The following is a 56,373-nucleotide window of genomic DNA, read 5'->3' as shown; positions in this document are numbered from 1 at the left end:
TATTGCCGGGGGTTTTTGCGTGCTCTTGATCGCACCATCGAAATGATGGTGCGCGCGGCTGGTTGCGCGCGAAACGGAGAGCCTCGACTCGCCTGACGCACGCGCGTTCGATGCAACGCACGTGCGTGGTCCATATTGCGCGCTGTTCGTGCGTTATCGCACCGACAATCCAGATCATTTTCTGCTGCATCGAAAACGATTTGCGGTCTCCCCGGCCAGCAAGCGCCTCATAACCGGCTATCCTTCGCTTTTTCCTCTTCGGCCAGCCGGCCCGCACTCTCGCAATGAAATCCGCTTTTCGCGCACTCGCATCCTGCGCCGCCGCGTTCCTCATCATGTTGCCGGTTGCCTCGGCACGCGCTGACGGCGACGACATGGCGCTCACCAACCTCGTCGCGCTCGTCTCGCAGCGCCTCTCGCTGGCCGAGCCCGTCGCACACTGGAAATGGCTCAACCACAAGCCGATCACGGACACACCGCGCGAAAACGCGTTGCTCGCCGACGTGCAGAAGCGCGCTGCAGCCGCTGGCATCGATCCGGCGTTCGCGCGCGCGTTTTTCCGCGATCAGATCGATGCGAGCACGCAGGTGCAGCAAGCACTCTTCGCAAGCTGGCAATCGTCGCAAGCGCCCACGGGTCCGGCACCGGATCTCGCGACCGTCACGCGACCGCAACTCGATCGCCTTACAGCACAGCTCATCGGCGCACTCGCGCGCGTGCAACCCACGCGCGCCGCGGACGATTGCCCTGCGCGCGTGGCGCGCGCAGTCGCAAACTGGAAGGAATTGACGCGTTACGACTCTACGCGCGCCGAGGCCATGACACGGGCGCTCGGCCATGTCTGCGAGGGCGGCGGCGTAGGTGGCGTGGCTTAAGCCATCCGACGTCCGCGTTCAAGCCACTCAGACCGCGTTCGTCAGCCCGTCGGCGACCCGGTCTTGCAAGGGCAACACGCGCAAGCCCTTCTCGAGGCGGCTCTGCAAAATGCGCCACGTCGAAAGTTCGAACGGTGCATCGGCAGCAGCCGAGGCTGCCACAACACTTGCCGCCTGCACCGCACTCGCCACCGCACCGAGATAGCACCAGCGATCGATGACGTGCAAAACGGGCTGCCCCGGCGAGGCATCGTGCTCCTCGACCAGCACGGCGCCGTCGAATGGCCAAGGCGCGTCCGCCGGATCCTGCCTCGATACACGCGGCATGCGGTTGAACGAAGGCCGCAATTGCGCGATCCATCGTGCTTCGACGAAGAGCGCACCCAGCTCCCCGCCGGTCGCCTGCCATTCCACGCGCCGGATCTGCTGCGCCATGCGCTGCTCGCGCGCCGAGCGCCGCTCGCCCGACAAATGCGAACGTACGCGCTGACGCACGCGAACACTGCGGCCGACGTAAAGCGGCACGTCGTTCTCGCCGAAAAATGCGTAGACGCCATGACCGGCCGGCGCGGTATCGATGAGATCGTCGGTGATGTCGCCAGCGAGGCGATGCCGGCGCGTCAGCCGCTCCACCTGTGCAGCGAGCATCTCCTCGGGCACGAGCCTCGGCAAGCGCTGCCAGAACTGCCAAAGCAGATCGGCGTCGGCGAGCGCGCGATGGCGGTCGGCCGGCATGAGCGCGTGGCGCTCCACCAGTGCATCGAGACCGTGGCGCTTCTCAGCCGGAAACAGCGCCCGCGACAGGCGCACCGTGCACAACACATCTGGATTGAACGCAAAACCCGCGCGCTCGAACTCCGCACGCAGAAAACCACGGTCGAAACTGGCGTTATGCGCAATGAAAAGCCGCCCCGAGAGCCGCTCGAACAGCGCGGGCGCGATTTCGGCGAACGTCGGCGCTCCGCGAACCATGGCGTCTGTGATGCCGGTGAGCTGCTGAATAAAGGGGGGGATCGCCTGTTGGGGATCGACCAGCGAACTCCATCGCGTGGCCTGCCCATCCTTCACCTCGACGACCCCAACCTCGGTGATGCGGTGTTCGCCCACCGAACCGCCTGTCGTTTCAAGATCCACGAAAACCAGCGGAACATCGCCGGACGACAGTTCGGCGCTCAAAAGGGTGTCGGACATGGTGAAGCAGCAAGACAAGAATAGGAAAATCGCCCAAGTATGCACCGTTTGGACGAAGTGCGCAGGGTGTTCACGCTGCGGCGACTTTCATGAGGACGCGTTTTAACTTCATTGTTGGCGAAATTTTTGAATTGGGGTTTTCCCGCCAAACAGATGAGTTTCATAAAGACGCACCATATTATTAAGCGCTCTTTACACGCCGAAAATAAAAAAGCCCTGGAAGCACCAGGGCTGTCTGTCGCGGTGAGCAGGCGCGCAGCCCCGCTCACGTGCCGCGCTTACAGGGGCTGAATGTTTGCCGCCTGCTTGCCCTTCGGGCCGACCTTGACTTCAAACGAGACGCGCTGGTTCTCTTTCAGCGACTTGAAGCCGTCCGCACGGATCTCCGAGAAGTGTGCGAACAGGTCGTCGCCGCCGGCGTCGGACGTGATGAAGCCAAAGCCCTTCGCATCATTGAACCATTTGACAATACCGGTTTCCATCTTTCAGTTTCCCTAGAAATAAAATGACGCGGACAATATCCACGCGCCGAACGCCAACTGACTCGCCTCTCTGCATTCCTCAATGGATTTGAAGCTGAAAGGAAATTCAGAATGGTCGTTATACGGGGAACGTCAATCGACCGTCAAGCAAATTTTTTATAACAGCAATCCCATTTCAGTGATAAACCAGCAGGCATCAAAAAGCGCGTAGATTTATATGCATATGAAATGAATTGCCGTGTGCATCATCTTTTTTACTTCTTAATGGAAGAACAGTGTCGAATCGGGGAAAGTTACCCCGATTGTAACAATTCGTGTCAAACGTAAGTGTTTTTACCGGTTGTTCGAGTAATACATTCAATCCATGATGGGTGCCGTTAGCGTGCAATGGGAGGCGACCATGCTGACGGTACTGCGACGTTGGATTCATTGGCTCGTACAGATCGACGGCCCCGACCCGGAAAGCGGAGCAACGGGCGAAGTCGATGCGTACGGATCCTGGCACGGCGACCATTGGCACAACCTGCTGTGTTCCCCTATGGACGCCCGGCACTATGTAATGGAAGACTGGAGCCTGCAGTCGGAACCGCCTGAAGAACCCGCCAGATAGGGGTTCAGCGGGACCACATGGAGCACGGCGCCCGGGAGACTGGGCGCAAAAAAAAGCGCGGCAATGAGCCGCGCCGACAAAGGTTTGGAGATCTTTTTCGTCAACGAAAAAGGCTGCTTCGAAAAGCAGCTATTAAAGTATAGCCGCTGCGCTGTGGGCCCATTCACGCTGTGGCACGCAATCATCTGTTACGCAGGTGGCAATAATCGCGACTGACTGGCATTTGCGTTGTTTTTCACTATCAATTGGTGTAGCGATCGCACAACGCCATTTGGTTGACACCCCACCCCCGCAGACCTGAATCCCGCTGAAAGTCCCAACCAGCAAGGCTTAACGCGAGCCCCCATTATCATTTCCGATTTCGCAATACTTTATTGCGCAAATCGGAATGCCTCCTATCCGAACACCCTCTCTACACTCTGCCTGTCCGGAAACCGACTTCGACGGATTAACGCGCCACGCGAGTATTGCCTCTCGCTGCTCATCGCGTGGACGGTTTCCCAAACAGGGTTCAACGAAACCCATCTCTGTTCTCGGAGTTTACAAAGATGAAAAAGACTCTCATGGTCGCTGCCCTCACGGGCGTTTTTGCAACGGCTGCGCACGCGCAAAGCAGCGTTACGCTGTACGGCCTGATCGACGCCGGCATCACCTACACGAACAACCAGGGCGGCCACAGCGCCTGGCAAGCAACGAGCGGCACGGTCAACGGCAGCCGTTGGGGCCTGCGCGGTGCTGAAGACCTCGGTGGCGGCCTGAAGGCTATCTTCACGTTGGAAAACGGCTTCAACATCATGAACGGCACGGCTGGTCAGTCGGGCCGCATGTTCGGTCGTCAAGCGTTCGTCGGTCTGGCAAGCGACCAGTTCGGCGCGGTCACCCTCGGTCGCCAGTACGACTCCGTGGTCGACTACCTTGCTCCGCTGTCGAACACCGGCACGCAATACGGCGGCACGATCGCAGCGCACCCGTATGACAACGACAACCTGAACAACTCGGTTCGTCTGAACAACACGATCAAGTACTCGAGCGTGAACTACGCTGGCTTCAAGTTCGGCGGCACGTACTCGTTCTCGAACAGCAGCGAATTCGCAAACAACCGCGCATACAGCGTTGGTGCGTCGTACAACTGGGGTGGCCTGAACGTTGCAGCCGGCTACCTGCACATGAACAACGACATCAACAACTTCCAACTGGGCGTTGGCAACTCGGGCGCACAGACGGGTGAGTACACGTTCGCAGCAGGCCGTCAAAGCACGTTCGGCGGCGGCGTGAACTACACGTTCGGCCCGGCAACGGCTGGCTTCGTCTACACGCAAACGCAACTGGGCAACGCGTATGGCATCTCGGCTGCCAAGTCGGGTGTTGCTGGCGGCATCGCACTCGCCGGCGACAGCGCACGCTTCCAGAACTTCGAAGGCAATGTCCGTTACGCTCTGACCCCGGCTCTGAGCCTGGCTGGCGCGTACACGTACACCCGCGCGAACTTCGGCGGCGGCGTGAACCCGAACTACAACACGGTCGCACTGCAGTCGGACTACGCACTGTCGAAGCGCACGGACGTCTACCTGCAAGGCGACTGGCAACACGTGTCGTCGAACCAGGCAGGTATCGGCGCTTACCTGAACGGTCTGGGTTCGGCTTCGTCGACGAAAGACCAGGTTGCTGTGACGGTTGGTATGCGTCACCGCTTCTAAGCAGCACCCCGCAGGCCTCACCGGCCTGCTGTGCAGCTGAAAAGGCGCCCTTGCGGCGCCTTTTTTCATTTCTGAGCGAAGCTTTACGATCCCGGCGCGGGATAGCGCACGTCCAGCACGTCGACCGGCTCTGGCCCGGCGGGCGTGTACAGCGTCACCTGGTCGCCGATCCGTGCCTTCAGGAGCGCGCGCGCAATCGGCGAAACCCAGCTCACGTGGCCATGGTCGAGATCGACCTCGTCGATGCCCACAATCGTGACCGTATGTGATTCGCCGTCCTCGGTGCCGTAATCGACGGTCGCGCCGAAGAACACCTGATCCACGCTTTCCTGGCGGCTGCTGTCCACGACCTCGGCCAGATCGAGCCGCTTGGTCAAAAAGCGAATGCGCCGGTCGATTTCGCGCAGCCTGCGCTTGCCGTAGATGTAATCGCCATTCTCCGAGCGGTCGCCGTTCGAAGCGGCCCACGACACGAGCTTGACCACTTCGGGCCGCGCCTCGTCGATCAGATGCAGCAGCTCACTGCGCATGCGCTCGTAGCCCGCGGGCGTGATGTAGTTCTTGGTCCCGGCAGGAATTTCGGGATGACCGGCTTCGAGATCGTCGTCGTCGTTGTCGGTCGATTCTTTGACAAAAGCCTTGTTCATGATGGTTCGGTTCGCTACAACGTTGCTTGCGGCTTCAAGCTCGACTGTGGGCTCAACTGGGACCCCACTTTGGACCTGCGCCCCTCCTCTCAGGTTACACGAAGCACGCCCACGAACAAATCGCGATAAGGGCCTTCCCTTTTTTGAAAACGTTGCTATAATCTCACTTCTGCGTGCGGCTGTAGCTCAGTTGGATAGAGTACTTGGCTACGAACCAAGGGGTCGTGGGTTCGAATCCTGCCAGCCGCGCCAACTTTTCAGAGTTTTGTCCAAGCTTTATCGGCGCAAATCTCAAGCAGTACACTGCAGTAAGTAGTATCGTTTTTAGCGTGCGGCTGTAGCTCAGTTGGATAGAGTACTTGGCTACGAACCAAGGGGTCGTGGGTTCGAATCCTGCCAGCCGCGCCACCTCTCGAAAGGCCTTCCTGATTCAGGAAGGCCTTTTGTTTTTGTGCCTTGCTTTTGGAACGTCGATTCAGCGCGGGGCCGTGCCAATATCGCCGATCTGCGCATCCGGGCGCGGCAAGTCCTCCACGTCGCCGATGGCACTCGGCGCCCCCACTAGCGCCATACCCACGCCCAGCACGGCCTGGGGCCGACGCAACACCTCTTCCACCGTGTCACCAAAACGGCTCTTCACGAACGCGCGTAGCAAGGCTTCACGCGTCGTGGCGCCGTGCGCTTCGACTTTGCCTTTGCGATCACTGCCCTCGAACTGCGCCACGCAGCGCGCCGGCCCATCGGTCTGGGGTGCGCTCGATTCGCTCAACTCAACGCACCGGGCGCGATCGAGCACCACGCCAGCGGCCTCCCACGACGTGGATGGCTCGAAGCGCCCGTCCCAAGGCCGGCCGCGGTCGCTGCCGCGCACCGCGACGGTTTCGCCGCTGTCCGTGAAATAGATCTCCCGCACGAAGTCCGGCAGGCTGCGCGCCACCCAGTAATCGAGCGCGAGGCCGGTCAAGTCAGCTACGTTCATTGCTTGCCTCGTTTCCGGTTGAAACAGCGCGGCGCAGGCCGCGTCGGGCACGAGGTGTGATGCAGGCAGCAACCCGCTCAGGGGCCGCCAGCGCCGTCAATAATCGGCGCGCTCGCGCTCGATGCGCATGCCACCCTCGTGGCGATGGTGCCCTTCGTCGCTGGGACGCTCGCGCGTGATGCGCATGACGTCCGGATTCGTGCGCACGCGGCGCATGACGTTCGCGAGGTGCACGCGGTCGCTCACCTGGATCACGAAGCGCAGCAGGTTCGACTCCTGCGCGAGGTCGTCGTCCATGGCGATGTGCACGATGTTGGCGTCGGCGGACGTAATGTCGGCGGCCACGCGGGCGAATACGCCCTTCGTGTTCTTTACGAGCACCTTCACGGCGACATCGAAGAGACGCCCTGGCTGCGGCGCCCACGCCACGTCGATCCAGCGGCCCGGATCGCGCCGGTGAATGCGCTGCGCCACGCGGCAGTCGGTGGTGTGAATCGCCATGCCAAGGCCGATGCCGATATAGCCCATGATGTCGTCGCCCGGGATCGGGCGGCAGCAGGCCGAAAGCTGCACCGACATGCCCTCGGTGCCGGTAATGACCACGGGCGGTGCTTGCGGCGCGTTTGCGTCGCGCTGCGGATGCGGATGATCGTCGTCGGCGTCCTGACCGCTGATCAGCACTTCGATGCGCTTGGCCATGACCGCCGCCACGCGCCGGCCGAGGCCGATATCCGCGAAGATCTCCTGGCGATTTTTGTTGCCGGTCCACTGGACCAGCCTCTCCCACACTTCCGGCGTGACATCCGCAAGCTGGTAACCATAGCCCTTGAGCGCCTGATCGACGAGGCGCTCGCCAAGCTGCACCGACTCCGTGAGCCGCATCGTCTTCAGATAGTGACGGATGGCCGAGCGCGCCTTGCCGGTGCGCACGAAACCGAGCCACGCGGGATTCGGCTTCGAATACGGCGCGGTGATCACTTCGACGATGTCGCCGCTCTTCAATTCGGTACGCAGCGGCAGCAGTTCGTTGTTGATCTTCACGGCGACACACTGGTTGCCCAGGTCGCTGTGGATCGAATACGCGAAGTCGAGCGCCGTGGCGCCGCGCGGCAGCGCCATGATCTTCGACTTCGGCGTGAACACGTAGACGGCGTCCGGGAACAAGTCGATCTTGACGTGCTCGAGGAACTCGCTGGAGTCGCCGACCTCGCTCTGAATATCGAGCAGCGACTTGAGCCACTGATGCGCGCGCTTCTGGACATCGTTAAGATCGGCGCTGCCGTTCTTGTAGAGCCAGTGCGCCGCCACCCCTGCTTCGGCAACCTCGTGCATTTTGCGAGTACGCACCTGGAACTCGATGGGCGCACCGAACGGGCCTACCAGCGTGGTGTGCAGCGACTGGTAGCCGTTCACCTTCGGAATGGCGATGTAGTCCTTGAACTTGCCCGGCACGGGCTTATAGAGCGCATGCAGCGCGCCAATGCCGGTGTAGCACTCGAGCGGCGACTCGACCACCACGCGAAAACCATACACGTCGAGCACCTGCGAGAACGACAGTTGCTTGTCGCGCATCTTCTTGTAGATGCTGAAGATGGTTTTCTCGCGGCCGGTGACTTCAGCATCGAGCTTCGCATCGGCGATCGCGCGCTGCACCGATTCCAGAATCTTGCTCACCACCTCGCGGCGATTGCCGCGCGCGGCCTTCACCGCTTTTTCGAGCGTGGCGTAGCGATTCGGATTGAAGTTCGCGAAGCTCAGATCCTGCAGCTCGCGATAGGTGTTGTTCAGGCCGAGGCGGTGCGCGATGGGCGCATAGATGTCGATGGTCTCGCGCGCCACGCGGCGGCGCTTCTCGGGCGGCACTGCGCCGAGCGTGCGCATGTTGTGCAGGCGGTCGGCGAGCTTCACGAGAATCACGCGCACGTCGCGCGCCATCGCGAGCAGCATCTTGCGGAAGTTTTCCGCCTGCGCTTCCTCGCGATTGCGAAACTCCATCTTGTCGAGTTTCGACAGGCCGTCGACCAGTTCCGCAACCTTCGCGCCGAAGCGCTCGGCGAGCTCGGCCTTGGTCACGCCCTGGTCTTCCATCACGTCGTGCAGCAGCGCTGCCTGGATCGACTGGGCGTCGAGCTTCCAGCCGGCGCAGATTTCCGCGACGGCGACGGGATGGGTGATATAGGGTTCGCCACTCTGACGATATTGCCCGAGGTGGGCTTCATCGCTGAAGTGAAACGCCGCTTTGACTTCCTTGATTTCCTCGGGCGTGAGGTAACCGGAAAGCGCTGCGGTCAGATTGGCGATGGAAACGACACCGTGCTTGCGAGGCTGCTCCGGTGTGGCGGTCGGCCCGAACAGATGACGAAACGACTGTTCGAGGACCGCGTCGATGTAATTGCGCGCAGGGCTGGCAGTCTCGGCTTCCTGGTCCACCTCGGTGGCCGGCGAGGGCGTGGTGCTCATGTTCCCCTCCGTATCAGGTCTGGCGTTGACGGTTTGCGCACATTGCCCGGCGCGAATTACATGACGAATGGGTACTACAGTGTACTGCGTTGTACCAGGTACAACCGTGCGGCACGCCGTTAGACGGGCACCTTTTTCAGCATTTCCAGACCGACCTGGCCAGCCGCGATCTCGCGCAGCGCGACGACCGTAGGCTTGTCGCGGCTTTCGATCTTCGGCGTGTGGCCTTGGGCGAGCTGGCGTGCGCGATACGTTGCAGCGAGTGCCAGTTCGAAGCGATTCGGAATTTGTTTCAGACAGTCTTCGACGGTGATGCGGGCCATGTCGGGTTCCTTCCCATTCTCAGCAGGTTCTTATTCTACCTTATGTGCCCGATGCGCCGGGCTGCGGCTGGTGGATACCGAGCTGCACGAAGAGCTCAGTATGTCGCGCGTATTGCGACGTGAAGCGCAGACGCGTTGCGCTCACAATGTTGCGCAACTCCTGCAGCGCACGATCGAAGTTCTCGTTGATCACGACGTACTCCGCTTCGCTCGCGTGCGCCATTTCGCTACCCGCTGCAAGCAGGCGTCGCGTGATGACATTGGGCTCGTCTTCACCGCGCTTTTTCAGGCGCTCAGCGAGCGCGTCGAGCGACGGCGGCAGGATGAAAATTTCCACGGCATTGCGAAAGCGCTTCTTCACCTGTTGCGCGCCTTGCCAATCGATTTCGAGCAGCACGTCATGGCCGATTTTCATCTGATCTTCGATCCACACGCGCGACGTGGCGTAGTAGTTGCCATGCACTTCCGCGCTTTCGAGAAACTCGTCCTCAGCGTGACGCGAGAGAAAATCGTCGACGGTCGTGAAGTGATAGTGCTCGCCGTCGCGCTCCTTCGAGCGCGGTGCGCGCGTCGTGTACGAGATCGACAAACGGATCGCGCTGTCTTCGGCGAGCAGTGCGTTCACGAGCGTGGATTTGCCCGCGCCCGACGGCGCCACCACCATGAAAAGATTGCCCGGATAGACGCCCGCGTACGGATTGCGCGGTTTCGCTTCGGCCTTGCCGCCGCTATGGCTGCTGTGGCCGATGTGACTACTGGACTGGTCGGTCATGTTCGTTGCTTCCTGAATGGCTATTGAGTTGCTACCTTTGCCGCGTTGTCTTGAGTTTCCATAAACGCGCGACACGCCATGTTTATTCGAGGTTCTGCACCTGCTCGCGCATCTGCTCGATGAGCAGCTTGAGCGTCATCGAGGCATCGGCGAGTTCCTTCGCTGCCGCCTTCGAGCCAAGCGTATTCGCTTCGCGATTGAGCTCCTGCATCATGAAGTCCAGACGCTTGCCCACGCGGCCGCCCTTCTCGATCACATGACGCGTTTCAGTCAGATGCGCGGTGAGGCGCGAAAGCTCCTCGGCGATGTCGATGCGGATGCCGTACATCGTCACTTCCTGGCGGATGCGCTCGGAGATTTCCTCACGCGTAACATTGCCGATCGTGCCGTTGCCGTTCGCGCTTTCGGGCGCGGCAATGCCAAACGCTTCCTGCAAGCGCTCGACGATCTTCTGCTGATGCTTGACGATCAAGTCCGGCACGAGCGGCGTGATCTTCGCCACGATCGACTCCATTTCCGTGACGTTCGCGAGCAGCATGTTGGCGAGTTGCGCGCCTTCGCGCGCGCGCACGTCGATCAGGTCGGCGATGGCTTGCTTGCCGCAGCCGAGCACCGCGTCGCGCAGCACTTCGGGCGCCACGCCGCTTTCCGCCAACACGCCCGGCCAGCGCAGGATCTCGCCGGTGCGCAGACGGCCCGACTCGGGAAACGCTTCGAGCACGGCGCGCTCGAGCGTCGCGAGCTGTTCGAGCGCATCGCGATCGAGCGCGCCCGCGCTGGCAGCCTGTTCGCTGCGCTGAATGTTGATGCGGATATCGACCTTGCCGCGCGAGAGCTTGGTCATCAACATTTCGCGCAGCGTGGGCTCGCACACGCGCACGTCTTCGGGCATGCGGAAATTCAGGTCGAGAAAACGCGAATTCACGGTGCGCAGTTCGACGGAAACACTGGCGCCGCCCGTGCCCGATGCCGCTACGAGTTCGCGCGTGGCGCTGGCATAGCCGGTCATGCTGTAAATCATGGTTCGTCTCGCGATAGAGCCATGGCCGCGCCTCGTGAAAAGCGCGGGTCACGACAAGAGGAATCGAGGCGCCCGGCGTGGTTTCGTGCTGGCTGTCTGCTGGCAATAACGCGCGGGGCGGAGAACCCCTATTATCCCATTTTTGGCAACGCCACCGCCGCGCGCGGCAGGCACCACGCCCGGTCCGTGGTGCACACCCATCGCCCGCCGTGCGAAGACGGTAAAATTACGGTTTCCCCTTCCTGTTTCGTGCCCTCGCGCACGCCCGACGATGACCCAATCCATCCAGCGCCCCTCCGGCCGCACCGCCGACCAGCTTCGCGACGTCCGCATCACCCGCCATTACACGAAGCACGCCGAAGGTTCGGTCCTGGTCGAATTCGGCGACACCAAGGTGCTGTGCACCGCGAGCGTTTCCGAGAGCGTGCCGCCGTTCCTGCGCGACAAGGGACAGGGCTGGCTCACCGCCGAATACGGCATGCTGCCGCGCGCCACGCATACGCGCAGCGACCGCGAAGCCGCGCGCGGCAAGCAGACCGGCCGCACCCAGGAAATTCAGCGCCTGATCGGCCGTGCGATGCGCGCCGTGTTCGACCTCGAGTTGCTAGGCACGCGCACCATCAATCTCGACTGCGACGTGCTGCAAGCCGATGGCGGCACGCGCACGGCCAGCATCACCGGCGCGTTCGTGGCGGCGCACGACGCAGTCACGAAACTGCTCGCGACGGGCCGCATCGAGCGCTCGCCGATCACCGACTACGTTGCTGCGATCTCGGTGGGCATCTACGAAGGCGTGCCGGTACTCGATCTCGACTACGCCGAAGACTCGCAGTGCGACACCGACATGAACGTCGTGATGACCGGCTCCGGCGGCATGGTCGAAGTGCAAGGCACCGCCGAGGGCGCAGCGTTCTCGCGCGCCGAATTGAATGCGCTGCTGGATCTCGCTCAAGGCGGCATCGCCTCGCTGATCGAAAAGCAGAAGGCCGCGCTGGAGATCGCGCATGGCTAATTCGCCGGATACGGCCGCGCCGGGCGTCGCTACGCTTTCGCGCGTCGTGCTCGCCTCGAACAACGCGGGCAAGCTGCGCGAGTTTGCGGCGCTGCTGGGCGCAGCAGGCCTCGAACTCGTGCCGCAAGGCGCGCTGAACGTGCCCGAAGCCGACGAGCCGCACGTCACGTTCGTCGAGAACGCGCTCGCCAAGGCGCGCCATGCTGCGAAGCTCACGGGCCTGCCCGCCCTCGCCGACGACTCGGGCCTGTGCGTGCCTGCATTGCGCGGCGCGCCGGGCGTCTATTCGGCGCGCTACGCGCAGCTTGCAGGCCGCGAGAAGAGCGACGCTGCGAACAACGCGCTGCTCGTCGAAAACCTCAAGGCACATGCCGATCACCGCGCCTACTACTACTGCGTGCTCGCGCTCGTGCGCCACGCCGACGACCCGGAACCGCTGATCGCGGAAGGCCGCTGGCACGGTGTCGTGCTCGACGCGCCGCGCGGCGAGAACGGCTTCGGCTACGACCCGTACTTCTACCTTCCCGGACTCGAAGCCACGGCCGCCGAACTCGATCCCGCGTTGAAAAACGCATCAAGCCATCGCGCTATCGCCTTGCGGCAACTGCTCGCGCGGCTGGAGGAGCTAGCGTGAGCCAGCAGCATCGCACCGGCATCGACGTGGTCCAGTCGTTCACGATGCCTGGCAGCATCCGCCTGACTTCGCTGCCGCCGCTATCGCTTTACGTGCATTTCCCGTGGTGCGTGCGCAAATGCCCGTACTGCGATTTCAACTCGCACGAATGGAAAGGCGAGCGCTTTCCCGAAGACGACTATCTCGACGCGCTGCGCGCCGACCTCGAACAGGCGCTGCCGCTCGTATGGGGCCGCCAGGTGCATACGGTGTTCATCGGCGGGGGCACGCCCAGCCTGCTCTCGGCGGCGGGGCTCGATCGCCTGCTCTCCGACGTGCGCGCGCTGCTGCCGCTCGACGCCGACGCCGAAATCACGCTCGAAGCGAACCCCGGCACCTTCGAAGCCGCGAAGTTCGCGCAGTTTCGCGCGAGCGGCGTGAACCGCCTTTCGGTAGGCATCCAGAGCTTCAACGAAGCACATCTGAAAGCGCTCGGGCGCATTCACGACGCGGCGCAGGCGCGTCATGCCGTCGAGGTTGCGGCAAACACGTTCGACAATTTCAATCTCGACCTGATGTTCGCGCTGCCGCAGCAGACGCTGGCCGAATGCCAGGCCGATATCGAAATGGCGCTCTCGTTCGCGCCGCCGCATTTGTCGCTCTATCACCTCACGCTGGAGCCGAACACGCTGTTCGCGAAGTTCCCGCCCGAAGTGCCCGACGACGACCTGTCGGCCGACATGCAAGAGTGGATCCACGCGCGCACGGCCGAGGCCGGCTATGGCCGCTACGAAGTGTCGGCCTATGCGCAGCCGAACCGGCAGAGCCGCCACAACCTCAACTACTGGCGTTTCGGCGATTATTTGGGCATTGGTGCGGGCGCGCACTCGAAGCTCTCGTTCCCGAACCGCATCGTGCGACAGGTACGCTACAAGCATCCGGCGACGTTCATCGAAGAAGCGCGCGCGGGCAAGCCGATCCAGGAAGAGCACGAAGTGAGCGCGCGCGATCTGCCGTTCGAATTCATGCTCAATGCGCTGCGGCTCGTGGAGGGCTTCCCGGTGCATCGCTTCATGGAACGCACCGGACTGCCGATCACGAGGATCGAGCCGGCGCTGCAGGAGGCGGAAAAGCGCGGCCTGATCCTGCGCGACTACGAGAAGATCGTGCCCACGGAGCTGGGTCAGCGGTTTCTCAACGATCTGCAGGAGCTGTTTCTCAAAGAGTCCGCCTGAAGCTCATATCGAGATGGCTGGGGGGACTGCCGGCGCGCCCGTGTTTCGGGTTACAATGCGCGGCTCCGGAGGTGTGGCAGAGTGGTTGAATGCACCGGTCTTGAAAACCGGCGAAGGGGTAACCCTTCCGTGAGTTCGAATCTCACCGCCTCCGCCAGCGGACTCTCCCGCCCCTTCCCGCCTTACCTCTTCCCCCTGAAATCCCTCATCCAAGACCCTTGGCTCATGCCACGAGCACGTCTTGACGGCGCACAACGCCTGCAGCCGGAAGCAACTTGATTAAACTTAAGGGTCGCATGCGTATATCGCTGCCATATACCATGCCACCTATACGGCAGATATCTAGGTGAAAACCCTAGTGGTGCTGTACAATCCTGCTCATTGAGAGGATTAATCATGTCGCACCGTTTCCAACTGCTTGAAAAATTCGCATTTTCGATCGTCGTCCTGTTTGCCGTGACCTGCTCGAGCTACATCGCCTGGGAAAGCTCGCCGGACCTGCGCGCCAACGTTGCGGTCGGCAAGGAACTCTTCCTGAAGAGCGGCCAGTACTCGTACGCCTGCGCCACTGTCTCCGGCGACCCGTGCGCACAGTACCCCGTCGAATAAGCGTTCGCCCCGTTTTCCCCGCTGTCTGCCTCGCGCTGCCTTGCTCAAGGCGGCCTTGAACGCACCACCGGATACGCCACGCGGGTGACTGCGGATTGAAACCCCGCTCGTTTCGACTAAGCTCGAATCTGGTTTCGCATCCGAGCCTGCTCGCCATGCTCATCCGCGTCCGCCCGCGCAACGGCCTTTCAGCCGTGAGCGCCGCCAGCCGCAGACCCGCTCTCGCGCGCCTGCTGCAATACTTTGGCTCATCCTTGCTGCTCGCGTTCGCGAGCGCCTGCACGATCACACCCGCGACTCGCCCGGCACTGGTCATCCCGCCCCAGGCGATCAACAGCGCGGCGCTCGACGAATATCGCACCGCGGTCGCAAAGCGCATCGTCGAACGCAACCCGTCCCGTGTGCTGCACGGTACGCCGCAGGCGATGCTGCGCTCGCTCGTGGTCGTCTCGTTCACGGTCAATCGCGACGGGCAGATCGTGAAGTCGTCGGTCTATCGCACCAATGGCGACTACGATTCCGAAGCCACCGCGCTCGTCACGCTGCGCCACTCGGCGCCGTTGCCGCCGCCGCCGGCGCACCTGCTCAACTCGATCGGCCAGCTCGAACTATTCGAAGACTGGCTCTTCAACGACGACGGCAAATTCCAGTTACGCACGCTCGCCTCGCCGCAGGCCCAGAACCTCAACTGACCCCCGCGGACGCCAATCGCCTTGCGGGAGTCTTGCTGCGCCTTGCGAACGGTCGTTATAATTTTTCGCTATCCCCCGCCCGGCCTTTGCCCGGCCAGACGCATTGTCTGGCGCCACCCGCGCCACTCCAATGCGCCCTCCGACCGCCGCACGGGCACGTCTCGTGGCCGTTTGCGCTTATCCGCGCGCCCGGTCGGCCCCCGCTTCGTGCACACACCCGGCGCCGCACGATGCATACTGCTAGATCGTTGCCTGCGCAAGGATGGCGCCAACGCATCCGCCAATGGCAAAGCGCTGGTGCCCGCTGGTGCCTTGAGTCCGCTCAGCCACGTCGCCAGCCTGCCAGGCTTCGAGCTCTGAATAAAAGACGCCTGCGCCGCGCCTTGCGCCTCGCGCGCCAGAACGCGCAAGGCGCGCTTCACACATAGACAGCACAACGACTGGAGACCCATCGATGTCCACCTCTCCCATTTCGCCCGCGAGCGCCGATCAGGCCGACGCGGCGAAGCAGCAAAGCGCCGCGCGCGTGATTTTCGCGAGCTTTATCGGCACCGCAATCGAGTTCTACGATTTCTATGTGTACGCAACGGCCGCCGCGCTCGTGATCGGCCCCGTGTTCTTCCCGCACGGCTCGGCCACGGCCCAGGCGCTCTCCGCGTTCGTAACATTCGGCATCGCGTTCGTCGCGCGACCGATCGGCTCGTTCATCTTCGGCCACTTCGGCGACCGCATTGGCCGCAAATCGACGCTCGTCGCTTCGCTGCTTGTGATGGGTCTGTCCACCACGCTGATCGGCTTCGTGCCCGGCTACGACTCGATCGGCAGCCTCGCACCGATCCTGCTGTGCGTGCTGCGCTTCGGCCAGGGCATCGGTCTCGGCGGCGAATGGGGCGGCGCTGCGCTGCTCGCGACCGAATACGCGCCAGAGGGCAAGCGCGGCTGGTTCGGCATGTTCCCGCAACTCGGGCCCTCGGTGGGCTTTCTGGCATCGAACGGCCTGTTCTTCGGCCTCGCCTCCACGCTCTCCGACCAGCAGTTTCGCGACTGGGGCTGGCGCGTGCCGTTCATCGTCTCGGCGGTGCTCGTCGGGCTGGGTCTCTATGTGCGCCTGAAGATCGCCGAAACGCCGGCGTTCAAGGCCGCCATCGAGCGCGACGAGCGCGTGCGCGTGCCGGTCGCCGCGCTGCTTTCGAAGCACTGGTGGCCGACGCTGCTCGGCGCGCTCGCGATGGTGGTTTGCTACACGCTGTTCTATAACGCCACCGTGTTCTCGCTCTCGCACGGCGTGAGCGCCCTGCATATCCCGCGCCCGACCTTCCTGGGCATGCTGTGCATTGCGGTGGTGTTCATGGGCATCGCTACGCCAATCTCGGCCTGGCTGTCCGACCGCTTCGGCCGCAAGCCGGTGCTGATCGTTGGCTGCATCGCCGCGATCCTTTCGGGCTTCACGATGCAGCCGCTGCTCGGCAGCGGCTCGCTGCCGCTCGTGCTGCTGTTCCTCGTAATCGAGTTGTTCCTGATGGGCGCCACCTTCGCGCCGATGGGCGCGCTTCTACCCGAACTCTTCCCCACCAGCGTGCGTTACACGGGCGCGGGCGTCGCGTACAACCTGGGCGGCATCCTGGGCGCGTCGGTGGCGCCGTATATCGCGCAGGTGCTCGCCGCGCGCGGCGGCCTCTCGTGGGTCGGCGCCTATGTGTCGATCGCCGCATGCGTGAGCCTGTTCGGCGTGCTGTGCATGCGCGAAACACGTCATACGTCATTGACCTGATCCAGTGCGCTGATTCACGGTCCCGACTCACAGCGCACCGGCAACAAAAAAGCGGAGTCCGCGCAAACGCGGATTCCGCTTTTTTTATTCGCCAGCGACACTGGCGTGCCTATACTCGATTCAACGAGGTCCGCGTCTGTCTGCGGGGGGAGATCAACCATGAACCTGCATCTGAGCAACGCCGATATCGTGCTGATGATCGCGCTCGCGCTAGGAATCTCACTCGTCCTGGCCTTCCGCCTGCGCACGGCGACCTGGCGTTCAGTCGTACTGGAAGCGCTGGTTGCCAACGCCGCGGCGATCGCAGCGGTGGTCGCGGTCGAGCTGCTGCTCGCCTGAACACACCGCCACGCTCGGCACGAGTCTCATCGATAGTAATAGCCGTGGTGGTAGCCGCCGCCGTAATAGCCACCCGCCGGCACCACGACGCACCCGCCCAGCGTCGCTGCGAGCAATGCACCTGCAATCAAGGTACGCGTCAATCGTTTCACTTCGTTCTCCCATCGAGTCAATGTCCGTTGTCCTGCGTGGCCCTTGTGGGCTGCGGACGCTTTCGATTGAACACGACGGCGAACGTCTGAGGCGTTGCAATTTGTAAGAAGCGGTATGGCGTGTGTTACAGCCCGCGCAACGGCTCGCGGGCGCACGCGCTGTCAGCGCCGCGTACCGCAGGCAACGGCGACACTTTTAACAACTATGTAATGAGAAACGGCGGAGAAACGGCGGAGAAACGGCGGACAAACGGCGCCGCAGAACCCAACGCCGTGAAAACCGTGCGTCATTTATCACGCCGCGGTTGCGAGCGGCCCTTTCGATGTATCGTCGCCGTTACGCGCGGGATAAACGCGATCGACAGCATCGAGCGCGACCGCGACCGGCGGCACGTGATGTCCATCGCCGACCGAAATCGAACGGTTCGGTGCACGCACGCCAAGATGCTCGGCGTCGGTCGCCACGAAAATCATGACGGTCGGCTTGAGCAGCGCGTGGCCGAGATGCACGAAGCCCGTGTCGGTGCCAACCACGAGCGAGCAGTCTTCGATGCGCTGCGCGACTTGTGAAACCGTGAGACGCGGCAGCACCGTGGCGCCCGGCACGAGCGCGGCGATCTCGCGCGCCGTGGCGTGCTCGGCATCCGAACCCCACGGCAATTCGATGCGCAGGCCGCGCGCAATGAGTGCGTGGCACAGCTCGCCCCAATGCTCCACGGGCCACTTCTTCTCTTCCTTCGAAGTGGCGTGGAAGATCAGCACGGTAGGCGCATCGGGCGCAGGAAGCGCCGTGCCGTCGCGCGGAATGCGCATCTGGAAATCAGGTGGCGTGTCGATCTTGTAGCCCAGCGCCTCGCCCGTGCTGATGCGCATGCCCAGCCACGCATCGCACTTCGGGCGCGGGCCGAAGCGGCCGTTGTAGGCGAAGGCCGCGCCGCGCTCGCCGAGATCCTGGGCGAGGTAGCCGAAGCGCCGCCGCCCGCGCGCGATGAACGCGATGATCGCGCTCTTGTAGACACCATGGATATCGATGATTGCGTCGTAGCGCTCGGCGCGCAACTCGGCGATCGATTCCCAGATCGCCTTCAAGTCGCTCCAGCGACGCGATTTCTTGAAACGGCGCAGCGGGGCGCAGAACACGCGGTCGACGCCGGCGTTCCAGCGCACGATATCGGCAAATGCCTCGTCGGAGGCCCAGTCGACCTTCACGCCGGGGAATGCGCGTTGCACGTCGGCCACGACCGGAAGCGCTTCGACGATATCGCCGAGCGAAGTCACTTTGACAATCAAAACTCGTTTCATTGTGCTGCGAACCTGCGAGGTCCGATTTCCATGATTTGCCTGAATTTTTCCCGAGATTTTAACGGAGCGGGCCCCTGCTCAGCGGACAAATTCTGCGGATGCGCTTGAGATTCATCGGACCCCTCTTTCATGCAATCCGGCGCCCGGAGCGAAGCCCGGAAAGCCCGACCTGCCGAACAAACGAACACAGTGCCGGACTTCACGCCGTTACAATCGGTTCTTTGCGACTTGAGTCAATCCATGCGCCCCCTGAACCCGAACCTTCTTGCGCTGCTCACGCGACGCGCGCGGCGTCTGTGGCGGCAGTACGGTGTGCTCTGGCTCGGCGCGATCGCGGTCGGTCTCGTCGCGGTGTTCTACGCGCGCCTGATCGACTGGGGCTACAACGCCTTTCTGCGCGTGCAGCATGAGCACGTTTGGCTGCCACTCATCGTCACGCCCGCCGTTGCGGCTGCTGCCGTATGGCTCACCCGCACGTTCTTTCGCGGCGCCGAAGGCAGCGGGATTCCGCAGGTGATCGCCACGCTGCACACGAAGACCGGCGAAACGGGGACACGCCTGCTCACGCTGCGCATTCTCGCGGGCAAGATCCTCGTCTCGTTCCTCGCCATTCTCGGCGGCTTCACGATCGGCCGCGAAGGACCCACGGTGCAGGTGGGCGCAGCACTGATGTTCAACATGCGCCGCTTCTACCCGCGCTCGAACGCGGTCATCGAGCGCAAGCTCGTGCTCGCCGGTGCAGCCGCAGGCCTGTCCGCGGCGTTCAACACGCCGCTCGCGGGCATCGTGTTCGCCATCGAAGAACTCACACGCAGTTTCGAGGCGCGTGCCAGCGGCGTGGTCATCACGTCGATCATCATCGCCGGCGTGATCGCGCTCGGTCTGAACGGCAACTACACGTATTTCGGCACGATCCAGATCGGCGCGCACTTTCCCAATCTGCTCGCCCTTGCCGTGCTCATCACCGCGATCGTCACCGGCATCGCGGGCGGCATCTTCTGCTGGCTGCTGCTCAACACGCAGCGCTGGATTCCCGCGCCGCTTCGCAAGCTCCATGCCGAGCGCCCTGTCGCATTCGCCGCTCTCTGCGGGCTCGCCATTGCGCTGATCGGGCTGGTCTCGGGCGGCACGACGTTCGGCAGCGGCTACGCCGAAGCGCGCGGCCTGCTCGACGGACGCGAGCATCTGTCAATCGCGTATCCGTTCCTCAAGATGGCCTCGATGGTCGGCTCGTACCTGCCGGGGATTCCGGGCGGCATCTTCGCCCCTTCGCTGTCGATCGGCGCGGGCTTCGGCAACGTGCTGCACATGATCTTCAACGACATGCAGTTGCCGATGCTCATCGCGCTCGCCATGGTCGGCTATCTCGCAGCGGTCACTCAGTCGCCCATCACGTCGTTCGTGATCGTCATGGAGATGATCGACGGCCACGCGCTCGTGATCTCGCTGATGGCCACCGCGCTGATCGCGAGCCGGGTCTCGCGCATCTTTGCGCCACCGCTCTACGAAACGCTCTCGCTGCGCTACACGCGGCCGGCAATGGCGTTGCCCGTACCGAAAGCGGCGCCCGAAAGCGACAAGCCCGGCCACACCACAGCGGACCCAACAACAGGCCGATGAAGCGCGCCGGGCTTGCCGTGCCATTGCATGGCACGTAGCGTTAATAGATCACGACGGGCGCGGGCCTCACATACATGGGCCGTGCCGGAACGACGATGCATCCGGCCAGCATGATCGTGAGCGCCGCAGCGGCAAGCAGTCTTTTGCTCATGGTGTTTTAACTGTCGATCAGGGTTAGCGCTTTATTCACGTCTCTCGGTCGCACAGCTCAAGCGACCCAGCGCCCTTCGATCCAGCGCCAGTTCGGGCCGTGCGCGACCCAGTGGCCCGGCACCCAGTGATAGCCGATACGCTCGGCCTGCCAGTGGCCCGCGATCCACACGTAGTGGCCGCGATCCCAGCGCCAGTGCCCGTGATCCCACACATAGCCGACCCGCGGCGCGGGCACGACTTCGACGCGCATGGGCGGCGGCGCGCTCGGCGCGATGACGACGACTTCTTCCGCAAACGCAGGGGCCGCGACGGCGCAAGCGCCCGCGACAACGATGGCGGCCTTGGCAACGAACAGGCGGATAGAGTGGTTCATGTAAATCTCCCCTTCGAGGTGTACGCCGAGAGTGGCGTTACTCGATCAATGCGCGAGCACGTGCCTGCGCTGACAACGGCGGTGTTACCGCGAGGGGTGAAGTGAAACCGAATATTTCGGTGAGGAAGGCGGCGACGGAATGCGCGCGCGGAAGGCGCGAAAAGAGAACGCAAACGCAGCACACGCGCATGCGCGAAAAGCGCTGGCGTTGCGGCAGCACGGCAATATTGAGATGCGCGCGGCACACAGCCGCTCCGCGCGCATCGGGTACATCAGGCCTGCGGAATCTCGATCTTGACCTCGAGCACTTCGAGATCGTCCTGGCGTTCGAGACTGACGCGAATGTCGTCGTCGGAGATCTTCACGTACTTCGAGATCACCGCGACCAGTTCGCGTTGGAGGGCCGGCAGATAATCGGCGGGCGGATGACCACCTGCACGCTCGTGAGCGATGATGAGCTGCAGGCGTTCCTTCGCTACCGAGGCGGACTTCTTCTTCTCGCCGAGAAAAAACGAAAGAAACGACATGACGTGCGCCTCCCTTACTTGCTACCGAAGAGGCGCTGCAGGAGCCCCGGCTTCTGGTAATCGGTGAAACGAAGCGTCTTGTCTTCGCCAAGAAAGCGCGAGACCACGTCCTTGTACGACTCCGCGACATCGGTGCCGTCGAGATGGACTGCAGGCAGGCCCTGGTTCGATGCGTGCAGCACCGCTTCCGATTCCGGAATCACGCCGATCAGCTCGATGCGCAGAATCTCCGAAATATCCGAAAGCGAGAGCATTTCGCCTTCGCTCACGCGCTTGGGGTTATAGCGCGTGATCAGCAAGTGCTCCTTGATCGGATCCTTGCCTTCGATCGCGCGCTTGGTCTTCGACGACAGCATGCCGAGGATGCGGTCCGAGTCGCGCACCGAAGACACTTCCGGGTTCGTCACAATGAGCGCTTCGTCGGCGAAGTGCATCGCGAGCAGCGCGCCCGATTCGATACCGGCCGGCGAATCGCAGATGATGTACTCGAAGTCCATCTTGCGCAGATCTTCGATCACCTTCTCCACGCCTTCCTTCGTGAGCGCGTCTTTGTCGCGCGTTTGCGAGGCCGGCAGGATGAAGAGGTTCTCGCACTTCTTGTCCTTGATGAGCGCCTGATTGAGGTTCGCCTCACCCTGGATCACGTTGATCAGGTCGTACACGACGCGGCGCTCGCACCCCATGATGAGGTCGAGGTTACGCAGGCCGACGTCGAAATCGATGACCGCGGTTTTGTGGCCACGCAACGCGAGGCCCGATGCGAAACTCGCGCTCGTGGTCGTTTTGCCAACGCCACCTTTGCCCGAAGTCACCACAATGATTTTTGCCATTCCCTTACCTTGCGTTCGTCAGTTTCCCAATTTGGTCTCGTCGCGGTATTGCGCCGCTAGCACCCGCGTGTTGCTCGCGCCCGATCGGCCACTCAGGAGAGCCGCAACGGTTCGATCAAGAGCCGCTCTTCGTCGAGCCGGATTTGCGCAGGCTTGCCCTTCACCTCGGCGGCGAGTGGAACTTCGGCGGTACGGTAGATACCCGCGATCGAAATGAGTTCCGCCTCGAGGCTCGTGCAGAAAATACGTGCGTCGTGGTTGCCGTGCACGCCCGCGAGCGCGCGCCCGCGTAACGGCGCGTAAATATGGATGTTGCCTTCGGCGATCACTTCCGCCCCGTTCGACACCTGGCCGAGCACCACCAAGTCGCCCTTCGCGTAGATACGCTGGCCCGAGCGCAGCGGACGGTCGATCACGAGCGTCGGCTCACCGTTTGTCGCGCGCATCATGGAAACGCCTGCTTCGGGTCCTGCGTCCGCCTCGGGAGCGTCCGGTGGGAAGAGTTCCGGTTGCACGGCGGACGTAGCCGGCGCGCTAGCGCTGGCATCGGCGGACTGCACCGGCGCGCCGTTCGCAGCACCTGCTGTGACTTCAGAGGTGGCTTCAGCGCCGGCTTCCTGGACAGCGGTCGAGCCCTGATTGGCGGGCGCGTCGCCGGCCAGGCCGACCGCGCTGCCCGTGACGCGCTTGTCGCGCGCTTCGAGGAACGGCAGGCCCGCCTCCGCGGCCCAGCCATGCTGCGCGGGCAGCGCGACCACGCCCACGGGGCGCATGCGCACGCTTTCGAGCAGGCGCGTGATGTCGGCGAGCGCGACCCGCTCGCCTTCCGCGAGGCGCCGCACGTCGATGGCTACCGTATCGTTGGCGAAGAATTCCGGCGTCGCCTCGAAGCGCCGAGTAAGCTCGGCGCGCACCGCATCGAGTTCAGTCGTTTTGACCACGAATAGAAGCGTATCGACTGAGCCGCTCTTCAGTTCAAAATAGGGCGATTTCCTGGGCGACATGGCGTTCGGCGAAAATTTTTGCGTATTTTACAGGCGTCGACGCGCACGGCCATTATTTTTAATGGCTCAAAATGCTGCGACACAGGGAGTAATGCACAACGGCGGGAGAAACCGGCGCATGACGTGCCGGACGCACGCCATGGCTAGAAGCAAGGGAAAAGCTGCTGGGCAGGCACTCCGTTACTGGGCCGACATGCTCTTCTGCGCGAGCGCGACGTCGCGCACGAGAAGCGTCTCCCACTGCTCGGGCGTTTGCGCGCTGCGAGCGTGGTCGCCCGTGGCGACGAAGCCGAGCCGCTCGTAGAAGCGCATGGCGGTGATGTTGTTATCGGTCACCCAGGCGAAGACTTGCGCGGCACCTTCGCTCAGGAGCCAATCGATGGCGGCGTTCACGAGCAGCTCGCCGCCGCTCAGATGCCGCACTGCCGGCGCTACCCACAACGCGAACACGAACGCGCGGCGCGCCGGCGCAGTTTCGAAGTTCGCGCCGATCAGGCCGGCCGGATGACCCTCGGTATAGAGGATGAACGATGTAGCGGTATGCGAGTCCGCGTGACGGGCAGCCGCAGCGTCGAAAACGGCTACATCAGCAGACAGCGCGTCTTCAAGCGAGTCGCCGAACGCGTAAGGCGCGTCGCGCAGCGAAGCAGTTCGAAGCTCGCGGAGCACGGCACCCTGATCGGCAGCGATACGGCGAACGGTCAGTGACGGACTCATGCAGTCGTAAACCCCAATAAAGCACTAACGCGTAGCTTTAACCGAACTGGGCGGAGAGTCAAATCCTAATTTAACAAATTTGCCGCTTGCACACCGCTGACGCAGAACTTGACAGCCCGGCCCAGGGGGCCCACAGCCACGCGCACCGCGGCCCTCACGGGGCTTCGTACGCGCCCGTGCCATCCGGCCAGGGCGTGAGGAGCTCGTAACCCTCTTCGGTGACCGCCACCATGTGCTCCCATTGCGCGGAGAGCGAGCGATCCTTCGTCACCACTGTCCAGCCATCGCGCTGGACCGCCGTGCCGGCGCGGCCCGCGTTGACCATCGGCTCGATCGTGAAGACCATGCCCGGCTTCAGACGCACGCCCTGGCCGGGCTGGCCGTAATGCAGCACCTGCGGCTCTTCGTGGTAGACCTTGCCGATACCGTGGCCGCAATACTCGCGCACGATCGAGAAGCCGTCAGCCTGGGCGCGCCGCTGAATCGCGTGACCCACGTCGCCGAGCGTCGCGCCGGGCTTGACCTGGCGGATGCCTGCGAGCATCGCCTCGTAAGTTGTGTCGATGAGCTGGCGCCCGACCGTGCTCGGCGTGCCCACGGTGTACATGCGGCTCGTATCGCCGAAATAGCCGTCCTTGATCACGGCCACATCGATGTTGATGATGTCGCCGTCCTTGAGAACCTCGTTGCGGTTCGGAATGCCGTGGCAGACCACCGCGTTGACCGAGGTGCAGATCGTCTTCGGAAAGCCGAGGTAGCCGACGTTGGCCGGCACCGCCTTGAGCGTGTTGACGATATAGTCGTTGCAGATCGCGTCGAGGTTGTCGGTGGAGACGCCGGGCTTGACGTGTTCGCCAATCATGGCAAGCACGTCGGCGGCAAGCCGGCCGGAAATGCGCAGACGCGCAACGTCGTCGGCAGATTTGTAAGTGATGGCCATCTGTGAACGCTGTAAACAGGTAGTGAGCGCGGCGGCGCACAAAGCGCCTCGCAGCAAATTCGGGGTAGCCGCGCGGAAAGCGCCATTGTACCGGGGCGTCAGCCCCGTCCGGACAGCGCCGATTCGGAGACGTCCGATTGTCCGCGTACAAGCTAGCCTTAAAAATAAGAAATATCTTACAACGACATGAGCCGAATGCCCGACCATGACCCAGCCTGACTCCGCCCCCACGACAAGCCCCCCCCCCGGCGCGCAGTCAGACGCCCCGCTCAACGTGCTGATCGCACTGCCCACCTACGACAATTCGGTACATTTCGACTTTGCGATCGCACTGGCCCGCCTGATGGAAACCTTCAAGGAGCGCGGCGTGCGCTTCGAGTACATCCACACGGCTTCGTCGCACATCATCCGCGCGCGCAATTTCTTCGCGAGCTATTTCCTGAGCCACCCCGAATTCACGCACGTCCTGTTCCTGGACACGGACATGGACTTCTCGCGCGAAGCGGTTCCTCGCCTGCTTGCCGGCAACCGGCCGGTAGCGGGCATCGCATGCCCGTACCGGTTCTTCGATGGGGAAAAGAAGATCACGAGCGACGACGTGGGCCTCTCGCTGCACGAATGGCAGGAAAAGACCGTGGAGTACAACACGGCGATTCGCGCCGACGAACAAGGCAGCAGCACGGTCAACAATGGCTGGGTCGAGGTCAACCATATCGGCACCGGCATCTTCCTCATCCGCCGCGATGCGCTCGAAGCGCTCGCGCCGCTCACGCAGCTTTACCGTCCGCCCTCGCAATACGCGCCCTACCTGCCCGATGGCCGCTTCTACGCTTTCTTCGACACGGTCGGCGAAAAAGGCGTCTATCTCTCAGAAGACCTGTCGTTCTGCCAGCGCGTGCGCGCGGCCGGGATGTCGGTTTGGGCGCTCATCGACGAGAAGATCGTGCATCACGGCGGCTCGTCAATCTCGGGCACCTTCCTGCGCTCGCTGGAACAGCGCGGGCATATGAAGAAATAAGCCGCCGCAAAGCGAAAACCCCCGCAGCCGTTAAGCATGCGGGGGTTTTCTGAATTTGGCGGAGAGGGTGGGATTCGAACCCACGGTACGGGGAAACCGTACGCCTGATTTCGAGTCAGGTACATTCGACCACTCTGCCACCTCTCCGGGGTACTGCCGGTATTGCTTTACTGCTTCTCCGGCCTTGGTCGGCGACCAGAGAAGCGAAGATTATAGAACAAATTTTGGCTTTTGCAAGCGCTCTTTGAGAAAAATCTCGAAGACGATGTTCAGGCGAGCATTTCAAGCCGCGCAACGCCGCCCATGTATGGACGCAGCACCTCAGGCACGGTGACCGAACCGTCCGCTTCCTGATAGTTCTCGAGCACCGCGACGAGCGTGCGGCCCACCGCGAGACCCGAACCGTTGAGCGTATGCACGAGCTCCGGCTTGCCTTGGGCGTTGCGGTAGCGCGCCTGCATGCGGCGCGCCTGGAACGCCTCGGTGTTCGAGCAGCTCGAAATTTCGCGATACGTGTTCTGCGCCGGCAGCCACACTTCGAGGTCGTAGGTCTTGGTGGCCGAGAAGCCCATGTCGCCCGTGCACAGCGTGATCACGCGGTACGGCAGGCCGAGCTTTTGCAGAATGGTCTCCGCATGCACGACCATTTGCTCCAGCGCGTCATACGACGTCTCCGGCGCCACGATCTGCACCATCTCGACCTTGTCGAACTGATGCTGGCGAATCATGCCGCGCGTGTCGCGGCCATACGAGCCGGCCTCCGAACGGAAGCACGGCGAATGCGCGGTGAGCTTGATGGGCAGCGCGTTGCCTTCGACGATGCTCTCGCGCACCGTGTTCGTGAGCGAAATTTCCGAGGTCGAAATCAGGTATTGCGTAACCGTATTCTCGGCGCCGCCCTTTTCCACGCGGAACATGTCCTCGGCGAACTTGGGCAACTGGCCCGTGCCGTAAAGGATTTCCGGATTCACGATGTAAGGCGTGTACGTTTCCGTATAGCCGTGCTGCATCGTGTGCGTGTCGATCATGAACTGCGCGAGCGCGCGGTGCAGGCGCGCGATCTGGCCGCGCAGCAGCGTGAAGCGCGCGCCCGAAAGCTTCGCGCCGGTCTCGAAGTCGAGACCCAGCGGCCCGCCCACGTCGACGTGATCCTTCACTTCGAAGCTGAACTGGCGCGGCGTGCCCCACCGGCGCACTTCCACGTTGCCGGCTTCGTCGCGGCCCAGGGGCACGCTCTCGTGCGGCAGGTTCGGCACCCCGAGCAGCAGGTCGGAGAGCTTCGTCTGGATTTCGTCGAGCTTCGCAGCCGAGGCCTTCATTTCGTCGCCGATGCCGCCCACTTCGGCCATGACCGCCGAGGTGTCCTCGCCACGGCCCTTCATCGCGCCAATCTGCTTCGACAGGCTGTTGCGGCGCGCCTGCAGTTCTTCGGTGCGGGTCTGGATGGCGCGGCGTTCTGCTTCGAGCGCGGAAAACGCCGCGACGTCGAGGGTATAGCCGCGGTCGGCGAGGCGCTTCGCGACGCCGTCGAGGTCTTTGCGCAGCAGCTGGATGTCGAGCATGGGATTGTGAGACGCAGTTTCGTTGTATGAAGCGCAGATTTTAGCGCACCCGCGAGGGCTAGCCCTTGCGCTTGCGCTCGCGGATTTCTTCGCGATGCTCTTCGCGCCATTGCGCGTCGAGGTCGGCGAGGCGTGCGAGCTTCTCGCCGATCTTGCCTTCGAGCCCGCGCGGCGTGGGCTGATACCAGCGCGGCTCGCGCATGCCGTCGGGCAGATAGGTCTCGCCGGCCGCGTAGGCGTCGGGTTCGTCGTGCGCGTAGCGGTACTCGTGGCCGTAGCCCAGCTCCTTCATGAGCTTGGTGGGCGCGTTGCGCAAGTGAACGGGCACCGCGCGCGACTGGTCCTTGCCGACGAAGCGCCGCGCCTCGTTGTACGCCATGTAGCCCGCGTTCGATTTCGGCGCGACCGCGAGGTAGATGACGGCCTGCGCGAGCGCCAGTTCGCCTTCGGGCGAGCCGAGGCGCTCGTAGGTCTCCGAGGCGTCGAGCGTGATGCGCGCCGCGCGCGGGTCGGCAAGGCCGATGTCCTCCCACGCCATGCGCACGATACGCCGCGCGAGATAGCGCGGGTCGGCGCCGCCGTCGAGCATGCGGCAGAACCAGTAGAGCGCGCCGTCCGGGTTGCTGCCGCGCACCGACTTGTGCAGCGCGCTGATCTGGTCGTAGAACGCGTCGCCGCCCTTGTCGAAGCGGCGCAGGTTTTCGGCGAGCGCGCTGCCGAGCAGCTCGCCGTCGATCTCGCGCTTCTTCTGCTGCGCAGCCGCGCGCGCGACGATTTCGAGGTTGTTCAGCAGCTTGCGCCCGTCGCCGTCGGCTGAGCCGATCAGCGCCTTTTGCGCTTCATCCGTGAAGGTGAGGCCGCCCAGTTCCGCGCTCGCGCGCGCCAGCAGCTCGCCCTGCTCTTCTTCGTCGAGGCTCTTGAGCACATAGACCGCCGCGCGCGAAAGCAGCGCGCTGTTCACCTCGAACGACGGATTCTCGGTCGTCGCGCCGATGAACACGAACAGGCCCGACTCCACGTGAGGCAGGAAGGCGTCCTGCTGGCTCTTGTTGAAACGATGGACTTCGTCGACGAACACGAGCGTCTGATGGCCGCGCGCGCGGTGCATCTGCGCCGTCTCGACGGCCTCGCGGATATCTTTCACGCCCGAAAGCACCGCGGATAGCGCGATGAACTGCGCGTGGAACGCGTCGGCCATGAGGCGCGCGAGCGTGGTCTTGCCCACGCCGGGCGGCCCCCAGAGGATCATCGAATGCGCTTCGCCGGACTCGAAGGCGACGCGCAGCGGCTTGTTGGCCCCGAGCAGATGCTTCTGGCCGATGACTTCGTCGATCGAGCGCGGGCGCAGCCGCTCGGCGAGCGGAACGTTGGCACGGGTTTCTTCAAACATGACGTTTTCGCGATAATGTCGGCTTTGCCGGGGCCGGCGGTTTGCCGAGGCGATGTTCGCGCCCCCGAAAACGGCCTGCCATGCCGGATGCAGTCGTGCATTATGACAGCCCGGGCGGTTGCGCGAGACTCGACGCCTGACTGCCGCCGATAGTAGGCCCAGCCAAATATCAGACAAAACAAACGACACAGAGGACAGTTTTACCCATGACTCAAGACCCGTCATCAGGCGCGGCCGGCGACGCCGGCTCGACCTACGCGCCCAACGTCCCCGTGCTCGACGCACGCCGCCAGTTCCGCACCGGCGACGCCTTCGCGCTCTGGTTCTCGCTCGGCATCGGCCTGCTGGTCGCCCAGGCGGGCGCCCTGCTGGTGCCCGGGCTATCACTGCCCCACGCGCTGGCCGCGATCGGCATCGGCAGCACGATCGGCGTCGTGCTGCTCGCGCTCGCGGGCGTGATCGGCACCGACACGGGACTCGCCGCCATGTCGTCGCTGCGTCCGACGCTCGGCATTCGCGGCGCGTCGGTACCGGCCGTCATCAACATGGTGCAGCTCGTGGGCTGGGGCTCGTTCGAGATCATCGTGATGCGGGACTCCGCCGATGCGCTCGCCAAGCAAGCCTTCGGCCTTTCGATGCCGCTCGTGTGGACCGTGATCTTCGGCTTGCTGGCCACGCTGCTCGCCGTGAGCGGCCCGCTCTCGTTCGTGCGCCGTTTCCTGCGCACCTGGGGCATCTGGCTCCTGCTCGCCGGCGCTGCGTGGCTCACGTGGAGCCTGCTCGCGCAGCACGACATCGGCGCGCTCATGCGTCGCCCCGGCACCGGCGAGATGCCGTTCGGCAGCGCAATCGACCTCGTGGTGGCGATGCCGCTGTCGTGGCTGCCGCTGATCGCCGACTACACGCGCTTTGGCCGCCGCGCGGGCGAGACGTTCCGCGGCACGCTGTTCGGCTATGGCATCGCGAACCTGTGGTTCTACGCGCTCGGCGCGATCTACGGCCTGGCAGCGGGCGGCGGCGACGCGCTCCTCACCACCGCGCTCGCGAAGGCCGGCGGCGGCTTCGCACTCTTGCTCGTGCTAATCGACGAAATCGACAACGCCTTCGCCGATATTCACTCGGCCGCTGTTTCCACGGGCACGTTCTGGACGCGCGGCAGCGTGCCGTGGCTCTCGGCGGCGTTCGGCGCGCTGTGCACGCTAATCGGCCTCGTCGTGCCGATGGCGCGCTACGAGAACTTCCTGCTCTTCATCGGCTCCGTGTTCGCGCCGCTCTTCGGTGTCGTGCTCGCCGATCACTTCATCGTGCGCCGCCGGCGCATCGATGCGCGCGCGCTCGCCGATTTGAACGGCGTCTACGGTTACTCGGGCGGCTGGCACGTGACCGCGTTCGTCGCGTGGGGCATCGGCTTCGGTGCGTATCAGGCGCTCAACCAGTGGCTGCCGAATCTCGGCGCGACGCTGCCCGCGCTCGTGGTCGGCGCGCTGTGTTATGTCGTGCTCGCGGGGCGCCGGCGCGCGGCTTACGCTTAATCCGCGCATGCATCCATAGCGCTACAAACGACAACGCCACGCTTCACAGCGTGGCGTTTGTCTTTTCAGCGGCGCGTTTCCAACTCGCCGCAAGCCTCGACATGCTTATTCGCAGTGGCCGCAGCCGCCATGCGCGTGATGTTCATGATGCGCATCGGCCGGCAACGCTTGCGCAGTCCGCGCGCTGATGCCCAGACGCTGCAGCAGCTTGCGGTCGGCTTCGGCTTGCGGGTTGCCCGTCGTGAGCAACTGGTCCCCGTAGAAAATCGAATTCGCGCCCGCCATGAAGCACAGCGCCTGGAGCGCGTCGTCCATCTGCTCGCGGCCCGCCGAGAGACGCACCATCGCCGTGGGCATCGTGATGCGCGCAACCGCGATCGTGCGCACGAACTCGAACGGATCGAGCGGCTCGGTGCCTTCGAGCGGCGTGCCGCTCACCTGCACGAGATTGTTGATGGGCACCGATTCCGGATACGGCTCCATGTTCGCGAGCTGCGCGATCAGGCCCGCGCGCTCGCGGCGCGACTCGCCCATGCCGACGATGCCGCCGCAGCACACGTTGATGCCCGCGTCGCGCACGCGTTCGAGCGTTTCGAGGCGGTCCTCGTAGGTGCGCGTCGAGATGATCTGGCCGTAGAACTCGGGCGAGGTGTCGAGGTTGTGGTTGTAGTAATCGAGGCCCGCATCGGCGAGCGCCTTCGCCTGGTGCGCTTCGAGCATGCCGAGCGTGACGCAGGTTTCGAGGCCCATCGACTTCACGCCGCGAATCATGTCCTTGATCGGCTCGAGGTGACGGTCCTTCGGATTACGCCATGCCGCGCCCATGCAAAAGCGCGTCGCGCCGTTGGCCTTCGCCACGCGCGCGGCATCGAGCACGGCGTCCACGTCCATGAGCTTGCTCGCGTCGAGCCCGGTGTCGTGATGCGACGACTGCGGGCAGTACGCGCAATCCTCCTCGCAGCCGCCGGTCTTGATCGACAGGAGCGTGGAAAGCTGCACGGAGTTCGCGTCGAAATGCTCGCGATGCACCTGCTGCGCGCGGAACATCAGGTCGTTGAACGGCAATTCGTAGAGCGCGGCAACGTCGGCAACGCGCCAGCGCGCGGCGGCTTCGTCTTGTGCTTGTGCATGCGGCGCGCTTTTCTTGAGCGCGGTGATGTCGATGTGGGCTTCGGTCATGGCGTGGGGGTCCTTCTTTACAGAGACGATTGGGGTTCGGACGCAGGCGCGATGGCGTCAAGCCGCGCGAGCAATGCGTCGATGTTCAGGTGTTCTGCGGCAGCGTCGGCACGCGCGCCGGGCATATGCGGCACGACGCCGATGAGCGGCGCGCCGAACTGCGCGGCAAGGCGCTCACGCAGCGCGTCGATGTTTTCTTGCGCAAAGGTCATGGCCGGGTCGATGCGATTGGCGACCCAGCCCGCGATCGTGAGGCCGCGCGCGGCGACTGCCTCGGCGGTGAGGAGCGCATGGCTGATGCAGCCCAGCCGCATGCCCACGACGAGCACCACCGGCAGGTTCAGCGCAACCGCGAGATCCGCGGTGTCCTGCGTCGCCGTGAGCGGCACGCGAAAACCGCCCACGCCTTCCACCACCACGGCGTGCGCGCGCTCGCAGGCTTCACGGTGGCATTGCACGATGCGCGCCATGTCGAGCGTCACGCCTTCGAGCGCGGCGGCGATGTGCGGCGCGGCCGGCTCCTTGAGCAGAAACGGCGTACGCATTTCCGGAGGGAGCAGCACGCTTGCGGCAGCGTCGAGCTGATCGGCATCTTCGTTGTGCCATATGCCGTCGCGCTCGTATGCGCCCGCAGCGATGGGCTTCATCGCCGCCGCGCGCAGGCCCGCTTGCGCAAGGCCGCGCAAGAGCGCTGCGCTTACGAAGGTTTTGCCGATTTCAGTATCGGTGCCCGTGACAAAAAGCGAATACTTCGCAGTGCTCATCGTGCACCCTCCTGTGCCTGCTTTTGCGCTTCAAGGCTCGCGCGTTGCAGCGCCGCGTTAAGGCAATCGAGATCGGCGTCCGAATGTGCGGCCGAGAGCGAAATGCGCAGCCGCGAGGTGCCCACGGGCACGGTCGGCGGGCGAATCGCCGGCACCCACAGGCCGTCGCGCTCGAGCGCCGCTTGCAGCGCGAGCGTGGCTTCGTTGGTACCGATCACGAGCGGCTGCACGGCCGTGTGCGAATCGACGGGCTGCCAGCAGGTTTCCTTGAGCATCGAGCGCGTGCGCCCGATCAGATGATTCAGATGAACGCGCCGTGCGTCGCCCTCCTCGCCCGCAATCAGCTTCAGGCTCGCGGATACCGCGTGCGCGACCGCCGGCGACGAAGCCGTCGTGAAGATGTACGGACGGGCGCGCTGCACGTGCCATTCGATCACGGTGTCGTGAGCGCAGATAAACGCGCCCGAAACGCCCGCCGCCTTGCCGAGTGTGCCCACCATCACGAGGTTGGGCGAGCGCAGTGCTGCCGCCGCCAGCGCGCCGCGCCCTTGCGGGCCGAGTACGCCAAGCCCGTGCGCGTCGTCGACCACGAGCCAGGCGCCGTGCTTTTCGGCAAGTTCGACCAGTTGCGTGAGCGGCGCGACGTCGCCGTCCATGCTGAACACCGTATCGCTCACGATCACCTTCGCGCGCGCGTCCGACGCTTCGAGCATCGTGCTCAACGCGTCCATGTCCGCGTGCGGATAGATCCGGATATCGGCCCGCGAGAGCCGCGCACCGTCGATCAGCGAAGCATGATTGAGCGCGTCGGAAAAGAGCGTCGTGCCCTGCCCCGCGAGTGCGGTGAGCACGGCAAGATTCGCCATGTAACCGGTGCTGAAGTACAGCGCGCGCGGCGCATCCACGAAGGTGCCCGCGAACGCCGCGAGATCGTCCTCTAGTTGCGCGTGGGCGCGCGAATGGCCGCCGAGCAGATGCGAGCCGCCGCTGCCCGCGCCATAGCGCTGCGCGCCCTCAGTCAACGCCGCGACGAGCTGCGGATGCGCGGCCAGCCCCAGGTAGTCGTTGCTCGCGAAGCCAATGCTCTCGCGTCCATCGACGACCATATGCGCGCTGCACGGCGAGTCGATGGTACGGCGGCGGCGGCGCAAGCCTTGCGCATCGAGATCGCGCAGATTTTGTTCGAGTGTTTTCAGCAAATGCATCAGAGGTCCTCCGCGACGGTCGCGTCGAATGTCTCGCGCGTGCGCGCGGCGAGGTGCGCTTGCGCTTCGGCGTCGAGAATGTACGGCGGCATCACGTAGACCGTCGTGCCGATCGGGCGCAGCAGCAGTTCGCGCTGCAGCGCGTTTTCGAAGAATCGGCGCGAGAACGTGCGCGCGCGCTCGGCATCTTCGATCGCCACGTCGAACGCGAGGATCGTGCCGCACTGGCGCAGGTCGCGCACGAGCGGATGCTGTTCGAGCGGCGCGAACGCCTCGCGCAGTTGTTTCGACTTCTGGGCATTCGCGGCCAGCACGCCGTCGCGCTCGAAGAGATCGAGCGTCGCGAGCGCGGCGCGGCAGGCCAGCGGATTGCCCGTGTACGAGTGCGAATGCAGGAAGCCGCGCGCGGTGTCGTCGTCGTAGAAGGCCGCGTAGATTTCGTCGCGCGAAAGCACGATCGACAGCGGCAGGTAGCCGCCGCTGATGCCCTTCGAGAGCGTGAGCAGATCGGGCCAGATGCCGGCCTGCTCGCACGCGAAAAAGGTGCCCGTGCGCCCGCAGCCCACGGCGATCTCATCGGCTATCAGATGCACCTGGTAGCGGTCGCACAGCGCGCGCAGGCCCTGGAGATACGCGGGATCGTGCATCGCCATGCCCGCCGCGCACTGCACGAGCGGCTCGACGATCAGCGCGGCGATGCGGCCTTCGCGCTCGGAGAACACGCGCTCGACATCGGCTAGCGCGCGGCGCGCAACGTCGGCCGCGCGCTCGCCTTCGCGCGCCGTGCGTGCGTCGGGCGAAGCGACCACATGCGCATGCGTCAAAAGCGGGTCGTAAGCATCCCTGAAGAGCTTCACGTCCGTCACCCCGAGTGCGCCGATGGTCTCGCCGTGATAGCTGTTGGCCAGGCACACGAATTCGCGTTTGTCGCTCGCGCCCTGATTGCGCCACGCGTGAAAACTCATCTTCAGCGCGATCTCGACCGCCGAGGCACCATCGGAAGCAAAAAACGCATGGCCGAGCGTGCCGCCGGTGAGCGCGCTCAAGCGCTCTGCGAGTTCGACAGCGGGCTCATGCGTGCAGCCCGCGAGCATCACGTGCTCGAGCGTGTCGAGCTGCGTCTTGAGCGCCGCATTGATCACAGGATTGGCGTGGCCGAACAGATTGACCCACCACGAGCTGATGGCGTCGAGATAGCGCCGGCCCTCATGGTCGTACAACCACGGCCCTTGGCCACGCGCGACGGCGACGAGCGGCAAGCGCTCGTGGTGTTTCATCTGGGTGCAAGGATGCCAGACGGCACGCAGGCTGCGCGCGATCCAGGCGTCGTTGGCAATGTGGGAATGCGAGTTCAAATACGGCTCCTGCTGGTGTGTCCTGCTGGTGTCCTGCCAGGCAACGGGCCCGAGATTAACGCGTTCAATTCCGCAATGCACTACCCCCGAAATGGCTCTGAAAGGCCCGCTCGTACGAGGTTCGGCGCGGTTCGGAACAGCTGCGCCCAGTTCTTTTGCGAAGACCCGAAATGCCCGTAGATGACGACGTCAAAGTGAAGCGCGCTTGTGCAAAAAAATCTGCGGCCGCACGCCGAAAAGACGAGCGCATGCGGCGCGGTCGAGCTCAAGCGCGAACGCAAGAGCGCAACAGCGGCGGGAAAACGATGGGAAAAGATGGGGGAGTGATCGCGCAATAAGCGCGCGATGTATCAGGCGCGCTTAACGGCTCGCGAGCGCGTGTGCGGCATCCGCGTCGTCGCCGGCGGCAACGGCGTGGCCGTCGTCGGCATTGTCGTTCTGCGCCGTGGCGGTATCGTTAGACCACACGACGTTACCGTTCACCGCATAGAGGCGGCAAGGATCCGAGCTGTGCTTCTGGCAATTCGCAACGGCGACAGCCATCGGATTGTCGCCACCCTCGGCCCACGACCAGGCGCCCGAATCGGACACCGCGAAGGCGCGGCTCGGGTACTGCTTGAGGAAGTTGCGATAACCGTCACGGCCCGACTGATCGAGGAATGGCACCGCGCCCACCGAATCGATCGACGCATAACCCGTGGCGCGCGGCGCGGCTTGCGTCGCTACGCGATATTCCACGGCCGTGGGCATGCCCTGGTTCGCAAGGAACGTCTCGACCTTGGGCCACCAGACCTGCACGCCGTCGCGGTCGCCCACGAGGCGGTGTGCATCGTTTTTATACGAACCGAAATCGACGAGCTGCGCGCCCGCGCCCGGCTGCGCCTCGCCCAGTTGCGCGGTGCGAAACGCCGCGAACATCCGCGTGACGAGATCGGACGTCCACACCGAATCGTTGTCGCCGTAGAGCCAGAGCGAAGCCACGTGAGCCTTCGCGCCGTAATCGCCGAATGCCTCGGTCAGGTTGTTCTGCCAACCCGTGCAGGCGTCCTGGCGCAAGCCGCCCGAGAAGTTGATGAGCGCGCGCACGCCGTGCGCTGCTTCAGTGCCGTAGGCCATGGTCGCGAGGCCGCCGTGCGAAGTGCCGGCGACGACGATATGGCTCGCGTCCACGTACGGCTGCTTCGTCATGTAGTCGACCGTCGTGGCCACGTCGGCGGCCTGGCCCATGCCGTTGCTCGCGACATCGCAGCCGTCTTGCTGATAGTTGCCGCCCGAACCGGCGAAACCCCGGCGATTCGGCGCGACGACCACGTAGCCGCGGCGCACGAATTCACGCGCGAAAGATGTCGGGTCGCTGCGCGGCTGCATGCGCGGGTCGCCCTGGATCTTGCCGTGGTTGAACACCACCATCGGGAACGGGCCGGGGCCATCGGGACGGTAGACCGTGGTTTCGAGCGTAACGCTCGGGTCGCCGGCCACAGGAATTTGAATGATCTGCTGATTCATGTCGGCGCGCACGACGGGCAGATACGCGTCGCCGAGCGCGATGCGCGGCACGTTTGCGCTGCCGAGCGGGCCGTTGGCCAACGGCGCGGCCGCGTTTTGCGAAGCATCGCGATGCGCGTTCGAATACGTGGCGGACGTGGTGGAGCCAGGCGCTACCTGGACGCTGGACGCTGCGGCCGGATCGGAAAGCGACGCTGCATGGGCAACCGACAGCACGCACGCCGTGCCAACCATCGCCCATCCGGTAAGAAGCTTCCTGAACGCCATGCGCAACACCCACCTGCGAAAAACCTGCCGTAAATCTGCGTACCGAACTACTGCGCGAACGTCCCCTGCCCTTTACGGACACAACAGCAGACGGCGCGCCTGGCCGGGAGGCCTGGCGTGGTCGCATCCGTTGCTGCGGGGGAGAACACGGATCGGAACACCTGAGCGGCGCCGATCTGCAAACTTTCAGATCCGCCGCCAGCACCCGTCATATGATCGCCGCAAGCGTGTCTTTTCAACATCTGCTTACGTGACTGACGAGCACCGTGATTGCATCGTCGCACGACAATTATTTGTTGCGCAATTCAGGGGTAACCCGGCATAAGGCGTGCCAACGAAGGGCCAGTTCCGCGTATACCTTGACGCACGGCGCATGGCGGGATTTCGGGGCGATCGAGGGCGGCAATAAGAAAAAAGTTATTCCCGGTATTACGTGTCGCACAACGTCAACGGCCCCGTTTTTTTGCATTAAGTGCTTGTTTGCAAAGACGTTGTTTCAGACGCCGCAGCAGCGGCGCAGGAACTGCTTTCAGCCTTCGAGAATGTCGCCGTCGACGTAGCGCCAGCGGCCGTCGTCGCCGCGCGTGAAGCGGCTCAGCTCGTGCAGACGAAAGGCGCGCCCGCCGCTCTTGTGGCGCGCGACGAACTCGACGCGCGCATGCGTCTCGTCGATGGGTTCGTGGCGCTTGACGGCAAGCCCCAGCCAGCGCGGCGCGCCGGGGGCATCGGTGTCGACGTCGAGATCGGCGGGACAGGTTTCCACGGCCCAGGTCGCGCGCAGGTAGCCGGCTTCGCCGAGCACATAGGCCGTGTAGCGCGAGCGCATCAGTTCGAGCGCCGTGGCAGGGAGCGCGTCGCCGTCGATAAAACGGCCGCAGCAATCGGCGAAGCGCGGGGGTTTGGCGCCCGGTTTCAGGCTGGGTGCAGCGCCGCCACAAGGACAATCGAGCGGGCGCTTCGCGCGCGTGGGTTCAGCAGACATTAAGTATCGATCCTTCCCGCGCACTTCGTGCGCTTTCAGCAGAACAAATAAAAACAAGGGCCGCTCGCGCCAGCGTTGCGGCCCCTACGTGCAATTGCTGCGCGATTATTGTGCGGAGTTGCGTCAATCGCGTGCTTACCAGTCGAGTTCGGTCCCGTCGTACTGGAAAAAACGCCCGTTGAAGACCTCGCGCGCGGCAGCGGCCTCGGCCACCACCTCGCGCATGCCGGCGACGCTCGCCGCCGCGTCGATGGCTGCCTGCGCGCCGCCCATCTCGGTGCGCACCCAGCCCGGATGCAGCGCGATGCAGGTCGCGCGGCGCGTCTGAAGCGAGGTGATCTTGATGACGTCGTTCACAGCCGCCTTGCTCGCGCGATAGAGCCAGCCCGTCGTGCCGGTGGTCTGCGTGATGCTGCCCATGCGGCTCGACAGCACGCCGAGCACGCCGAACGCCGCATCGACGAGCGGCAACAGAATCGGAATGAGCTGCATCGGACCGCGCACGTTGGTGTTCATCACGTACTCGAAGTCCTCGGCGCTGATGGTTTCGACACCCTCGGTGCGCGGGCCGTAGACGCCCGAAACGATGAGCGCCACATTCAGCCGCTCGCCCTCGAGTTTCGCGCCGAGCGCGGCAATGTCCTCGGGCCGCGAAATGTCTAGCGTGAACGCCTGCGCGCCCAGCGCGTTGAGCGCCGCGCGCGCCTCCTCGGAGCGCGCCGTGGCCAGCACGCGCCAGCCAGCCTTCGCATACTGGCGCGCGAACTCGAGGCCTAGGCCTCGCGACGCGCCCACAATCAACGCTGTTTTCATGTCGCCACCTTTTCTGGGTGCCGCGGCGCTGCTGCGCCGCGTGCCAGCGATGGGGAGCGCCGCTCCGTGCAGCGCTCATCACTCACAAGCCTACATGAGTTCGACGCCCATTGCGGTCGCCTCGCCACCGCCGATGCACAGGGTCGCCACGCCGCGCTTCAGGCCGCGTGCGCGCAGCGCGCCGATCAAGGTGACGAGAATGCGCGCGCCCGACGCGCCGATCGGATGGCCCAGCGCGCACGCGCCGCCGTTCACGTTGACCTTCTCGTGCGGCAGATCGTGCGCCTTCATCGCGGCCATGGTGACCACGGCAAACGCCTCGTTGATCTCGTAGAGATCGACGTCGGCGGCCTTCCAGCCGGTCTTCTCAAAGAGCTTCGCGATCGCGCCCACCGGTGCGGTCGTGAACTTCGCGGGTTGCTGCGCGAAGGTCGAATGGCCCGTCACGCGCGCGAGCGGCTTGACACCAAGGCGCTTCGCCGTGGATTCGCGCATCATCACCAGCGCCGCCGCGCCGTCCGAGATCGACGAGGAATTCGCGGCCGTCACCGTGCCGGTCTTGCTGAAGGCGGGCTTGAGCGTCGGGATCTTGTCGAGGTTGGCCTTGAACGGCTGCTCGTCGCGCTCGATCGTGGTCTCGCCCGCGCGCGTGGCCACCTTCACCGGCGCGATTTCCCAGGCGAACGAGCCGTCTTCGTTGGCGCGTTTCGCGCGCTTGAGCGACTCGATCGCAAAGGCGTCCTGGCTTTCGCGCGAGAAGTCGAATTCGCCCGCGCACTCCTCGGCGAACGTCCCCATGAGTCGGCCCTTGTCATAGGCATCTTCGAGTCCGTCGAGGAACATGTGATCGAGCACCTGACCGTGCCCCATGCGCAGGCCCGCGCGCGCCTTGGGCAACAGATACGGCGCGTTCGACATGCTCTCCATGCCGCCCGCGACGATCGCCTCGGCCGAGCCCGCCAGCAGCATGTCGTGCGCGAACATCGCCGCGCGCATGCCCGAGCCGCACATCTTGTTCACCGTGGTCGCGCCCGCCGCGAGCGGCAGGCCCGCACCCAGCGCCGCCTGGCGCGCGGGCGCCTGGCCCTGGCCCGCGGGCAGCACGCAGCCCATCACCACCTCGTCGATCTGCTCGGGCTTCAGGCCCGCGCGCTCGAGCGCGGCCGCGATTGCCGCCGCGCCCAGTTGCGGCGCGCTCAGCGCAGCGAAATCGCCCTGAAAACCCGCCATCGGCGTACGCGCCGCCGCCACGATCACAACCGGATCCATCTGCGTCTCACTCATGCTCACTCTCCTTTTTCAATCAATCGATGATGCGAAATTCGGGTCTGTGCGTTGATCGTGCGGCGCGAAGCGCTCGGGATAGCGCGCACGAAACCGCACCGCCGCGTCATACGGCAGGCAATCGGGCACCTCGCCCGCCAGCAGGCGCGCCTGGCTCTGCTGCCATAGCGCGGGGTCGAAGAAGTCCGCGTGATGCTCGAGGAAATAGCGCCGCACGCGCGTATCGCCGAGCAGAAACGTACGGTACGTCTCCGGGAAAATGTCGCGCGGGCCCACTCCGTACCACGGCTCGCTCGATAGTTCGTCTTCCTCATGAACAGGCTTGGGCACCGCGCGCACGTTGCACTCGGTCAGATACTCGATTTCGTCGTAGTCGTAGAACACCACACGGCCGTGGCGCGTCACGCCGAAATTCTTGTAGAGCATGTCGCCCGGGAAGATATTCGCGCGCATCAGGTCCTTCACCGCGTTGCCGTATTCGCGGATGCCGTGCTCGACCTCTTCGTCACTGCCGTTTTGCAGCCAGATGTTGAGCGGCACCATGCGGCGCTCGATGTAGAGATGGCGTATCACGAGATTGTCGCCCTCGTACTCGATCACCGAAGGCGCAAGCGTTTCGAGTTCGTGCACGAGCGCCTCGGAAAGGCGCGCAACCGGCAGCGCGACGCTCGAATATTCGAGCGTATCGGCCAGACGCCCAAGGCGGTCGTGGCGTTTCACCAGTTGATACTTCTCCTCCACCTGCTCGCGCGTGGTTTCCTTCGGCGCGGGAAAGCTGTCCTTGATCACCTTGAACACGTACGGAAACGACGGCAGCGTGAACACGATCATCACCATGCCGCGAATGCCGGGCGCGGCGACGAACTGATCGCTCGAATGCGAGAGGTGATGCAGCAGATCGCGATAGAACAGATTCTTGCCCTGCTTCTGCAACCCGAGCGACGTGTAGATCTCGCCCTTCGCCTTGCGCGGCATGATCGTGCGCAGGAACTCGACGTAGGCGGACGGCACGCCCATGTCCACGAGGAAATACGAGTGCGAGAAGCTGAACAGGATCAGCAACTGATCGGTGCGCAGCAGCACGGTGTCGAGCACGAGCTTGCCGCTTGGCGTGTGACGGATCGGCACCACGAACGGCGCGAGCAGATCTCCGTTGATGATGCGCCCGACGATATACGCCGACTGATTGCGAAAGAACAGCGAGGCGAGCGCGTGAATCTGGAAGTTCGGCTTGGGCTCGACCACGCCGAAGGTGTCGAGCATCGCGCACATCACGCAGTCCACGTCGCGCTCGAGATCTTCGAACGGCGTTTCGAGCTGAAAATTCGTGACGATGCGCGCGAGCGTGGCCGCCAGCCCGTCCTTGGCCGGGTAGTACGCGCGATAAGTGGGCTTGGCCGCGGGCTCGTCGTTCTCGATGTACTCGGTCGAGATCGCGGGCCGCACGAAAATGAAATCGTTGTTGAAGTACGAACGATGCAGGATCTTGCAGCACACCGAGTTGAAGAACGTCTCGGCGCACTCGGGCTGCCGGTGCGTGGTCAACAGGCCGATGTAGTGGAGCTTGATCTGCTCCCAGACCTCGTCGTCGATGCTTTCCGCGTCGTACTCGTCTTCGAGCGCCAGCACGCACTCGCGCACACGCTCGTCATAAGAAGCGATGCGCTCGCGCGCGAGTTGCTGCAGGCCGCGCCAGTCGCGCGCCTCGAAGCATTCGCGCGCACGCACGGCCACCGCGCAGAAGTTGCGGTAATGATGGTCGAAGCCTTCGAGCATCGTCTGCGCAACGTCGAAGCCGATCTGCGATGAAAGCAGTTTCGGGAAATGTCTCATGACGCATTCACCTCGGCTCGGCGGCTTGATGCGGAAACCGGCAGGAACGGGCCAGCGCCGGCTACTGATCGTCGTCCAGCGTGAGCGGCACGATCCGCTCGCCCACCCCGTTCTTCGCGAGCAGCGTGCGCGCCTGCGACTCGTACTGCGCGAGGTCTTCGAGCGTGGCGTCGAGGTCGGCGCGCTGGCGCTCCAGTATCTCGCGGTGGCGCACGACGGTGTCGAGGAACGCCTCGAGCTGAGGCTGTGTGTCGGTGGGCGAGTCGTAGAGATCGAGCAGCGCGCGGATTTCGTTGAGCGTGAAACCCAGGCGCTTGCCGCGCAGCGTGAGCTTCAGCCGCGTGCGATCGCGCCCCGAAAATACGCGCTTGAGGCCGCTCGCGCCTTCGCGGCTTGGCGCGAGCAGGCCCTGGTCCTCGTAGAAACGGATCGCACGCGGCGTCACGTCGAATTCGCGGGCGAGCTCGGTAATCGTGTATTGGGTCATGTGGGAAAAGCGCGCCTCGCGCGGGCCGGGTCCGGCCAGGCGATGGGGCTATCGTTGGAGTCGACGTTTACGTTATCGTCAACTCAAGGGTTGCGCAACAGCCGGTTTGTTCCGCATAACGGAACACTCTCCCGACTCCCCTGCAGGAATGGCGCAATGCAGTGACAATGCGGACAGAAGGCGGCGCCGGCCGTCCTCAGCCCACCATAACGACGCGAGACGACTCCCCTAATGAACGCCCTCGAACACCAGCTCGACTACCCCTTCGCTGATACCCTGCCGGAACCCGGCCTTGCCTTCGAAGTCGCGCCCGGCGTGAAATGGCTGCGCATGCCGCTGCCCTTCGTGCTCGATCACATCAACCTGTGGCTGCTGCGCGACGAGATCGACGGCCAGCAAGGCTGGACCGTGGTGGACTGCGGCATCACCGACGACACGATCAAGGCGCGCTGGGAGCAGGTGTTCGAGACCCAGCTTGAAGGCCTGCCGGTGCTGCGCGTGCTCGTCACGCACTGCCACCCGGACCACATCGGCCTTGCGCACTGGATCTGCGCGGGCGGCGAGAAGAAGCGCTGGGACGTGCGCCTGTGGACAACGCTCGGCGAATACATGAGCGCGTGCGTGCTGTCCTCGGGCAACGGCTCGAACGCGGGCGGCGAAGGCGCGGCGCGCCATTTCGCGCGCCACGGCGTGAGCGACGAAGCCTCGCTCGAGCAACTGCGCAAGCGCCGCAATTACTACTCCAATCTCGTGCCCTCGCTGCCGGGGCAATATCGCCGCCTGCGCGAAGCCGACACGGTGGCGATCGGCGGCCGCGACTGGCGCGTCGTCACGGGCTACGGCCATTCGCCCGAACATTGCGCGCTGCTGTGCGAATCGCTCGGCGTACTGATCTCGGGCGACATGGTGCTGCCGCGCATCTCGACCAACGTCTCGGTGTTCGACATGGAGCCGGAAGGCAACCCGCTCGGCCTCTACCTCGAATCGCTCGGGCGCTACGAGGCCATGGCCGAGGACACGCTCGTGCTGCCCTCGCACGGCAAGCCGTTCCGCGGCGTGCGCACGCGCATCGGCCAATTGCGCGCGCACCACGACGCACGGCTCGCCGAAGTCATGGAAGCCTGTGCACACACGCCGCAAAGCGCCGCCGATATCGTGCCGCTCATGTTCAAACGCGCACTCGACATGCATCAGCTGACGTTCGCAATGGGCGAAGCGCTCGCGCACCTGCATCTGCTGTGGTTCGCGGGCAAGCTCAAGCGCACGATCGACGACAAGGGCGTGGTGCGCTTTTCGGTCTGATTAGCGCGGCGCCAATAGACAAAAGGGGCGACTCAATCGAGCCGCCCCTTTTTTTGCTGCATCACACCGCGAGCATCAGTTCCCGCCGCCCGTGATCAGGTCGGCGCCCTTGGGCCGCACGAACTTGAAGGTCGATGCCGGCAGCGACGGATTCTTCTCGATGTTGGAGAACGTGAGCAGCGTCACGTTGCCGAACACGTCGTGCAATTCCATCGCTTCGAGGTTGCCGTCGCGAAAGCCAATGCCCACGCTCTTGAACTGCGTGTCTTTCGACTTGGGCACCAGTTCCAGCCAGTCGATGCCGTTCTTCACGCCCGCGTCGGAGAGCGTGAAGTTCTTGTCCAGATCGTTGCTGCCGAACAGGATGGCCGCCGGGCTCGCACCGAGCGCGCCGCCGAGCTTGCGCTCGGTGACCTGGTTCAGGTCCTTGTCGTAGACATAGAGATTGTCGCCATCGGATTGCAGCAGTTGCTGATACGGCTTCTCATAGGTCCAGATGAATTTGCCGGGGCGCGCGAACACGAACGTGCCGCTCGACGTCTTGGCGTTCGCCGTGGCCGTGGCGATGGCGTCGCTCGCGTTCTTCGCGTTGGTAGGCGTCTTGAGTTCGCGCTGCACGAAGTTGCCGCGCGCGGCGTGCACCTGCGAGACGAACTGCTTCAGTTGATCGGTGCCGCTCGCCCAGGCGTGCGACGCCATCACGAGCGACGCGCCAAGCGCGACAAAGATTGCGCGGCCCGCGCGGCCCAGCGTCAAACGGGTCTGTTGTCCAACCGGAAACTGCATCTGTCGTTCTCCAATAACCAAAATGCGACCACCCTGTGTGCCCGCGCCGACCTTCAGCGTGGACTCAATCGACCTCGCGCGTGGGCGCGAGAATTTCGCGGTTGCCGCTCGAAGACATCGCCGAAACGAGTCCCGATTGCTCCATCTGTTCTAGCAGGCGCGCCGCGCGGTTATAGCCGATGCGCAGATGCCGCTGCACGAGCGAGATCGACGCGCGCCGGTTCTTGATGACCACCTCGACGGCCTGGTCGTAGAGCGGATCGGACTCGTCGCCAGTGCCGGAAGCGCTCGCCGAGCCTTCGTCGCCCTCGCCCGCCGTGCCGCCTTCGAGAAGACCTTCGATATAGTTCGGCTCGCCCTGCTCCTTGAGCTTGTCGACCACGCGATGCACTTCTTCGTCGGCGACGAACGCCCCGTGCACGCGCACGGGCAGCCCCGAGCCCGGCGGCAGGTAGAGCATGTCGCCCATGCCGAGCAGCGACTCGGCGCCCATCTGGTCGAGAATCGTGCGCGAGTCGATCTTCGACGACACCTGGAACGCGATGCGCGTAGGCACGTTGGCCTTGATAAGGCCGGTGATCACGTCCACCGAAGGCCGCTGCGTCGCGAGAATCAGGTGGATGCCCGCCGCGCGCGCCTTCTGCGCGATGCGCGCGATCAGCTCTTCGACCTTCTTGCCGACCACCATCATGAGGTCGGCCAGTTCGTCGATCACCACGACGATATGCGGCAGCTTTTGCAGCGGCTCCGGATCGTCGGGCGTGAGGCTGAACGGGTTCGGAATCTTTTCCTCGCGCTTGTTCGCCTCTTCAATCTTGTTGTTGTAGCCCGCGAGATTGCGCACGCCCAGCTTGCTCATGAGCTTGTAGCGGCGCTCCATCTCGGCCACGGTCCAGTTCAGCGCGTTGCCGGCCTGGCGCATGTCGGTCACGACCGGACACAGCAGATGCGGAATGCCCTCGTAGACGCTCATTTCAAGCATCTTCGGATCGATCAGGATCATGCGCACCTGCTCGGCGCTCGCCTTGTAGAGCAGCGAGAGGATCATCGCGTTGATGCCCACCGACTTGCCCGAGCCGGTCGTGCCGGCCACGAGCAGGTGGGGCATCTTCGCGAGGTCGGCGCAAACCGGCTTGCCGCCGATGTCCTTGCCGAGACCCATGGTGAGCGCCGAAGGCGCGTCGGCGTAGACAGCCGAGCCGAGGATTTCGGACAGGCGCACGGTCTGGCGGCGCTGGTTCGGCAGCTCGAGCGCCATGTAGTTCTTGCCGGGGATCGTCTCCACCACGCGGATCGAAACAAGCGAGAGCGAGCGCGCGAGATCCTTCGCGAGGCCCACGATCTGGCTGCCCTTCACGCCGGTGGCGGGTTCGATCTCGTAGCGCGTGACGACCGGGCCCGGATACGCGGCCACCACGGCCACGTCCACGCCGAAGTCCTTGAGCTTTTTCTCGATCAGGCGCGAGGTGAATTCGAGCGTATCGTCGGAAATCGTTTCCTGGGTCTTGGGCGGGGGGTCGAGCAGCGCGATCGGCGGCAAGGTGGAGTCGCCCGGCAGATCGGTGAAGAGCGGCACCTGGCGCTCCTTCTCCACGCGTTCGGAACGCGGCGGCGTGACCACGGGCGGCACGATCGTGACCGGCTCGTGCTCCTCGATCTTCACGCGGCCGCGCTCGACCTTGCCTTCGCGCTTGACCGCGGCGGCCTCGCCGAGCTTGCGGTCGCGGCCCGCTTCGCGGCGCAGTTGCGCCATGGTCACGGCGTTGATGATCGACTCGCCCACCCGTTCGGCCACGCTCAGCCACGAAAAACGGAAATACAGCGACAAACCGATCGCGAGCGCCAGCAGCAGCGCGAGCGTGCCGCCCGTGAACCCCAGCGCGCTCGACACGCCGCGCGCCACCGCCTCGCCCACCACGCCGCCCGGCGCGCGCGGCAACTGCACCTTGAGCGACCACATGCGCAGCGCCTCGATACCGTCGCAGGCGAGCAGCACGAGCACGAACGCGAAGCCATCGGCGATCCAGCCATGGTCGCGCGGCTTTTCGTCATCGTCCTCGGGGATCGCTTCGTGACGCGTGATGCGCTGGTAATTCTTCGAAATGTGGCGCGCGAGCAGCACGACCCACCAGTAGGCGGACAGGCCGAACAGCAGCAGCAGGATGTCCGAGGTCCATGCGCCAACGCGCCCCGCCCAGTTCGAGATATGGTCGACCTGGGCGGCGTGGGTCCAGCTCGGGTCGCGGCGGCTGTAGCTGATTAGCGCCATCAGCAGGAACACGCCGAGCGCGACCTGCAGGATCCAGCGGATTTCGGTGAAAAGACGCGACATGCGGTTAGGCAATGCCTGCGCCTGCGCGGAAAAAGGAGCTTTGGCCATTGAATCCTGGTGATTCTTGATGCTTGCGCGGTCCGGGCGCACTGCCGGGGGCTCCGGCAGACCGGCGCGGCCGCCGACGTCTGATCCGGGCTATTGTAAACGCGTTGTTTAGACCCCGGCTGCCCCAACGCTGTAAATGAGGGTAACTGGCAACGCCGCTGCGGGAGTCGAACGAAGGCTATCGCGCCGATGAGAAACCGCGATGGAGCAGCGAACGCCCCCGGCCTTTATAATTGCGGGCTGATGCCCAACTACCTGCGTATGCCCCGCCGCACTCACGACGGGCGGCCACCTGCGGATCCAGACCACTGGCCCAGGAACCCGCGCCACGCAGCGCCTTCTACGGAATTCGATCATGTCCGCAACCAAACACGCCAAAGTCCTGATTCTCGGTTCCGGCCCCGCCGGCTACACGGCAGCCGTCTACGCGGCGCGCGCGAACCTTTCGCCGCTGCTTGTCACCGGCCTCGCCCAGGGCGGCCAGCTCATGACCACGACCGACGTGGAAAACTGGCCCGCCGACCCGAACGGCGTGCAGGGCCCGGAACTGATGCAGCGTTTTCTCGAGCATGCCGAGCGCTTCAACACGGAAATCGTGTTCGATCACATTCACACGGCCAAGCTCGATGAGAAGCCCATCCGCCTGATCGGCGATTCGGGCGAGTACACCTGCGATTCGCTGATCATCGCGACCGGCGCATCGGCGCAATACCTCGGCCTGCCGAGCGAAGAACTGTTCATGGGTCGTGGCGTCTCCGCCTGTGCAACCTGCGACGGCTTCTTCTACCGCAACCAGCACGTCGCCGTGATCGGCGGCGGCAACACGGCGGTCGAGGAAGCGCTCTATCTCGCCGGCATCGCGAAGAAGGTCACGGTCATCCACCGCCGCGACAAGTTCCGCGCCGAGCCGATCCTGATCGACCGCCTGCTGGAGAAGGAAAAGGAAGGCGTCGTCGAAATCAAATGGGACCACGTGCTCGACGAAGTGCTCGGCAATGATGGCGGTGTGAACGGCCTGCGCATCAAGAACACGAAGACCGGCGCAACCACCGATCTCGACCTCCAGGGCGTGTTCGTGGCGATCGGCCACAAGCCGAACACCGACATCTTCGCAGGCCAGCTGGAGATGAAGAACGGCTACATCATCACGAACGGCGGCCTGAACGGCAACGCTACGGGCACGAGCGTGCCGGGCGTGTTCGCGGCCGGCGACGTGCAGGATCACGTCTATCGCCAGGCCATCACGAGCGCCGGCACGGGCTGTATGGCCGCACTCGACGCGCAGCGCTATCTGGAAACCGTCAGCGAGATCGGAGCGCACGTGATGAGCGCCGAAGCCGAGCGCTGATCGGATCCACGCGAGCCGTTAAAATAGCGCCATCGAGCCAGATGACGCGCTGAAAAGAGGGCCGCGGCCAGCCAGCCGGCGGCCCTCTTCTTTTGCGGCGTTCTTTTGCCGTCTTTTTTGCAGCGTTTTTCGCGTGCCACGCTGAACGCACGCCACTGAGATTCATCCAGCGTCTTTCGCCATGCCCAAGAACGTGCCCCATCCGGGCGAGCCCAAGCGCCCCGCCCCCACGCGCCCCGCCGCGCCGAGCGTCGCGCCCGAGCCCGCCCCCGAACCCGGCAAGGCCGCCTCCGGCTTCGCCGGACTCGGCAGCCTGCGCGATGCGCTCAAGACGCAAACGCGCCAGCGCGAGCGTGAACGCGCGACCGCCCAGGCGGCGCGCGTAGAAGCCGCAGCCGACAGCGACCTGTTCCGCCGCGAAATCGGCCAGATCGCGCCGCTCAAGCAGCCGCCGCGCGCGCAGCCGCGCCGCCAGGCGCCCGTGCCGCTGCCACTGCAAACGCGGCTCGACGAGCAGGCGGTGCTGCACGAAGCGATTTCCGACGACTTCGACCCCGAAGCGCTGCTCGACACCGACGACTCGCTCTATTACCACCGGCCCGGCGTAAGCGAGGAAGTCGTCAAGAAGCTGCGGCGCGGGGCGTGGATCGTGCAGGCGCAGCTCGACCTGCACGGCATGCGCCGCGAGGAAGCGCGTGAGGCAATGCAGACCTTCATCCGCGAGGCAGGCAAGCGCGGGCTACGCTGCGTGCGCGTGATTCACGGCAAGGGGCTCGGCTCCGTGGGCAAGGAGCCCGTGCTCAAGGGCAAGGTGCGCGCGTGGCTCGTGCAGAAGGAAGAAGTGATCGCATTCTGCCAGGCGCGGCCGCACGACGGCGGCGCGGGCGCAGTGCTCGTGCTGTTGCAGCCGCATTCGCACGGGCATGGACAACATCACCCGCACGCGGGCTGAGCGAAATCTTCAAGAAAAAACCCCGTCGCTGCTCACGCAGCGGCGGGGTTTTTTATCGCTTACTGCACCAGAAGCGCACCAGTAAAACCTGGCGCGAATCGATCAAAGCCACTCAGGCAATGCGCTCTTCGGTCTTCGGATCGAACAGCACGGCCTTCGACACGTCAAACAGCAGCTCCATGTTATTGAGCGGCTGCGGATTCGCGCCCGGGTGCACGCGGCTCACGACGCGCTTGCCGTTGACCTGCGCGAACACGAGCGTGTCCGGGCCGGTCGGCTCGATCACGTCGACCTTCACCGTGTGGCGCTGCAGCTCGTGGCCGTGGCCGTCGTGCGAGCTGCGTGCGTCGGTGATGCGCTCCGGACGCAGGCCCAGCACCACCTCCTGACCGATGTTGCCGCGCACCTTGTTCGCCTCGAACGGCAGGTTCAGCACGTTGCGCGCCACGCCCGTATCGAGTTCGATGCCCACGCCCGAGCCCTGCTCCACCAGCTTGCCGTTGATGAAGTTCATCGGCGGCGCGCCAATGAAGCCCGCGACGAACAGGTTCGACGGCGAATCGTAGATGTCCTGCGGCGCGCCGAACTGCTGCACGATGCCGTCCTTCATCACCGCGATGCGGTCGCCGAGCGTCATCGCCTCGATCTGGTCGTGCGTCACGTAGACGATCGTCTTGCCCACACGCTGATGCAGCAGCTTGATTTCCGAACGCATCTCGATACGCAGCTTCGCGTCGAGGTTCGAGAGCGGCTCGTCGAACAGGAACATGATCGGGTCGCGCGCGAGCGCGCGGCCCATGGCGACGCGCTGACGCTGACCGCCCGAGAGCTGACCCGGCTTGCGGTCGAGCAGATGCTGGATCTGCAGCATGCTCGAGACGCGATCGACGATCTGCGTCTGCTCGGCCTTCGGCACCTTGCGGATATTCAGGCCGAACGAGATGTTCTCGCGCACCGTCATCGACGGATAGAGCGCGTACGACTGGAACACCATCGCAATGTCGCGATCCTTCGGCGAGAGGTTGTTCACCACCTTGCCGTCCATCATGATCTCGCCCTTGGTCACGGTTTCGAGACCCGCAATCATGTTGAGCAGCGTCGACTTCCCGCAGCCCGAGCCGCCGACCAGAATCAGGAACTGGCCGTCTTCGATGTCGATGTTCACACCCTTGAGGACGGGCACCCCGTTCGGGTAGGTCTTGTAGACGTCGCGAATGGAAAGGCTTGCCATGCTAGAAATCCTTTTAATCGAATGAGCTTATTAGCCCTTCACCGCGCCCGCCGTGAGACCGCGCACGAAGTAGCGGCCGGCGATCACGTAGACGAGCAGCGTGGGCAGCGCGGCGATGATCGCGCCGGCCATGTCGACGTTGTATTCCTTCACGCCCGTGGACGTGTTCACGAGATTGTTCAGCGCCACCGTGATCGGCATCGAATCGACACCCGAGAACACGATACCGAACAGGAAGTCATTCCAGATCTGCGTGAATTGCCAGATCAGGCACACCATGAAGATGGGCAGCGAGATCGGCATCATGATGCGCGTGAAGATCATGAAGAAACCGGCGCCGTCGATGCGCGCGGCCTTCACGAGTTCAGCGGGCACGCTCACGTAGAAGTTGCGGAAGAACATCGTGGTGAACGCGATGCCGTATACCACGTGCACCAGCACCAGCCCGCCGATCGTGTTCGAGAGGCCGAAGAAGCCTTCGAGACGCGCCATCGGCAAGAGGATCGCCTGGAACGGAATGAAGCAGCCCACCAGCAGCATCGTGAAGAGCGCATCCGCGCCACGGAAGCGCCAGTGCGTGAGCACGTAGCCGTTGAACGCGCCGATGATCGACGAAATCAGCACGGCCGGAATCACCATCTTCACCGAGTTCATGAAGAACGGCTGCATGCCGTCACAGCGCACGCCGGTACAGGCGTGGGCCCACGCCTTCACCCACGGCGCGAAGGTCGGGCTCGTCGGCAGCGTGAGCATGTTGCCCGTGTGGATCTGGTCGAGCGACTTGAACGAAGTCGACAGCATCACATAGAGCGGGAACAGGAAGTACAACGCGAACAGGATCAGCGCCGCGTACACGAACACGCGGCTCACCTTCATCTTAGGCTGCATTGCGCGTGCTCCTCGATTCCAGGTACATGAGCGGCACAAGCACGGCCACCACCGTCGCGAGCATCATCATCGACGACGCTGCGCCGACACCGAGCTGCCCGCGGTTGAACGAAAACGTGTACATGAAGATGGCCGGCAGCGACGAAGACGTGCCCGGGCCGCCCGCAGTCAGCGCGACGACGAGGTCGAAGGTCTTGATCGTGATGTGGCACAGGATCAGCAGCACTGAGAAAAACACCGGACGCATGCTCGGAATGACGATCTTGCGATAGATCGTGGGCAGCGTCGCGCCGTCTACCTGGGCGGCCTTGAAGATTTCGCTGTCGACGCCGCGCAGGCCCGCGAGGAACAACGCCATGCAAAAGCCGGTGGACTGCCAGACGGCGGCAACCACGATACAGAAAATCGCCTTGTCCGGGTCGTTGAGCCAGCCGAGCTGGAAGCTCTTCCAGCCCCAGTCGTGCAGCACCTGCTGAATGCCGAGGTCGGGGTTGAAGATCCACTGCCACGCCGTGCCCGTGACGATGTACGAAAGCGCCATCGGATAGAGAAACACCGCGCGCAGCGCGCCTTCCTGGCGAATCTGCTGATCGAGCAGGATCGCGAGGAACAGCCCGAGCACCACGCAGACGGCGATGAACGGGATGCCGAACCAGCCGAGGTTCTGCGCCGAGGTCCACCAGACATCGTTGCTGAAGAGCTCGCTGTAGCGGTCGAAACCGGCGAATTCGTAACGCGGCATCAGCCGCGAATTCGACAGCGACAGATAGCCGGTGATGGCGATGAAACCATAGACAAACACGAGGCTGATCAGAATGCTGGGCGAAAGCACCAGCTTCGGAATCCAGCGGTCTGCGAGCGCCGCCATGGGCGACGCTCGGCCTGTGGCAGGCGTGGCCGCCTTGCCGTTGCCGCTAAGAGAAGCAGTCACTGCGCAACTCCTGGTACGGTGCGAAACATTACGGACTCCGCACGATAATGGGGTTAGGTTTGACCCGTCATGCCCGGAGTGCGCCGCGCACGGCGCACTCCGCCTGTTTCATTGCAACGACTTCAAAAACCCGCTTCGCTTACTTGGTCTTGGCGGCCTTCGCGAGCGCTTCCACCGCGCTCTTCGAATCCTGGTTCGAGTTCATGAACTTCGTGACGACGTCGGTGATCGCACCGGCCGTGGCGTCCGCCTGAGCCATGCCGTGCGCGAGCGACGGCACATAGCCGCCGGCCTTGATCGCGGCTTGCTCATCCGCGTACGACTGCTTGCCGCACGCATCGAACTTGCTCATGTCCACGCCCAGACGCACCGGGATCGAGCCCTTGTACAGGCTGAACTGCTCCTGGAAAGCCGGGCTCATGATCGTCTTCGCCAGCGCGATCTGACCCGGCGTGGCCGCCTTCTGGTCCTTCTGCTGGAAGAACACGAACGAGTCGACGTTGAAAGTGTAGGCCTTCGAGGTGCCCGGCACCGGCGCGCAGACGTAGTCCTTGCCCGGCTCCTTCTTCGCACCCTCGAACTCGCCCTTGGCCCAGTCGCCCATGAACTGCATGCCGGCTTTGCCGTTGATGACCATCGCCGTGGCGAGGTTCCAGTCGCGGCCCGTGCGCGCGTTATCCATGTACGACTCGATCTTGCGGACCGTGTCGAACACGCCCACCATCTGCTGCGAAGTCAGCGTCTTCTGGTCGAGATCGACGAGCGCCTTCTTATAGAAGTCCGCGCCCTGCGAAAGCACCACGTCTTCCCACAGCGTCAGGTCCTGCCACGGCTGGCCGCCCGCCGCAACCGGCTGGTAGCCCGCGGCCTTGAGCTTGTCGGCGAGCGCGAAGAACTCCGGCCACGTGGTCGGCGCCTTGCCGCCTACCTTGTCGAGCGCGGCCTTGTTGATCCACAGCCAGTTCACGCGGTGCACCGAGAACGGCGCGCCGACGTAATGGCCGTCCGCGCGCATGATCTTGTCGATTTGCGGCGGCAGGTTGGCCTTCCAGTCGCCGGCGGCCGAATCGATCGGCACCAGCACGCCCTGCTGCGCCCATTCCTGGATCAGCGGGCCCTTGATCTGGGCTGCCGTGGGTGCGTTACCCGAGATCACCTGGGTCTTCAGTGCGGTCATGGCCGCCGCGCCCGCGCCACCGGCGACCGCGAAGTCCTTCCACACGTAGCCCTGCTTCTGCATGTCGTCCTTCAGCACGCCGACCGCCTTCGATTCGCCGCCCGAAGTCCACCAGTGCAGCACTTCGAGAGATTCGGCTGCCTGCGCGGTCGCAACGCCTGCCATGAGACCTGCGGCGCACAGGGCGCCCATGATCGCTCGGAATTTCATTGTTTATCTCCTCCAGACACCTGATCAGTAAAAACGAGTTGGCCCCTGATGTCGCCAGGGTGCGGTGTGGTTAATACAGGCACAAAAACAGGTAAAACACTGGACGGTCGGGCGCCGGAATGCCGCGCGCGCAGGTGATTCGACGCGCGCGGGCCGCGTGCCGGGGTCCGGCCGCTGGACGCTCAAGAGATGAGTGGTTCGGAATACAAAGACTGTCTCCTCTTTTGATTTTCTCCGGCCGCGCTCGCAGTCGCGACGCGTGGCCAGTCGAGGCGCCGCGCGCCATGCTTGTGCACGATCAAGCAGCGCGGTGGCCGAACCTCCCCCACTTCTGGGCGTCCGGCAGGTACATGAACGGATCCATTGTCCGTTAACATGTGGGACGTTCCGCCCATCTACGAAAACGCGCGAAAACATGCGCACGATTGCCGCAAACCCATGCTGCGCCTCGCTTGCCCACGCTTTTTTCATCGAATGAACGTTACCTCTTGATTTGGATTGTAGTTAAACTACAATTCAGTGTCAAAAAAAATTTTATCGGACTACGGCCGCCTGGCGGAGCACGATCGGCATCCCGCCGCGGCCCCGCCGGAACTTGTTCCCGCGGCATTTCTGGACTGTGACGGAGACTATGCAAAGCCCTAACGATTCAGGTTTCACGTTCGTGCTCTTCGGCGCCACTGGCGACCTGTCGATGCGCAAGATCCTGCCGGCCCTGTTCGAGGCGCACCGCTCGGGCATGCTCGCCGCGTCGGGGAAAATCGTGGGCGTCGCGCGCCACGAGGACACCCGCGACCAGTACCTCCAGTGGGTCAACGAGCACGTCAAGCCGCACGTCTCGAAGAACGGCCTCGACGAAGTCGCCTGGGCGAGCTTTCTCGAGCGCATTGTCTATGTGAAGCTCGACCTCTCGCGCGCCGAAGACTTCACCACGCTGCGTGACGGCATCGCAGAACTGCCCGGCATCCGCGTGTTCTATCTGGCCACGGGCCCGTCGCTGTTCGTGCCGATCTGCCACGCGCTCGCCTCGGTTGGCCTGAACCAGAACGCGCGCATCGTGCTGGAAAAGCCGCTCGGCTACGACCTCAAGTCGTCCAACGCGATCAACGACGCCGTCGGCGAAATCTTCGCCGAAGAGCAGATCTACCGGATCGACCACTATCTCGGCAAAGAGCCGGTGCAGAACCTGCTCGCGCTGCGCTTCGGCAATGCGCTGTTCGAGCCGCTGTGGCGCCGCGAATGGGTCGAGAGCATCCAGATCACCATTGCGGAAGAACTCGGCGTGGAAGCGCGCGGCGACTTCTACGACAACACCGGCGCGCTGCGCGACATGGTGCAGAACCACTTGCTCCAGTTGCTCTCGATCGTCGCCATGGAGCCGCCGCATTCGATGGATTCGGACTCGGTGCGCGACGAGAAGCTGCGCGTGCTGCGCGCGCTCAAGCCCATCAATCCCGCCGATATCAGCAAGGTCGCCGTGCGCGGCCAATACCATGCGGGCGTGATCCGCGGGCAGCAGGTGCCGGGCTACGCGACCGAGCACGGCGTGAAGCCCGATAGCCGCACTGAAACCTTCGTCGCGCTGAAGGTCGAGATCGAGAACTGGCGCTGGGCCGGCGTGCCCTTCTTCCTGCGCACGGGCAAGCGTCTGGCCGACCGCGTCGCGGAAATCGTGGTGAACTTCCGCCCCGTGCCGCATTCGGCGCTGGGTCCGACCGCGCTGCGCGCGGGCTCGAACCGTCTGGTCATCCGCTTGCAGCCCAATGAGACCATTCGTCTGTACTGCCTCGCCAAGCAGCCCGGCGAGGGCATGAATCTCTCGAGCGTTCACCTGGACCTCGCGTTCGACCAGTTCTTCCGCGAAGGCCAGATGGAGGCGTATCAGCGTCTCTTGCTCGACGTGATCAACGGGCGCCTCGCGCTCTTCGTGCGCCGCGACGAACAGGAAGCCGCGTGGAAATGGGTCGAGCCCATCCTCAACGAATGGGCCGCCACGCCGCGCCCGCCCAAGCCTTACGCGTCGGGCACATGGGGACCGGCGGCTTCGAGCGCGATGCTGGCGCAGCACGGCACCTGCTGGCTCGAAGAAGAGAATTGACCGGACCGATGAACACCCCCGCGAACATCCCCGCGGATCGATAAAAAAGCAGCCTGGAGGAGAAGTGATCGAGCTTCACGTATTCGACGACCCGCGCGTCCAATCCGACGCGCTGGCGCGAGCCGTGGGCGACGCGCTACATGCGTCGCTCGCCGCTCTTGCTGCCGCGCCCGGCACCGGTGCGCGCCGTGCAACGCTCGCGGTTTCCGGCGGCACGAGCCCGCGTCCGTTTCTCGAAACCCTGTCGACGCACCGCTTCGACTGGGCGCACACTGACATCACGCTGGTGGACGACCGCTGGGTGCCCGAGACCGATTCGGCCAGCAACGCACGCCTCGCGCACGAGACCCTGCTGAAGAACGAGGCGGCGCAGGCGCGCTTCCTGCCGCTCGTCGACGTCACGCAAGACCTGGATGCGCACGTGGCCGCGCTCAACTCGGACCCGCAGCGCCGTGTGCCCAACGTCGCGGTGCTCGGCATGGGTGAAGACGGCCACACGGCGTCGATCTTTGCCGACGCGCCCGAATGGCGCGAGGCCATCACCACGGCGCGCCCGTTCGTCGCCGTGCATCCGCGGGCCGCGCCGCACGCGCGCGTCTCGTGGTCGATGCAGGCGCTGCGTCAGGTCGATCGCCTGTTCCTGCTGATCGCGGGCCAGCGCAAGCTCGACGTGCTGCAACAAGCCGCTGCCGCGGAACAGAACAACGCCATCTCGAAGCTGGCGAACGACAAGGGAGTGAGACTCGATGTCTACTGGTGCGCCTAACAAATCCGCCGCTGGCGCGGGTCAGCACGCCGACGGACCGAGGCTGCTCGCCGACATCGGCGGCACTAACGCGCGCTTCGCTCTGGAAACGCGCCCGGGCGAGATCGGCCAGGTGCGCGTCTATCCGTGCGCCGACTACCCGGGCGTCGCCGATGTCATCCAGCAGTATCTGAAGGACACG

General features: G+C 64.1%; 53 protein-coding genes and 4 tRNA genes (1 of these 57 cut by a window edge). 22 read left to right on the top strand and 35 right to left on the bottom strand.

Features of this window, described 5'->3' with window-relative positions; all coding sequences use genetic code 11:
* The first annotated feature begins 284 nt into the window (after nucleotides 1-284).
* Nucleotides 285-875, top strand: coding sequence for a chorismate mutase (locus HV773_RS11765; RefSeq protein WP_129562563.1), 591 nt, complete (start codon nucleotides 285-287; stop codon nucleotides 873-875).
* Between the two features lie 27 nt (nucleotides 876-902).
* Here the strand turns inward: HV773_RS11765 and HV773_RS11760 are convergent, their stop codons facing one another.
* Together HV773_RS11760 and HV773_RS11755 are read right to left on the bottom strand one after the other, a co-directional pair.
* Nucleotides 903-2,066: an exonuclease domain-containing protein gene (locus HV773_RS11760; RefSeq protein WP_129562564.1), complete on the bottom strand. Its 1,164-nt coding sequence runs from the start codon at nucleotides 2,064-2,066 to the stop codon at nucleotides 903-905.
* A 278-nt stretch (nucleotides 2,067-2,344) separates the two neighbouring features.
* Entirely contained in the window at nucleotides 2,345-2,548 is a 204-nt protein-coding gene (locus tag HV773_RS11755) for a cold-shock protein (protein WP_035522383.1), read from the bottom strand.
* Nucleotides 2,549-2,948: 400 nt separating this feature from the next.
* Here HV773_RS11755 and HV773_RS11750 point away from each other — a divergent pair, with 400 nt between their 5' ends.
* Nucleotides 2,949-3,158, top strand: a complete 210-nt coding sequence (locus tag HV773_RS11750) for a hypothetical protein (RefSeq protein WP_129562565.1) — start codon at nucleotides 2,949-2,951, stop codon at nucleotides 3,156-3,158.
* A gap of 548 nt (nucleotides 3,159-3,706) precedes the next feature.
* On the top strand, nucleotides 3,707-4,855 hold the full coding sequence (locus tag HV773_RS11745; RefSeq protein ID WP_129562566.1) for a porin: 1,149 nt from the start codon (nucleotides 3,707-3,709) through the stop codon (nucleotides 4,853-4,855).
* A gap of 83 nt (nucleotides 4,856-4,938) precedes the next feature.
* Here HV773_RS11745 and greB read toward each other — a convergent pair whose 3' ends face one another.
* Nucleotides 4,939-5,502 (bottom strand): transcription elongation factor GreB, encoded by a 564-nt coding sequence (greB, locus tag HV773_RS11740; protein ID WP_129562567.1) that lies wholly within the window; start codon nucleotides 5,500-5,502, stop codon nucleotides 4,939-4,941.
* 175 nt (nucleotides 5,503-5,677) lie between these two features.
* On the opposite strand from greB, the gene HV773_RS11735 reads away from it, so the two are divergent.
* Nucleotides 5,678-5,754 (top strand) — tRNA-Arg (locus tag HV773_RS11735).
* A gap of 79 nt (nucleotides 5,755-5,833) precedes the next feature.
* A tRNA-Arg gene (locus HV773_RS11730) sits at nucleotides 5,834-5,910 on the top strand.
* 67 nt (nucleotides 5,911-5,977) lie between these two features.
* Here the strand turns inward: HV773_RS11730 and HV773_RS11725 are convergent.
* From HV773_RS11725 to HV773_RS11705, 5 genes are all read right to left on the bottom strand, one after another.
* Complete coding sequence (locus HV773_RS11725) at nucleotides 5,978-6,481, bottom strand: phage protein NinX family protein (protein ID WP_129562568.1); 504 nt, start codon at nucleotides 6,479-6,481, stop codon at nucleotides 5,978-5,980.
* A 96-nt stretch (nucleotides 6,482-6,577) separates the two neighbouring features.
* Entirely contained in the window at nucleotides 6,578-8,941 is a 2,364-nt protein-coding gene (locus HV773_RS11720) for a RelA/SpoT family protein (protein ID WP_129562569.1), read from the bottom strand.
* Between the two features lie 119 nt (nucleotides 8,942-9,060).
* A complete protein-coding gene (rpoZ, locus tag HV773_RS11715; protein ID WP_006400783.1) occupies nucleotides 9,061-9,264 on the bottom strand; it encodes a DNA-directed RNA polymerase subunit omega in 204 nt (67 codons plus the stop codon).
* 40 nt (nucleotides 9,265-9,304) lie between these two features.
* Complete coding sequence (gene gmk, locus HV773_RS11710) at nucleotides 9,305-10,036, bottom strand: guanylate kinase (protein WP_129562570.1); 732 nt, start codon at nucleotides 10,034-10,036, stop codon at nucleotides 9,305-9,307.
* Between the two features lie 82 nt (nucleotides 10,037-10,118).
* The gene (locus HV773_RS11705; RefSeq protein WP_129562571.1) at nucleotides 10,119-11,057 is read right to left on the bottom strand and encodes a YicC/YloC family endoribonuclease; all 939 of its coding nucleotides are present in this window, start codon (nucleotides 11,055-11,057) and stop codon (nucleotides 10,119-10,121) included.
* Between the two features lie 271 nt (nucleotides 11,058-11,328).
* Here HV773_RS11705 and rph point away from each other — a divergent pair, with 271 nt between their 5' ends.
* The 8 genes from rph to HV773_RS11665 all read left to right on the top strand — a co-directional run bounded on the left by rph (nucleotide 11,329) and on the right by HV773_RS11665 (nucleotide 17,328).
* Complete coding sequence (rph, locus tag HV773_RS11700; protein WP_129562572.1) at nucleotides 11,329-12,069, top strand: ribonuclease PH; 741 nt, start codon at nucleotides 11,329-11,331, stop codon at nucleotides 12,067-12,069.
* A complete protein-coding gene (gene rdgB / locus HV773_RS11695) occupies nucleotides 12,062-12,703 on the top strand; it encodes an RdgB/HAM1 family non-canonical purine NTP pyrophosphatase (protein WP_129562573.1) in 642 nt (213 codons plus the stop codon). The genes rph and rdgB overlap by 8 nt, the downstream gene beginning before the upstream one ends.
* Nucleotides 12,704-12,747: 44 nt before the next feature.
* Nucleotides 12,748-13,917, top strand: coding sequence for a radical SAM family heme chaperone HemW (hemW, locus tag HV773_RS11690; protein WP_377729053.1), 1,170 nt, complete (start codon nucleotides 12,748-12,750; stop codon nucleotides 13,915-13,917).
* 67 nt (nucleotides 13,918-13,984) lie between these two features.
* Nucleotides 13,985-14,074: transfer RNA gene (locus tag HV773_RS11685), tRNA-Ser, on the top strand.
* A 239-nt stretch (nucleotides 14,075-14,313) separates the two neighbouring features.
* Entirely contained in the window at nucleotides 14,314-14,526 is a 213-nt protein-coding gene (locus HV773_RS11680; protein ID WP_129562575.1) for a hypothetical protein, read from the top strand.
* A gap of 155 nt (nucleotides 14,527-14,681) precedes the next feature.
* Nucleotides 14,682-15,218 (top strand): TonB C-terminal domain-containing protein, encoded by a 537-nt coding sequence (locus HV773_RS11675; protein ID WP_129562576.1) that lies wholly within the window; start codon nucleotides 14,682-14,684, stop codon nucleotides 15,216-15,218.
* A gap of 454 nt (nucleotides 15,219-15,672) precedes the next feature.
* Nucleotides 15,673-16,989: an MFS transporter gene (locus tag HV773_RS11670; protein ID WP_129562577.1), complete on the top strand. Its 1,317-nt coding sequence runs from the start codon at nucleotides 15,673-15,675 to the stop codon at nucleotides 16,987-16,989.
* A 159-nt stretch (nucleotides 16,990-17,148) separates the two neighbouring features.
* The gene (locus HV773_RS11665) at nucleotides 17,149-17,328 is read left to right on the top strand and encodes a hypothetical protein (RefSeq protein WP_035522328.1); all 180 of its coding nucleotides are present in this window, start codon (nucleotides 17,149-17,151) and stop codon (nucleotides 17,326-17,328) included.
* Between the two features lie 26 nt (nucleotides 17,329-17,354).
* On the opposite strand, the gene HV773_RS37250 is transcribed toward HV773_RS11665, so the two are convergent.
* Together HV773_RS37250 and waaC are read right to left on the bottom strand one after the other, a co-directional pair.
* Complete coding sequence (locus HV773_RS37250; protein WP_280530531.1) at nucleotides 17,355-17,480, bottom strand: hypothetical protein; 126 nt, start codon at nucleotides 17,478-17,480, stop codon at nucleotides 17,355-17,357.
* Between the two features lie 294 nt (nucleotides 17,481-17,774).
* Nucleotides 17,775-18,782 carry a lipopolysaccharide heptosyltransferase I gene (gene waaC, locus HV773_RS11660; RefSeq protein ID WP_129562578.1) on the bottom strand — a complete coding sequence of 336 codons (1,008 nt, stop codon included), beginning with the start codon at nucleotides 18,780-18,782 and terminating at the stop codon, nucleotides 17,775-17,777.
* Between the two features lie 240 nt (nucleotides 18,783-19,022).
* Between waaC and HV773_RS11655 the strand changes: the two genes are divergently transcribed.
* A complete protein-coding gene (locus HV773_RS11655; RefSeq protein WP_129562579.1) occupies nucleotides 19,023-20,402 on the top strand; it encodes a chloride channel protein in 1,380 nt (459 codons plus the stop codon).
* Nucleotides 20,403-20,610: 208 nt separating this feature from the next.
* Here HV773_RS11655 and HV773_RS11650 read toward each other — a convergent pair whose 3' ends face one another.
* The 6 genes from HV773_RS11650 to map all read right to left on the bottom strand — a co-directional run bounded on the left by HV773_RS11650 (nucleotide 20,611) and on the right by map (nucleotide 24,946).
* Nucleotides 20,611-20,928: a YXWGXW repeat-containing protein gene (locus tag HV773_RS11650; protein ID WP_129562580.1), complete on the bottom strand. Its 318-nt coding sequence runs from the start codon at nucleotides 20,926-20,928 to the stop codon at nucleotides 20,611-20,613.
* A 272-nt stretch (nucleotides 20,929-21,200) separates the two neighbouring features.
* Complete coding sequence (gene minE, locus HV773_RS11645; protein WP_028215841.1) at nucleotides 21,201-21,455, bottom strand: cell division topological specificity factor MinE; 255 nt, start codon at nucleotides 21,453-21,455, stop codon at nucleotides 21,201-21,203.
* 14 nt (nucleotides 21,456-21,469) lie between these two features.
* Nucleotides 21,470-22,285: a septum site-determining protein MinD gene (gene minD, locus HV773_RS11640; protein ID WP_035522321.1), complete on the bottom strand. Its 816-nt coding sequence runs from the start codon at nucleotides 22,283-22,285 to the stop codon at nucleotides 21,470-21,472.
* Between the two features lie 92 nt (nucleotides 22,286-22,377).
* Entirely contained in the window at nucleotides 22,378-23,289 is a 912-nt protein-coding gene (minC, locus tag HV773_RS11635; protein ID WP_129562581.1) for a septum site-determining protein MinC, read from the bottom strand.
* Nucleotides 23,290-23,469: 180 nt separating this feature from the next.
* The gene (locus HV773_RS11630) at nucleotides 23,470-24,006 is read right to left on the bottom strand and encodes a GNAT family N-acetyltransferase (protein ID WP_129562582.1); all 537 of its coding nucleotides are present in this window, start codon (nucleotides 24,004-24,006) and stop codon (nucleotides 23,470-23,472) included.
* Nucleotides 24,007-24,160: 154 nt separating this feature from the next.
* Nucleotides 24,161-24,946, bottom strand: coding sequence for a type I methionyl aminopeptidase (map, locus tag HV773_RS11625; RefSeq protein WP_129562583.1), 786 nt, complete (start codon nucleotides 24,944-24,946; stop codon nucleotides 24,161-24,163).
* A gap of 205 nt (nucleotides 24,947-25,151) precedes the next feature.
* On the opposite strand from map, the gene HV773_RS11620 reads away from it, so the two are divergent.
* Nucleotides 25,152-25,964 (top strand): glycosyltransferase family 2 protein, encoded by an 813-nt coding sequence (locus HV773_RS11620; RefSeq protein WP_175195266.1) that lies wholly within the window; start codon nucleotides 25,152-25,154, stop codon nucleotides 25,962-25,964.
* Nucleotides 25,965-26,020: 56 nt separating this feature from the next.
* Here HV773_RS11620 and HV773_RS11615 read toward each other — a convergent pair.
* The 3 genes from HV773_RS11615 to HV773_RS11605 form a co-directional block, all read right to left on the bottom strand.
* A tRNA-Ser gene (locus HV773_RS11615) sits at nucleotides 26,021-26,111 on the bottom strand.
* A 122-nt stretch (nucleotides 26,112-26,233) separates the two neighbouring features.
* Entirely contained in the window at nucleotides 26,234-27,526 is a 1,293-nt protein-coding gene (gene serS, locus HV773_RS11610; RefSeq protein WP_129562594.1) for a serine--tRNA ligase, read from the bottom strand.
* Nucleotides 27,527-27,584: 58 nt separating this feature from the next.
* Complete coding sequence (locus tag HV773_RS11605) at nucleotides 27,585-28,916, bottom strand: replication-associated recombination protein A (RefSeq protein ID WP_129562595.1); 1,332 nt, start codon at nucleotides 28,914-28,916, stop codon at nucleotides 27,585-27,587.
* Between the two features lie 206 nt (nucleotides 28,917-29,122).
* Between HV773_RS11605 and cytX the strand changes: the two genes are divergently transcribed.
* Nucleotides 29,123-30,448 (top strand): putative hydroxymethylpyrimidine transporter CytX, encoded by a 1,326-nt coding sequence (gene cytX, locus HV773_RS11600; RefSeq protein ID WP_129562596.1) that lies wholly within the window; start codon nucleotides 29,123-29,125, stop codon nucleotides 30,446-30,448.
* Nucleotides 30,449-30,553: 105 nt separating this feature from the next.
* Here cytX and bioB read toward each other — a convergent pair whose 3' ends face one another.
* The 10 genes from bioB to HV773_RS11550 all read right to left on the bottom strand — a co-directional run bounded on the left by bioB (nucleotide 30,554) and on the right by HV773_RS11550 (nucleotide 42,123).
* Nucleotides 30,554-31,627, bottom strand: coding sequence for a biotin synthase BioB (gene bioB, locus HV773_RS11595; protein ID WP_227875316.1), 1,074 nt, complete (start codon nucleotides 31,625-31,627; stop codon nucleotides 30,554-30,556).
* 17 nt (nucleotides 31,628-31,644) lie between these two features.
* A complete protein-coding gene (bioD, locus tag HV773_RS11590) occupies nucleotides 31,645-32,391 on the bottom strand; it encodes a dethiobiotin synthase (protein ID WP_129562597.1) in 747 nt (248 codons plus the stop codon).
* A complete protein-coding gene (bioF, locus tag HV773_RS11585; protein ID WP_129562598.1) occupies nucleotides 32,388-33,596 on the bottom strand; it encodes an 8-amino-7-oxononanoate synthase in 1,209 nt (402 codons plus the stop codon). The genes bioD and bioF overlap by 4 nt, the downstream gene beginning before the upstream one ends.
* Entirely contained in the window at nucleotides 33,596-34,951 is a 1,356-nt protein-coding gene (bioA, locus tag HV773_RS11580) for an adenosylmethionine--8-amino-7-oxononanoate transaminase (RefSeq protein WP_129562599.1), read from the bottom strand. The genes bioF and bioA overlap by 1 nt, the downstream gene beginning before the upstream one ends.
* Before the next feature lie 360 nt (nucleotides 34,952-35,311).
* Nucleotides 35,312-36,724, bottom strand: coding sequence for a dienelactone hydrolase family protein (locus HV773_RS11575; protein WP_129562600.1), 1,413 nt, complete (start codon nucleotides 36,722-36,724; stop codon nucleotides 35,312-35,314).
* 529 nt (nucleotides 36,725-37,253) lie between these two features.
* Nucleotides 37,254-37,706 (bottom strand): YchJ family protein, encoded by a 453-nt coding sequence (locus HV773_RS11570; protein WP_129562601.1) that lies wholly within the window; start codon nucleotides 37,704-37,706, stop codon nucleotides 37,254-37,256.
* A gap of 135 nt (nucleotides 37,707-37,841) precedes the next feature.
* Entirely contained in the window at nucleotides 37,842-38,519 is a 678-nt protein-coding gene (locus HV773_RS11565; RefSeq protein ID WP_129562602.1) for an SDR family oxidoreductase, read from the bottom strand.
* A gap of 90 nt (nucleotides 38,520-38,609) precedes the next feature.
* Nucleotides 38,610-39,803: an acetyl-CoA C-acetyltransferase gene (locus HV773_RS11560; RefSeq protein ID WP_129562603.1), complete on the bottom strand. Its 1,194-nt coding sequence runs from the start codon at nucleotides 39,801-39,803 to the stop codon at nucleotides 38,610-38,612.
* Between the two features lie 15 nt (nucleotides 39,804-39,818).
* Nucleotides 39,819-41,636, bottom strand: a complete 1,818-nt coding sequence (aceK, locus tag HV773_RS11555; RefSeq protein ID WP_129562604.1) for a bifunctional isocitrate dehydrogenase kinase/phosphatase — start codon at nucleotides 41,634-41,636, stop codon at nucleotides 39,819-39,821.
* A 61-nt stretch (nucleotides 41,637-41,697) separates the two neighbouring features.
* Nucleotides 41,698-42,123 carry a MerR family transcriptional regulator gene (locus tag HV773_RS11550; RefSeq protein WP_129562605.1) on the bottom strand — a complete coding sequence of 142 codons (426 nt, stop codon included), beginning with the start codon at nucleotides 42,121-42,123 and terminating at the stop codon, nucleotides 41,698-41,700.
* Between the two features lie 231 nt (nucleotides 42,124-42,354).
* Between HV773_RS11550 and HV773_RS11545 the strand changes: the two genes are divergently transcribed.
* Nucleotides 42,355-43,425 (top strand): MBL fold metallo-hydrolase, encoded by a 1,071-nt coding sequence (locus HV773_RS11545; RefSeq protein ID WP_129562606.1) that lies wholly within the window; start codon nucleotides 42,355-42,357, stop codon nucleotides 43,423-43,425.
* A 75-nt stretch (nucleotides 43,426-43,500) separates the two neighbouring features.
* Here HV773_RS11545 and lolA read toward each other — a convergent pair whose 3' ends face one another.
* Together lolA and HV773_RS11535 are read right to left on the bottom strand one after the other, a co-directional pair.
* Nucleotides 43,501-44,211 (bottom strand): outer membrane lipoprotein chaperone LolA, encoded by a 711-nt coding sequence (gene lolA, locus HV773_RS11540; protein ID WP_129562607.1) that lies wholly within the window; start codon nucleotides 44,209-44,211, stop codon nucleotides 43,501-43,503.
* 64 nt (nucleotides 44,212-44,275) lie between these two features.
* A complete protein-coding gene (locus tag HV773_RS11535; protein WP_129562608.1) occupies nucleotides 44,276-46,591 on the bottom strand; it encodes a DNA translocase FtsK in 2,316 nt (771 codons plus the stop codon).
* Between the two features lie 355 nt (nucleotides 46,592-46,946).
* Here HV773_RS11535 and trxB point away from each other — a divergent pair, with 355 nt between their 5' ends.
* Both trxB and HV773_RS11525 read left to right on the top strand, forming a co-directional pair.
* Nucleotides 46,947-47,939, top strand: a complete 993-nt coding sequence (gene trxB, locus HV773_RS11530) for a thioredoxin-disulfide reductase (protein WP_129562609.1) — start codon at nucleotides 46,947-46,949, stop codon at nucleotides 47,937-47,939.
* A 181-nt stretch (nucleotides 47,940-48,120) separates the two neighbouring features.
* Entirely contained in the window at nucleotides 48,121-48,891 is a 771-nt protein-coding gene (locus HV773_RS11525) for a Smr/MutS family protein (protein ID WP_129562610.1), read from the top strand.
* A 112-nt stretch (nucleotides 48,892-49,003) separates the two neighbouring features.
* Here the strand turns inward: HV773_RS11525 and HV773_RS11520 are convergent, their stop codons facing one another.
* The 4 genes from HV773_RS11520 to HV773_RS11505 all read right to left on the bottom strand — a co-directional run bounded on the left by HV773_RS11520 (nucleotide 49,004) and on the right by HV773_RS11505 (nucleotide 53,328).
* A complete protein-coding gene (locus HV773_RS11520) occupies nucleotides 49,004-50,122 on the bottom strand; it encodes an ABC transporter ATP-binding protein (protein ID WP_129562611.1) in 1,119 nt (372 codons plus the stop codon).
* Between the two features lie 30 nt (nucleotides 50,123-50,152).
* Nucleotides 50,153-51,010, bottom strand: a complete 858-nt coding sequence (locus tag HV773_RS11515; protein ID WP_174220059.1) for a carbohydrate ABC transporter permease — start codon at nucleotides 51,008-51,010, stop codon at nucleotides 50,153-50,155.
* Nucleotides 51,000-51,941, bottom strand: coding sequence for a carbohydrate ABC transporter permease (locus HV773_RS11510; protein ID WP_129562612.1), 942 nt, complete (start codon nucleotides 51,939-51,941; stop codon nucleotides 51,000-51,002). The genes HV773_RS11515 and HV773_RS11510 overlap by 11 nt, the downstream gene beginning before the upstream one ends.
* Nucleotides 51,942-52,080: 139 nt before the next feature.
* On the bottom strand, nucleotides 52,081-53,328 hold the full coding sequence (locus HV773_RS11505; protein ID WP_129562613.1) for an ABC transporter substrate-binding protein: 1,248 nt from the start codon (nucleotides 53,326-53,328) through the stop codon (nucleotides 52,081-52,083).
* 631 nt (nucleotides 53,329-53,959) lie between these two features.
* Here HV773_RS11505 and zwf point away from each other — a divergent pair.
* From zwf to HV773_RS11490, 3 genes are all read left to right on the top strand, one after another.
* The gene (gene zwf, locus HV773_RS11500; RefSeq protein WP_129562614.1) at nucleotides 53,960-55,426 is read left to right on the top strand and encodes a glucose-6-phosphate dehydrogenase; all 1,467 of its coding nucleotides are present in this window, start codon (nucleotides 53,960-53,962) and stop codon (nucleotides 55,424-55,426) included.
* A 64-nt stretch (nucleotides 55,427-55,490) separates the two neighbouring features.
* Nucleotides 55,491-56,192 (top strand): 6-phosphogluconolactonase, encoded by a 702-nt coding sequence (pgl, locus tag HV773_RS11495; protein WP_129562615.1) that lies wholly within the window; start codon nucleotides 55,491-55,493, stop codon nucleotides 56,190-56,192.
* Nucleotides 56,173-56,373, top strand: partial view of a bifunctional transcriptional regulator/glucokinase gene (locus HV773_RS11490; RefSeq protein WP_129562616.1) — the beginning only. 1,722 nt of this gene lie beyond the right edge of the window; only the first 201 of its 1,923 coding nucleotides appear in the window; its start codon is at nucleotides 56,173-56,175; its stop codon lies off the right edge, out of view. Before pgl ends, HV773_RS11490 begins: the two co-directional genes overlap by 20 nt.

This window comes from Paraburkholderia caffeinitolerans (genome assembly GCF_902859945.1).
GTDB lineage: Bacteria > Pseudomonadota > Gammaproteobacteria > Burkholderiales > Burkholderiaceae > Paraburkholderia > Paraburkholderia caffeinitolerans.
Note: the sequence above shows the minus strand (reverse complement) of the source record. Positions and strands in the feature narration are given on the sequence as shown.

Coding starts and splice junctions, on each gene's coding strand:
- HV773_RS11765 (WP_129562563.1), top strand. CDS start 285: ATGAAATCCGCTTTTCGCGCACTCGCATCCTGCGCCGCCGCGTTCCTC.
- HV773_RS11760 (WP_129562564.1), bottom strand. CDS start 2,066: ATGTCCGACACCCTTTTGAGCGCCGAACTGTCGTCCGGCGATGTTCCG.
- HV773_RS11755 (WP_035522383.1), bottom strand. CDS start 2,548: ATGGAAACCGGTATTGTCAAATGGTTCAATGATGCGAAGGGCTTTGGC.
- HV773_RS11750 (WP_129562565.1), top strand. CDS start 2,949: ATGCTGACGGTACTGCGACGTTGGATTCATTGGCTCGTACAGATCGAC.
- HV773_RS11745 (WP_129562566.1), top strand. CDS start 3,707: ATGAAAAAGACTCTCATGGTCGCTGCCCTCACGGGCGTTTTTGCAACG.
- greB (WP_129562567.1), bottom strand. CDS start 5,502: ATGAACAAGGCTTTTGTCAAAGAATCGACCGACAACGACGACGACGAT.
- HV773_RS11725 (WP_129562568.1), bottom strand. CDS start 6,481: ATGAACGTAGCTGACTTGACCGGCCTCGCGCTCGATTACTGGGTGGCG.
- HV773_RS11720 (WP_129562569.1), bottom strand. CDS start 8,941: ATGAGCACCACGCCCTCGCCGGCCACCGAGGTGGACCAGGAAGCCGAG.
- rpoZ (WP_006400783.1), bottom strand. CDS start 9,264: ATGGCCCGCATCACCGTCGAAGACTGTCTGAAACAAATTCCGAATCGC.
- gmk (WP_129562570.1), bottom strand. CDS start 10,036: ATGACCGACCAGTCCAGTAGTCACATCGGCCACAGCAGCCATAGCGGC.
- HV773_RS11705 (WP_129562571.1), bottom strand. CDS start 11,057: ATGATTTACAGCATGACCGGCTATGCCAGCGCCACGCGCGAACTCGTA.
- rph (WP_129562572.1), top strand. CDS start 11,329: ATGACCCAATCCATCCAGCGCCCCTCCGGCCGCACCGCCGACCAGCTT.
- rdgB (WP_129562573.1), top strand. CDS start 12,062: ATGGCTAATTCGCCGGATACGGCCGCGCCGGGCGTCGCTACGCTTTCG.
- hemW (WP_377729053.1), top strand. CDS start 12,748: ATGCCTGGCAGCATCCGCCTGACTTCGCTGCCGCCGCTATCGCTTTAC.
- HV773_RS11680 (WP_129562575.1), top strand. CDS start 14,314: ATGTCGCACCGTTTCCAACTGCTTGAAAAATTCGCATTTTCGATCGTC.
- HV773_RS11675 (WP_129562576.1), top strand. CDS start 14,682: ATGCTCATCCGCGTCCGCCCGCGCAACGGCCTTTCAGCCGTGAGCGCC.
- HV773_RS11670 (WP_129562577.1), top strand. CDS start 15,673: ATGTCCACCTCTCCCATTTCGCCCGCGAGCGCCGATCAGGCCGACGCG.
- HV773_RS11665 (WP_035522328.1), top strand. CDS start 17,149: ATGAACCTGCATCTGAGCAACGCCGATATCGTGCTGATGATCGCGCTC.
- waaC (WP_129562578.1), bottom strand. CDS start 18,782: ATGAAACGAGTTTTGATTGTCAAAGTGACTTCGCTCGGCGATATCGTC.
- HV773_RS11655 (WP_129562579.1), top strand. CDS start 19,023: ATGCGCCCCCTGAACCCGAACCTTCTTGCGCTGCTCACGCGACGCGCG.
- HV773_RS11650 (WP_129562580.1), bottom strand. CDS start 20,928: ATGAACCACTCTATCCGCCTGTTCGTTGCCAAGGCCGCCATCGTTGTC.
- minE (WP_028215841.1), bottom strand. CDS start 21,455: ATGTCGTTTCTTTCGTTTTTTCTCGGCGAGAAGAAGAAGTCCGCCTCG.
- minD (WP_035522321.1), bottom strand. CDS start 22,285: ATGGCAAAAATCATTGTGGTGACTTCGGGCAAAGGTGGCGTTGGCAAA.
- minC (WP_129562581.1), bottom strand. CDS start 23,289: ATGTCGCCCAGGAAATCGCCCTATTTTGAACTGAAGAGCGGCTCAGTC.
- HV773_RS11630 (WP_129562582.1), bottom strand. CDS start 24,006: ATGAGTCCGTCACTGACCGTTCGCCGTATCGCTGCCGATCAGGGTGCC.
- map (WP_129562583.1), bottom strand. CDS start 24,946: ATGGCCATCACTTACAAATCTGCCGACGACGTTGCGCGTCTGCGCATT.
- HV773_RS11620 (WP_175195266.1), top strand. CDS start 25,152: ATGACCCAGCCTGACTCCGCCCCCACGACAAGCCCCCCCCCCGGCGCG.
- serS (WP_129562594.1), bottom strand. CDS start 27,526: ATGCTCGACATCCAGCTGCTGCGCAAAGACCTCGACGGCGTCGCGAAG.
- HV773_RS11605 (WP_129562595.1), bottom strand. CDS start 28,916: ATGTTTGAAGAAACCCGTGCCAACGTTCCGCTCGCCGAGCGGCTGCGC.
- cytX (WP_129562596.1), top strand. CDS start 29,123: ATGACTCAAGACCCGTCATCAGGCGCGGCCGGCGACGCCGGCTCGACC.
- bioB (WP_227875316.1), bottom strand. CDS start 31,627: ATGACCGAAGCCCACATCGACATCACCGCGCTCAAGAAAAGCGCGCCG.
- bioD (WP_129562597.1), bottom strand. CDS start 32,391: ATGAGCACTGCGAAGTATTCGCTTTTTGTCACGGGCACCGATACTGAA.
- bioF (WP_129562598.1), bottom strand. CDS start 33,596: ATGCATTTGCTGAAAACACTCGAACAAAATCTGCGCGATCTCGATGCG.
- HV773_RS11575 (WP_129562600.1), bottom strand. CDS start 36,724: ATGGCGTTCAGGAAGCTTCTTACCGGATGGGCGATGGTTGGCACGGCG.
- HV773_RS11570 (WP_129562601.1), bottom strand. CDS start 37,706: ATGTCTGCTGAACCCACGCGCGCGAAGCGCCCGCTCGATTGTCCTTGT.
- HV773_RS11565 (WP_129562602.1), bottom strand. CDS start 38,519: ATGAAAACAGCGTTGATTGTGGGCGCGTCGCGAGGCCTAGGCCTCGAG.
- HV773_RS11560 (WP_129562603.1), bottom strand. CDS start 39,803: ATGAGTGAGACGCAGATGGATCCGGTTGTGATCGTGGCGGCGGCGCGT.
- aceK (WP_129562604.1), bottom strand. CDS start 41,636: ATGAGACATTTCCCGAAACTGCTTTCATCGCAGATCGGCTTCGACGTT.
- HV773_RS11550 (WP_129562605.1), bottom strand. CDS start 42,123: ATGACCCAATACACGATTACCGAGCTCGCCCGCGAATTCGACGTGACG.
- HV773_RS11545 (WP_129562606.1), top strand. CDS start 42,355: ATGAACGCCCTCGAACACCAGCTCGACTACCCCTTCGCTGATACCCTG.
- lolA (WP_129562607.1), bottom strand. CDS start 44,211: ATGCAGTTTCCGGTTGGACAACAGACCCGTTTGACGCTGGGCCGCGCG.
- HV773_RS11535 (WP_129562608.1), bottom strand. CDS start 46,591: ATGGCCAAAGCTCCTTTTTCCGCGCAGGCGCAGGCATTGCCTAACCGC.
- trxB (WP_129562609.1), top strand. CDS start 46,947: ATGTCCGCAACCAAACACGCCAAAGTCCTGATTCTCGGTTCCGGCCCC.
- HV773_RS11525 (WP_129562610.1), top strand. CDS start 48,121: ATGCCCAAGAACGTGCCCCATCCGGGCGAGCCCAAGCGCCCCGCCCCC.
- HV773_RS11520 (WP_129562611.1), bottom strand. CDS start 50,122: ATGGCAAGCCTTTCCATTCGCGACGTCTACAAGACCTACCCGAACGGG.
- HV773_RS11515 (WP_174220059.1), bottom strand. CDS start 51,010: ATGCAGCCTAAGATGAAGGTGAGCCGCGTGTTCGTGTACGCGGCGCTG.
- HV773_RS11505 (WP_129562613.1), bottom strand. CDS start 53,328: ATGAAATTCCGAGCGATCATGGGCGCCCTGTGCGCCGCAGGTCTCATG.
- zwf (WP_129562614.1), top strand. CDS start 53,960: ATGCAAAGCCCTAACGATTCAGGTTTCACGTTCGTGCTCTTCGGCGCC.